The sequence below is a fragment of the Leptodesmis sp. genome (genome assembly GCF_052746595.1).
On record NZ_JBRAGO010000026.1, the window covers coordinates 1 to 46,068 of the forward strand.

The 46,068-nt window shown below is 49.7% G+C and carries 45 protein-coding genes; 21 read left to right on the plus strand and 24 right to left on the minus strand.

Annotated elements, in window-relative coordinates:
* Window positions 1-47: 47 nt before the first annotated feature.
* The 7 genes from ACUVQO_RS07845 to ACUVQO_RS07875 form a co-directional block, all read right to left on the minus strand.
* Window positions 48-650, minus strand: coding sequence for a pathogenesis-related family 1 protein (locus ACUVQO_RS07845; protein WP_445925331.1), 603 nt, complete (start codon window positions 648-650; stop codon window positions 48-50).
* 74 nt (window positions 651-724) lie between these two features.
* A complete protein-coding gene (locus ACUVQO_RS07850; RefSeq protein WP_445925332.1) occupies window positions 725-1,987 on the minus strand; it encodes a SufS family cysteine desulfurase in 1,263 nt (420 codons plus the stop codon).
* A 136-nt stretch (window positions 1,988-2,123) separates the two neighbouring features.
* Complete coding sequence (sufD, locus tag ACUVQO_RS07855; protein ID WP_445925333.1) at window positions 2,124-3,491, minus strand: Fe-S cluster assembly protein SufD; 1,368 nt, start codon at window positions 3,489-3,491, stop codon at window positions 2,124-2,126.
* On the minus strand, window positions 3,488-4,273 hold the full coding sequence (gene sufC / locus ACUVQO_RS07860) for a Fe-S cluster assembly ATPase SufC (protein WP_445925334.1): 786 nt from the start codon (window positions 4,271-4,273) through the stop codon (window positions 3,488-3,490). Before sufC ends, sufD begins: the two co-directional genes overlap by 4 nt.
* Before the next feature lie 33 nt (window positions 4,274-4,306).
* Entirely contained in the window at window positions 4,307-4,741 is a 435-nt protein-coding gene (locus ACUVQO_RS07865; RefSeq protein WP_445925335.1) for a hypothetical protein, read from the minus strand.
* Complete coding sequence (gene sufB / locus ACUVQO_RS07870) at window positions 4,742-6,178, minus strand: Fe-S cluster assembly protein SufB (protein ID WP_445925336.1); 1,437 nt, start codon at window positions 6,176-6,178, stop codon at window positions 4,742-4,744.
* A gap of 271 nt (window positions 6,179-6,449) precedes the next feature.
* Window positions 6,450-6,761, minus strand: coding sequence for a ferredoxin-thioredoxin reductase catalytic domain-containing protein (locus ACUVQO_RS07875; RefSeq protein WP_445925337.1), 312 nt, complete (start codon window positions 6,759-6,761; stop codon window positions 6,450-6,452).
* Window positions 6,762-6,955: 194 nt separating this feature from the next.
* Between ACUVQO_RS07875 and sufR the strand changes: the two genes are divergently transcribed.
* Complete coding sequence (sufR, locus tag ACUVQO_RS07880) at window positions 6,956-7,606, plus strand: iron-sulfur cluster biosynthesis transcriptional regulator SufR (RefSeq protein ID WP_445925338.1); 651 nt, start codon at window positions 6,956-6,958, stop codon at window positions 7,604-7,606.
* 35 nt (window positions 7,607-7,641) lie between these two features.
* Window positions 7,642-8,022: a hypothetical protein gene (locus ACUVQO_RS07885; RefSeq protein ID WP_445925339.1), complete on the plus strand. Its 381-nt coding sequence runs from the start codon at window positions 7,642-7,644 to the stop codon at window positions 8,020-8,022.
* A gap of 327 nt (window positions 8,023-8,349) precedes the next feature.
* On the opposite strand, the gene ACUVQO_RS07890 is transcribed toward ACUVQO_RS07885, so the two are convergent.
* From ACUVQO_RS07890 to ACUVQO_RS07920, 7 genes are all read right to left on the minus strand, one after another.
* A complete protein-coding gene (locus ACUVQO_RS07890) occupies window positions 8,350-9,120 on the minus strand; it encodes an MBL fold metallo-hydrolase (protein ID WP_445925340.1) in 771 nt (256 codons plus the stop codon).
* 67 nt (window positions 9,121-9,187) lie between these two features.
* Complete coding sequence (locus tag ACUVQO_RS07895) at window positions 9,188-9,793, minus strand: anthranilate synthase component II (protein WP_445925341.1); 606 nt, start codon at window positions 9,791-9,793, stop codon at window positions 9,188-9,190.
* A 312-nt stretch (window positions 9,794-10,105) separates the two neighbouring features.
* Window positions 10,106-10,585: a diacylglycerol kinase family protein gene (locus ACUVQO_RS07900; RefSeq protein WP_445925342.1), complete on the minus strand. Its 480-nt coding sequence runs from the start codon at window positions 10,583-10,585 to the stop codon at window positions 10,106-10,108.
* 117 nt (window positions 10,586-10,702) lie between these two features.
* Complete coding sequence (gene ybeY, locus ACUVQO_RS07905) at window positions 10,703-11,188, minus strand: rRNA maturation RNase YbeY (protein ID WP_445925343.1); 486 nt, start codon at window positions 11,186-11,188, stop codon at window positions 10,703-10,705.
* A gap of 85 nt (window positions 11,189-11,273) precedes the next feature.
* Window positions 11,274-11,465 carry a DUF3285 domain-containing protein gene (locus tag ACUVQO_RS07910; protein WP_445925344.1) on the minus strand — a complete coding sequence of 64 codons (192 nt, stop codon included), beginning with the start codon at window positions 11,463-11,465 and terminating at the stop codon, window positions 11,274-11,276.
* 60 nt (window positions 11,466-11,525) lie between these two features.
* Window positions 11,526-12,639 (minus strand): peptide chain release factor 2 gene (prfB, locus tag ACUVQO_RS07915; RefSeq protein WP_445925345.1). Its coding sequence is split into 2 segments (ribosomal slippage): window positions 11,526-12,566 and window positions 12,568-12,639, totalling 1,113 coding nucleotides; the frame shifts between segments, so codons are not numbered across the junction.
* Window positions 12,640-12,803: 164 nt separating this feature from the next.
* Window positions 12,804-13,532, minus strand: coding sequence for a Bax inhibitor-1/YccA family protein (locus ACUVQO_RS07920; RefSeq protein ID WP_445925346.1), 729 nt, complete (start codon window positions 13,530-13,532; stop codon window positions 12,804-12,806).
* Between the two features lie 281 nt (window positions 13,533-13,813).
* Between ACUVQO_RS07920 and ACUVQO_RS07925 the strand changes: the two genes are divergently transcribed.
* Window positions 13,814-14,596, plus strand: a complete 783-nt coding sequence (locus ACUVQO_RS07925; RefSeq protein WP_445925374.1) for an RNA polymerase sigma factor SigF — start codon at window positions 13,814-13,816, stop codon at window positions 14,594-14,596.
* A gap of 195 nt (window positions 14,597-14,791) precedes the next feature.
* Here ACUVQO_RS07925 and ACUVQO_RS07930 read toward each other — a convergent pair whose 3' ends face one another.
* Together ACUVQO_RS07930 and ACUVQO_RS07935 are read right to left on the minus strand one after the other, a co-directional pair.
* Complete coding sequence (locus ACUVQO_RS07930) at window positions 14,792-15,691, minus strand: 4-hydroxybenzoate solanesyltransferase (RefSeq protein ID WP_445925347.1); 900 nt, start codon at window positions 15,689-15,691, stop codon at window positions 14,792-14,794.
* A gap of 73 nt (window positions 15,692-15,764) precedes the next feature.
* On the minus strand, window positions 15,765-16,850 hold the full coding sequence (locus ACUVQO_RS07935; RefSeq protein ID WP_445925348.1) for a hypothetical protein: 1,086 nt from the start codon (window positions 16,848-16,850) through the stop codon (window positions 15,765-15,767).
* Between the two features lie 178 nt (window positions 16,851-17,028).
* Between ACUVQO_RS07935 and purC the strand changes: the two genes are divergently transcribed.
* The 6 genes from purC (at window position 17,029) to lpxB (ending at window position 24,085) form a co-directional block, all read left to right on the plus strand.
* Window positions 17,029-17,763, plus strand: coding sequence for a phosphoribosylaminoimidazolesuccinocarboxamide synthase (gene purC, locus ACUVQO_RS07940; protein ID WP_445925349.1), 735 nt, complete (start codon window positions 17,029-17,031; stop codon window positions 17,761-17,763).
* Window positions 17,764-17,974: 211 nt separating this feature from the next.
* On the plus strand, window positions 17,975-20,407 hold the full coding sequence (locus ACUVQO_RS07945) for a BamA/TamA family outer membrane protein (RefSeq protein ID WP_445925350.1): 2,433 nt from the start codon (window positions 17,975-17,977) through the stop codon (window positions 20,405-20,407).
* Window positions 20,407-21,396, plus strand: a complete 990-nt coding sequence (gene lpxC, locus ACUVQO_RS07950; protein WP_445925351.1) for a UDP-3-O-acyl-N-acetylglucosamine deacetylase — start codon at window positions 20,407-20,409, stop codon at window positions 21,394-21,396. The genes ACUVQO_RS07945 and lpxC overlap by 1 nt, the downstream gene beginning before the upstream one ends.
* A 90-nt stretch (window positions 21,397-21,486) precedes the next feature.
* Window positions 21,487-22,026: a 3-hydroxyacyl-ACP dehydratase FabZ gene (gene fabZ / locus ACUVQO_RS07955; protein WP_445925352.1), complete on the plus strand. Its 540-nt coding sequence runs from the start codon at window positions 21,487-21,489 to the stop codon at window positions 22,024-22,026.
* Window positions 22,027-22,032: 6 nt separating this feature from the next.
* The gene (lpxA, locus tag ACUVQO_RS07960) at window positions 22,033-22,893 is read left to right on the plus strand and encodes an acyl-ACP--UDP-N-acetylglucosamine O-acyltransferase (RefSeq protein WP_445925353.1); all 861 of its coding nucleotides are present in this window, start codon (window positions 22,033-22,035) and stop codon (window positions 22,891-22,893) included.
* Window positions 22,886-24,085, plus strand: coding sequence for a lipid-A-disaccharide synthase (gene lpxB, locus ACUVQO_RS07965; protein ID WP_445925354.1), 1,200 nt, complete (start codon window positions 22,886-22,888; stop codon window positions 24,083-24,085). The genes lpxA and lpxB overlap by 8 nt, the downstream gene beginning before the upstream one ends.
* Before the next feature lie 176 nt (window positions 24,086-24,261).
* Here the strand turns inward: lpxB and ACUVQO_RS07970 are convergent, their stop codons facing one another.
* The 3 genes from ACUVQO_RS07970 to ACUVQO_RS07980 form a co-directional block, all read right to left on the minus strand.
* Window positions 24,262-25,299 carry a sigma-70 family RNA polymerase sigma factor gene (locus ACUVQO_RS07970; protein WP_445925355.1) on the minus strand — a complete coding sequence of 346 codons (1,038 nt, stop codon included), beginning with the start codon at window positions 25,297-25,299 and terminating at the stop codon, window positions 24,262-24,264.
* Window positions 25,300-25,758: 459 nt separating this feature from the next.
* Entirely contained in the window at window positions 25,759-27,891 is a 2,133-nt protein-coding gene (gene ppk1, locus ACUVQO_RS07975) for a polyphosphate kinase 1 (protein WP_445925356.1), read from the minus strand.
* Window positions 27,884-28,114: a hypothetical protein gene (locus ACUVQO_RS07980; protein ID WP_445925357.1), complete on the minus strand. Its 231-nt coding sequence runs from the start codon at window positions 28,112-28,114 to the stop codon at window positions 27,884-27,886. The genes ppk1 and ACUVQO_RS07980 overlap by 8 nt, the downstream gene beginning before the upstream one ends.
* Window positions 28,115-28,191: 77 nt before the next feature.
* On the opposite strand from ACUVQO_RS07980, the gene ACUVQO_RS07985 reads away from it, so the two are divergent.
* A complete protein-coding gene (locus ACUVQO_RS07985) occupies window positions 28,192-28,476 on the plus strand; it encodes a hypothetical protein (RefSeq protein WP_445925358.1) in 285 nt (94 codons plus the stop codon).
* 110 nt (window positions 28,477-28,586) lie between these two features.
* Window positions 28,587-29,063 (plus strand): hypothetical protein, encoded by a 477-nt coding sequence (locus ACUVQO_RS07990; protein WP_445925359.1) that lies wholly within the window; start codon window positions 28,587-28,589, stop codon window positions 29,061-29,063.
* Window positions 29,064-29,139: 76 nt separating this feature from the next.
* On the opposite strand, the gene gndA is transcribed toward ACUVQO_RS07990, so the two are convergent.
* Window positions 29,140-30,585: an NADP-dependent phosphogluconate dehydrogenase gene (gene gndA / locus ACUVQO_RS07995; protein WP_445925360.1), complete on the minus strand. Its 1,446-nt coding sequence runs from the start codon at window positions 30,583-30,585 to the stop codon at window positions 29,140-29,142.
* Between the two features lie 323 nt (window positions 30,586-30,908).
* On the opposite strand from gndA, the gene ACUVQO_RS08000 reads away from it, so the two are divergent.
* A complete protein-coding gene (locus tag ACUVQO_RS08000) occupies window positions 30,909-32,084 on the plus strand; it encodes a Ycf66 family protein (RefSeq protein ID WP_445925361.1) in 1,176 nt (391 codons plus the stop codon).
* A 35-nt stretch (window positions 32,085-32,119) separates the two neighbouring features.
* On the opposite strand, the gene ACUVQO_RS08005 is transcribed toward ACUVQO_RS08000, so the two are convergent.
* Complete coding sequence (locus ACUVQO_RS08005; RefSeq protein WP_445925362.1) at window positions 32,120-33,592, minus strand: TldD/PmbA family protein; 1,473 nt, start codon at window positions 33,590-33,592, stop codon at window positions 32,120-32,122.
* Between the two features lie 358 nt (window positions 33,593-33,950).
* On the opposite strand from ACUVQO_RS08005, the gene ACUVQO_RS08010 reads away from it, so the two are divergent.
* From ACUVQO_RS08010 to ACUVQO_RS08025, 4 genes are all read left to right on the plus strand, one after another.
* Window positions 33,951-35,219, plus strand: a complete 1,269-nt coding sequence (locus ACUVQO_RS08010) for an AmpG family muropeptide MFS transporter (RefSeq protein WP_445925363.1) — start codon at window positions 33,951-33,953, stop codon at window positions 35,217-35,219.
* A 175-nt stretch (window positions 35,220-35,394) separates the two neighbouring features.
* On the plus strand, window positions 35,395-35,625 hold the full coding sequence (locus ACUVQO_RS08015; RefSeq protein ID WP_233748172.1) for a hypothetical protein: 231 nt from the start codon (window positions 35,395-35,397) through the stop codon (window positions 35,623-35,625).
* 22 nt (window positions 35,626-35,647) lie between these two features.
* On the plus strand, window positions 35,648-36,163 hold the full coding sequence (locus ACUVQO_RS08020; protein ID WP_445925364.1) for a GNAT family N-acetyltransferase: 516 nt from the start codon (window positions 35,648-35,650) through the stop codon (window positions 36,161-36,163).
* A 137-nt stretch (window positions 36,164-36,300) separates the two neighbouring features.
* A complete protein-coding gene (locus tag ACUVQO_RS08025) occupies window positions 36,301-36,501 on the plus strand; it encodes a hypothetical protein (RefSeq protein WP_445925365.1) in 201 nt (66 codons plus the stop codon).
* 206 nt (window positions 36,502-36,707) lie between these two features.
* On the opposite strand, the gene ACUVQO_RS08030 is transcribed toward ACUVQO_RS08025, so the two are convergent.
* Both ACUVQO_RS08030 and ACUVQO_RS08035 read right to left on the minus strand, forming a co-directional pair.
* Complete coding sequence (locus ACUVQO_RS08030) at window positions 36,708-38,711, minus strand: amylo-alpha-1,6-glucosidase (protein ID WP_445925366.1); 2,004 nt, start codon at window positions 38,709-38,711, stop codon at window positions 36,708-36,710.
* Between the two features lie 78 nt (window positions 38,712-38,789).
* Window positions 38,790-39,089: a (2Fe-2S) ferredoxin domain-containing protein gene (locus tag ACUVQO_RS08035; RefSeq protein ID WP_445925367.1), complete on the minus strand. Its 300-nt coding sequence runs from the start codon at window positions 39,087-39,089 to the stop codon at window positions 38,790-38,792.
* A gap of 173 nt (window positions 39,090-39,262) precedes the next feature.
* On the opposite strand from ACUVQO_RS08035, the gene ACUVQO_RS08040 reads away from it, so the two are divergent.
* Window positions 39,263-39,724, plus strand: a complete 462-nt coding sequence (locus tag ACUVQO_RS08040; protein ID WP_445925368.1) for an NUDIX domain-containing protein — start codon at window positions 39,263-39,265, stop codon at window positions 39,722-39,724.
* 34 nt (window positions 39,725-39,758) lie between these two features.
* On the opposite strand, the gene ACUVQO_RS08045 is transcribed toward ACUVQO_RS08040, so the two are convergent.
* Complete coding sequence (locus ACUVQO_RS08045; RefSeq protein ID WP_445925369.1) at window positions 39,759-40,601, minus strand: HEAT repeat domain-containing protein; 843 nt, start codon at window positions 40,599-40,601, stop codon at window positions 39,759-39,761.
* 313 nt (window positions 40,602-40,914) lie between these two features.
* Between ACUVQO_RS08045 and ACUVQO_RS08050 the strand changes: the two genes are divergently transcribed.
* From ACUVQO_RS08050 to ACUVQO_RS08065, 4 genes are all read left to right on the plus strand, one after another.
* Window positions 40,915-42,306: a serine/threonine protein kinase gene (locus ACUVQO_RS08050; RefSeq protein ID WP_445925370.1), complete on the plus strand. Its 1,392-nt coding sequence runs from the start codon at window positions 40,915-40,917 to the stop codon at window positions 42,304-42,306.
* 108 nt (window positions 42,307-42,414) lie between these two features.
* Window positions 42,415-42,984 (plus strand): phosphate-starvation-inducible PsiE family protein, encoded by a 570-nt coding sequence (locus ACUVQO_RS08055; RefSeq protein WP_445925371.1) that lies wholly within the window; start codon window positions 42,415-42,417, stop codon window positions 42,982-42,984.
* A gap of 41 nt (window positions 42,985-43,025) precedes the next feature.
* Entirely contained in the window at window positions 43,026-44,789 is a 1,764-nt protein-coding gene (locus ACUVQO_RS08060; protein WP_445925372.1) for a diflavin flavoprotein, read from the plus strand.
* A gap of 250 nt (window positions 44,790-45,039) precedes the next feature.
* Window positions 45,040-45,957 carry an RNA-guided endonuclease InsQ/TnpB family protein gene (locus ACUVQO_RS08065; RefSeq protein ID WP_445925373.1) on the plus strand — a complete coding sequence of 306 codons (918 nt, stop codon included), beginning with the start codon at window positions 45,040-45,042 and terminating at the stop codon, window positions 45,955-45,957.
* Window positions 45,958-46,068: the final 111 nt, after the last annotated feature.

Below are 46,068 nucleotides of genomic sequence, written 5' to 3' on the forward strand. Positions count from 1 at the left end.
TAATTTTCAGCCTGTCTGCTCCGCTGTTTTCTTATCCCGACATCCCGTTAATAGGGTTTCTGGCCGATATAGTTTCCGGGTGGATTGTAGTTACACACCCAGATTTCTTTGCTGTTATTGCGAGCCATGCCACAACCAGCCTGTTTAGTGTTCCGCCAGACGATTTGTGTGTAGTGGCCACACACCTTTCCTGGTTTGCAACTGTTGGTGGCATAGGTGTAGTCTTTCACTTCATTGCCCCACATATTCACAACCTGTTGTGGGCTAAGGAGTTGACCGCTGGCCCAAGCTAGGTTTTCGCCATAGCGGGAGTTTTGCCGATGCTCAAATTTGTCTTCTCTGAGCAGTCTATTGGCCCACTCCTGAGCATAGGAAGCCAGTTGCGGCGACCAGGTAAGGGCGGGCACGTTATATCGCTTGCGCCATTGGTTATGGGCATCCAGCATTTGTTGTATGCCGACTTGAGTGGATAGTCCAGAGGCCGATTTGGCTGTTCCTTGTTGTTGGGCTGTTTGCCAGGAGGTGGGATGAACAGATGAGGGTGAGATAGCAGAAGAATAGGAGGTTGGGAGGGGCAGAAGGATGGCGACGATCGCGGTGGCTAAAGAAAAGAAGTTTTGCTGTGCAATCATACGGTTGATCAAGGACAAACATACCTATCCTGAGTGTTCCCCTACCAAAAAGTTCCCTGAAAGGCCACTCAGTTAGGTCTGGTAGGTCTGTTTCATCCAAAAATGCTGCCAAAGAAGTCAACCGCTTCCTTTAAGGCTGCGATGAAGACATCGATTTCTTCATAGGTGTTGTAGAAGTAGAGGCTGGCCCGCGCCGTAGATTGGGCACCTAGAACACGGTGTAAGGGTTGGGTGCAGTGATGGCCTGCGCGAATGGCAACCCCAGCTTGATCCAAAATGGTGGATAAATCGTGGGGATGTACGTCTCCTGCTGTAAAGGAGGCAAGAGCGGCTCGACCACTGCCATCCTGCTTCGGTTTGGGGCCATAGATGCGAATGGTAGGTACTTGCTCTAATTCATGGAACAGGTAAGCGGTGAGTTCTTCTTCATAAGCGTGGATTTTGTCCATGCCAATCTCAGTTAAATAATCAACAGCCGCACCCAGGGCGATCGCTTCCGCAATGGCAGGAGTTCCGGCCTCAAACTTGTGGGGTAAATCGGCGTAGGTGGCGTGATCTAGAAAGACATCGGCAATCATTTCTCCCCCACCCAAGAAGGGAGGCATGGAACGGAGTAGATCTAATTTGCCGTAGAGAAAGCCAATTCCAGTCGGGCCACACATTTTATGCCCAGAGGCGACCAACCAATCGCAATCGATCCCTTGGACATCCAACGGCATGTGAGGAGCGCTCTGACAGGCATCAATTAACACTCTGGCTCCATACCGATGAGCTTCTGCGCAGATTTCTTTGACAGGATTGATGCAGCCCAGGGTATTGGACACATGCACCACGGAAACCAGCTTTGTCTTATCGGATAGCAGGGACTTGAACTGCTCGAAGTTGAATTCTTCGGTTTCCGTTAGTTCGACAAACTTTAATACCGCTCCAGTCCGTTGAGCCACAAACTGCCAGGGAATCAGATTACTGTGGTGCTCAAACACCGTCAGGATAATCTCATCCCCCGGTTGCAGGGTAGACATGGCCCAGCTATAGGCCACCAGATTAATTGCTTCCGTGGCATTGCGAGTAAATACAATTTCCTGACGGTACTCGGCATTGACAAAACTGGCTACCTTATCTCGTGCTCCCTCGTAAGCATCCGTTGCCCGGGAGCTGAGGGTATGCACTCCCCGATGGACATTTGAGTTATCCTGCCGATAGTAATCCTGAATCGCATCCAGAACAGCAGTGGGTTTTTGGGACGTGGCAGCGTTATCCAGATACACCAGGGGTTTACCATGAATCTCCTGATGCAGGATCGGGAAATCGGCGCGAACCTTGATAGCGAGTGGCTTTTCAGTAGCGATGGTCATGGTCGGTAGGAGGGGTAGGAAGGATTAGCAGAGGGGGGAACTAAAAGTTAAGAACTAAAAATTAAGCATTAGGAATTAAGTAGGAATTAAGAATGAAGGCCAGAAGTTTCAATTCTTAATTCTTAATTTCTAATTCCTAATTGTCCTGTCGAGCTTTTTGGGTACGAACGATCGCAGTCAGTTGATTTTGTAAGGAGGGGATAGGGATTTGGCTGATCACCTCATAGGCGAAAGCATACACAAGTAACTTACGAGCACTGTATTCATCGATGCCACGACTTTGTAAATAGAAAACTTCGTCCGTATCCAACTGGCTAACAGTAGCGCCGTGAGTACATTTCACATTGTCGGCAGTAATTTCCAATTGAGGCTTGGTATCGACCCGCGCTTTGGCAGACAACAACAGGTTTTTGCTGAGTTGGCGGGCATCCGTGAGTTGGGCTGATTTTGGTACGAATACCTTACCGTTAAAGATGGCATGGGCACGGTGATCTACGATGCATTTGTGAATCTGTTGGCTGGTGCCATGCGGTTTGGTATAGGCGATCGCGCTGTGGGTGTCGGCGACCTGCTCTCCTGCAATCATCGTCAGTCCGCTCAGGGTCGTTTCGGTTTGCTCACCCATCTGGTAAATCTCCAGGTTATGCCGGGAGAGGACTGCCCCTAGACTAATGGCAGTACAGGTGTAACGAGAATCTCGAGTTTGAGACACTGCCGTTTTACCGATGTGAAAAGCGGCTGTGTGATCTCGCTGAATTCTAGTGTGATTGATCTGAGCATTACCTTCCAGCCAGATTTCCGTCACCGGATTGGTGAAATACACCCCTTGACCCAGAGAAACATAGTCCTCAATGAAAGTCAGGGTGCTATTCGATTCCGCGATCACCAAACAGCGGGGTTGGGAAAGTTGAGCCGCATCTTCAGCGGTAGAAACAAACAGCAGATGTAAGGGAGTTGCAATCGCCTGATTTCTGGGTACCAGAATCACTGCCGCATCTGTAAAGCTGGCTGTGTTGAGGGCGGTAAAGACTTCTTCAAACCCAGGTTGGGTCGCTAAATAGTTCGTCAGCCGATCGCGCAAAGCAGAATCTTGACTGACCGTTTCCAGATTCGTAACGACTAGATCGCTAGGGAGATGGGCGATCGCCGACAATTCAGGTGCATAGTTCCCATTCACAAATACCAATCGGCTATTGGCCGCTTCTGGCAGAAGGAATGGTTGAATATCGGCAAGACGGACGGCAGGTGAACGATTAGCGATTGCAAAATTCACCTGCAAGAGAGCAGACAAATCTGTAAATCGCCACTCTTCCTCACGGGTTGAGGGGATGGCCAGTTCCTGGACTCTGGAAGTGGCCTGATCGCGAATTAGCTGTAGCCACGCCAGATTCTCCGTCAGGGCTGGACGCAGGTTCAGCAAAGCGGTGAGATAGGCGGCGCGATCGATCGTTCCTTGCACACCTGAATTACCGACTTCGGGAACAGTAGAAACTTGAATGGTCATCGTGCTACCACCTCAACTTCTTCCCGCACCCAGTCATACCCGCGGGCTTCCAGTTCCAAGGCCAGTTCCTTGCCCCCTGTGGTCAGAATTCGACCATCCTGCATTACATGCACGTAATCCGGCACGATGTAGTCCAACAACCGTTGATAGTGAGTAATCAACACCACGGCATTATCCGGAGTAGCCAGTTGGTTGACCCCATTAGCGACAATCTTGAGGGCATCAATATCAAGACCGGAATCTGTTTCATCCAGAATGGCTAGTTTGGGTTCCAGGAGCGCCATTTGCAGAATCTCATTGCGCTTCTTCTCCCCACCGGAGAAGCCTTCATTAACGCTGCGGCTGAGGAAAGCTGGATCCATCTTGACGACATCCAGTTTACTTTTTACCAGTTCGTCAAAGTCAAAGGCATCCAGTTCTTCCAGTGCTTCATGCTTGCGCTTGGAATTGTAAGCCACTCGCAGAAAATCTAGATTGCTGACACCGGGAATTTCGATCGGATATTGGAACGCCAAAAAGATACCCGACTTCGCCCGTTCTTCCGCCTCCAGTTCCAGTAAATTTTGACCCTGGAAAATCACTTCTCCACCAGTCACGGTGTAATCTGGATGGCCCGCCAAAATCTTGGAAAATGTACTTTTCCCAGAGCCATTCCGCCCCATAATGGCGTGAATTTCACCTGCTTTCACTTCCAGGTTCAAACCCTTCAAAATCTGGGTACCATCCACGTCAGCAGTTAAGTTTCGTACTGATAGAATCACTTCACTGTTCTTGTTAATCATTCTGTCTCGATACTCCTAATTGCACTCTCTGACTTACACCAGCAACACTTTCGTGACTTCTGGACTCTCCTGATTCACAATCAGTCGTCCCCGCTTGGGATCGACCGGAACATCCATCCCCTCCATCAGAATCGCTCCCAACAAAAGCTGGGTACTATCAGGAACCACCAGGGCTTCTACTAAAGTTCGACGGTTTTCAAATCGAACTTCTACAGAGCCAACGACTTCCAGTTGCCTGCTGGAGCCGTCGGCCAGTTCTGTTTCAGTTTCATTCACCTGCCGCAGGTCAAGCTGAGTTTTCACAAACTCTGGAATCTCCAGCATGGTGGCACTGCTATCGATCAGCGATCGGGTGTACGACCGTTTGATCTGTTTTTTTGGGAGGTATCCTCGCCGAGACAAGACCAGGTCATCACCCGACACTAACTCGATATCTGCGTAAACCAATCCCATGCTTGTGGTGTCCATTTAGCCCACGCTGCCCTCCAGTTTCAAACTCAACAAGCGATCGGCCTCCACCGCAAATTCCATTGGCAGTTGGTTAAATACATCCCGGCAGAAACCACTGATCATCATCGAAACAGCATCTTCAGCGGAAATCCCCCGTTGCTGGAAGTAAAACAACTGATCCTCACCAATCTTGGAAGTGGAGGCTTCGTGCTCTACCTTGCCGCTGTTGTTCTGCACTTGAATATAGGGGAAGGTGTTGGCTTGGGCATTGTCGCCAATCAGCATCGAGTCGCACTGGGAATAATTCCGGGCACCCGTGGCTTTAGGGCCAATCTTGACTAATCCCCGGTAGCTGTTCTTCGATCGTCCGGCGGAAATCCCCTTAGAGACGATCGTGCTGCGGGTGTTCTTACCGATATGCACCATCTTGGTGCCCGTATCGGCCTGCTGGTAATGGTTGGTCAGAGCCACAGAGTAAAACTCCCCAACCGAGTTATCACCTACCAGCACACAACTGGGATACTTCCAGGTAATCGCAGAACCCGTTTCCACCTGAGTCCAGGAGATTTTGGAATTCACACCCTGGCACAAACCGCGCTTAGTGACGAAGTTGTAAATGCCGCCCTTGCCATTGGCATCTCCGGCGTACCAGTTCTGAACGGTGGAGTACTTGATTTCTGCATGATCCAGGGCCACTAGTTCGACGACAGCCGCATGCAGTTGGTTGGTGTCATACATAGGAGCGGTACAGCCTTCCAGATAGCTGACATAGCTACTTTCGTCGGCAATGATCAACGTCCGCTCGAACTGGCCAGAGTTGCCATTATTGATCCGGAAGTAGGTGGATAACTCCATTGGACAGCGAACGCCTTTGGGAATATAGACGAAGGAGCCATCGCTGAATACAGCCGAGTTAAGGGCTGCAAAGTAGTTATCAGCTACGGGGACGACGCTACCCAGGTACTTCTTTACCAATTCCGGGTACTCCTGCACGGCTTCTGAAATGGAGCAGAAGATGACACCTTTCTCAGCCAGCTTTTCTTTAAATGTGGTGGCAACCGAAACACTGTCAAAGATGGCATCGACCGCAACGTTAGTGAGGCGTTTCTGTTCAGATAGAGGGATGCCCAGCTTTTCAAAGGTTTCCAGGAGTTCGGGATCGACTTCTTCCAGGCTCTGTTTCTTCTCTTTCACTTTGGGAGCAGAATAGTAGATGATGTCCTGATAGTCGATCGCCGGATAAGTCACATGGGGCCAGGTTGGTTCCGTCATTTTGAGCCATTGACGATAAGCTTTCAGCCGAAACTCCAGCATAAACTCTGGCTCATTCTTCTTCGCGGAGATCAGCCGGATAATGTCTTCATTCAGCCCACGGGGAATGGTGTCAGATTCAATATTGGTAACAAAACCGTACTTGTAGGGCTGGTTAACCAGGTTCTGAACGGTAGCGCTCATGGATGTGTTCTCTCTGAGGAAGTAATAATGGTTATCGCTGGATTTATCAACGGATATATGAATGTCGGGAGAGGTTTTGCGGCGTTTTAAGGGAGTTGTGAGTAAACCGCGATCGCAAAGTCAAGATGCTAAACGTTTAAGACCAGTGTTTTGAGTGCTTCACGCAGAGGGGACTTAGCACTCAAAACTCAGACCCCTAATTTAAACCTTGTCCAGTCGCAGAACTGCAGTCTCTCTTAGGAAAACCTCCAGTTTTCTAGCTAGACCTGGTTTAGTACTGATTTGTTACCGAACGAATTTGATCCAGGCTAATGGTTTGCTGGTCGCCTGCAAAATCATTATCAGGGGTCAGAAAGAGCATACAGTGGCACTCTTTGCGTTCCCGCATCGGTACACAGGGACAGTTCCAGTAGGCTGCCGCGGCTTCTGCTTCCTTATGTTCATAGTGACGGCAGGGACAAAGCGGCGCACCCAGTTCATCCTTATGTTTAGCAAGCCCTTCGATCACCACGGCAGTTACACCAAGGTCAGCGCAAAAGTAAGTGCCTGTGCGCTTGGCGTAGGTTTCTGAAAAGTTCTTCATAGCCTCGAGGCTTTTCTCACTAGCTTGCATGGGTTTTGTCTGTGTGTTCATGAGGCAGGCGACAATGCAACGAATGGACTCTATAATTAAAACAACAATTGTGTTGTTTAATTCAATTGTAAAGTACTTTAGCAACAAAAGTGTTGTCAAAGTATGAAAGTAAATTTCTTGTCAGCCCTAGCTCTGTAAAGAGAATGACAACTACTCAGCAGCCTTCGACAAAACAGGATATCCTGCAATGCCTTCTCAAGCAGGGGCAAGCCTCGGCGCAAGAGCTTGCTGAGAATCTACAAATCAGCCCCCAGGCAGTTCGCCGCCACCTTAAAGATTTGGAAGCAGAAGGATTGATTGTCCATCAGGCGGTACAAGCGGGTATGGGTCGTCCCAATTACCTGTACGCTCTTAGCGCCGCCGGACGCGATCGCTTTCCCGTTCGTTATGATGAATTTGCTGTTTCCCTGCTCGACACGTTAGCCGAAACCGTGGGTAAGGAACAGATGAAATCGATTCTGCGCAAGCAATGGGAGCGAAAAGCGGCAGAATACCGCGATCGCTTAGGGACTGGCCCTTTGAAGGAGCGGGTGGACAAACTGGTGGAATTACGTCGGGCTGAAGGCTATATGGCGGAGTGCCACCTTGTCAACTCGACTCACTCCCCTCTGGAAGAGCGTTACATTCTCACGGAATATAATTGTGCAATCTCCCATATTGCAGAATCTTACCCCAGTGTTTGTGGTCATGAATTGGAAATGTTTGCTGTCGCCTTACCCGACTGTAAGGTGGAACGTACCCACTGGATCGTGAACGGTGAGCATCGCTGTGGTTATATGATCCAGCCCAAGTGAGATCCTGCCTCTATTTCCATAACCTTTTATTCCCTATGCAGTCTGGTACTGAATTTCTCACCTCTGAAGAATGTGCAGAAGTCGATAAGGCCCTGCTCACCTCTCATGACAAGTTCACAGCGCGGGTCGCTATTTACGCTCTGCGATCGCTCAAAAGCATCGCCCAGAATCATCACATTTCCATTAGTGCCCTCCAACCTGAACAGATCGAAGACTGGATTTATCAGGATGACAGGCTGCAGCAGGGAATTGACCAGGAATTTCGCCAATTTTTCTCCCAACTGGTCATTTCTTCGCTCAAACCCCTGAAACAGATAGCACTGCAACTGGGTACGAATATTGAAGATCTGGAAATACCGCAAGTAATTGCCTGGTATGAAGCAGAGGCTAAAACTAGACTTGAACCAAACAGTTGATTTCTGAATTTTGATCGCTTAAAAAACCCCCAGCCACGATCGCGGCCGGGGGTTCTAGGTGTTTGCCTTAGTTACAGCTCAGTTACAACAATTAGAGTGCTCTTGCGAACTAACGTAACCAGAAGCGTTGGTGGGGTCGCCACAGTAGGTAAGTTACGAACCCTGTTAACCCGGATAACACTAATACAGCAATCATAAACACCCTGAACTCTATACCAGTCAGCATTCCCCCACCATATACTCTGACAATCAGCTAAATGTGCCACTTTTATAAGTGAAAGTGTAAGTGAAAGGACTGAAATCCAGTAATTACTCTTTCATTGCCATCTACGTATAATTCATGACCTGAATTACAGAGCCAGTTTTAGGGAGCGAAGCCCGTCTGAGGGTAATGGAACTGCCAGCCCGTCGTATAGGTGTTCCTTTCATTAAGGTCAGGAAGTTATCCACAGGGACTAAGTCACAAGCCTCCTTGGCTGCCGCCTTGGTCAGGTAATGAGTTGGAATAATGAGCTTAGGCTGCAGAACATCAATTGCCTGTTTAGCTTCCTCTGGGCCATAAGCTTTTGGCCCGTTTCCAACCGGGATTAATAGTAAATCTGGGCGACCCATTAAAATTTGCTGCTCTGTGGTAATCGGAGCCGCTGCTCCTCCCAGATGCAGGATATCCAGGCCGCCTTGCTTCCACCGCCATGCGACATTCACGCCGAAACGTCTGCCTCCCAGGCGATCGTGATCCATCCGAATCCCCTGAATTTGCCGCCCACTCACCTGATAGGAGCCAGGTTCATAGAGTAAGCGCGGATTGCCAGGAAGAATTTCTACCGCTCCTTCATCTAATAACTGACTACTAATCATAACCAGATCTGAAGCGACCTTGGGAGGCTTATACCCCGCTGTACACCCTAGCGATCGAAAGGGATTGACCAGAATCCGTATTCCGCCACCGGTGAATAAAAAGCAGGTATGGCCAAAATACTGAACTGTCACAGACTGACCTGCCTGAGCCAAGGAACTTTCAAAACTAGAGCCGAACCCTGCACCGACTACCGCTAATAACCCAACCCTGGCATAGCGCATGATCTGTCGCCGTTTCATACTCTCCTCACTTAGTAGTTAAGAGTTGAGAGTTAAGAGTTAAAAGTTAACCCTTAACTCTCAACTCTTAACTCTTAACTTCATTACTGATTGACCGGAGAAAGTTCCGTAAAAGTTCCTTGCCTGATTCAGTAAGAACGCTTTCCGGGTGGAATTGCACGCCCTGGATGTGAGGATACTGCCGATGCCTTACGCCCATAATGGTACCATCATCCACCCAGGCGGTAATTTCTAGAACTTCGGGAAACTCCTGCCGCTCAATCACCAGACTATGATACCGGGTCGCGGTCAATGGATTTTCAAGTCCTTGAAAAACTCCGACTCCGGTGTGGTAAACCTGAGAGGTTTTACCATGCATCAGCACAGGGGCAGACACGATTTTTCCACCAAATACCTGACCAATGCTTTGATGGCCCAGACAAACCCCTAGTAGGGGAACTTTTGGCCCCAGTTCTTGAATTAATTGCAGCGAAATTCCAGCTTCATCTGGATCGCCAGGGCCAGGAGAAATTACGATCGCATCGGGTTTGAGTTGACGGATCTGCTCAATCGAAATCTGATCATTCCGGTAGACCTGGATTTCTTTGGCTACAGGAAACTCAGCACCCAGTTCCCCCAGATACTGAACCAGGTTATAGGTGAAGCTATCGTAGTTATCAATAACGAGGATCAAGGGAACTGGCTCCAGAGGTTGAGAATGAGTTGATCAAGGCAGAAGATAAGTTTTGAGTTTTAGTATCTTTGTTACCCTGGCGACTGAGGTCGCGGCTATACCGAGAAAACCTGCCAACGTAAGTTACTGAAAATCTTGATTGTATTGAGTCTGCATCGGCAGACTTGGTGAGTGTAGTCGCATTTTTAACCGCCAGATACTTTTCAAACGTCCTCTTAGGTTCTAAGTTCTAAGTGTTAAGTTCTAAGTGTTAAGTGTATTGACACCCAAGGTTGTACTCCGATTTATTGGCTCCTGTCTTCATTGCAAAGCTCATAGTAAGATAGCGTGCAAAAGTAATTCTAGTTTCAAATACAGTTTTGGCAGGATCAATGTGCCTGCCACTCCAACAGCCGCCAATGATGAGATGAGTACTGCTGCTGCGGCACAGTCTTTGGCAATTTTGGCCAGTTCATGATAGTTCTGCTTGACCGTTAAATCCACAACTGATTCGATCGCCGTATTTAACAACTCCATTGCCAGTACCGCCCCGATCGTCAGGCCAATCACTGCCATTTCCACGGCCTGGAGTTGTAAAAAAACGCCCAGGCCGATTGCCAGAGCGCCAACTACAACATGAATTCGGAAGTTTCTTTGTGTTTGGAAAGCGTAACTGACTCCGGCCCAGGCATATCTAAAGCTTGTAAGGAGACTGGGCGCAACTCGCCAGGCCAGATCCCGGTTGAGCTTCATAATCTGGATGACCTTTCTATCAGGGCACTCAGAATCGGGAGTTTGAAGGTTAGAAGGCATAAGCTACCAAACAATACTTAATCACTTAAACCCAGCGACTGGGCAGGTTTCCAGGAAGCCAGAACCAGGTTTTACACCAGTTTCATTCTTAGCTTGCCCACAAGACTAGGAAGAATTCTAGCGGTCTAGGGTCGAAAGACCAACCGTATGCAGGAGGAGTTGCTGTTTGTCCAACATTTGCATCAAGCTGTCATCATCGGGATGATCCCAGCCCAGGAGGTGGAGGAGTCCGTGGCTGGCTAACCAGACCAATTCCGTTTGCAGAGAATGGCCCTGCGTCTGAGCTTGTTTCTGAGCCGTGTCCAGTGAAATCACGATGTCTCCCAGATATAGGGGAAGGGAGGATGGCAATTCGTCTGCTTGAGGATGGGTATTTTCCAGGGCGGCAAAGGCCAGTACATCCGTGGGTTTGTCCTGGTGACGGTACCGGGCATTGAGGGCCTGGATTTCGCGATCGTCTGTCAACCGCAAACTTAGCTCGTAGGAGTGAATCGGCGACAGATCAGGATTCAGCACCTCCAACCAGCGCTGAAACCACTCCTGCCATTGAGTCCCCTCTGGTAATTGAGCAATTTCGGGCTGAGAGGCTGGAGAATAACTCAATTCAGAGTTTACTGATGTTTCAGTTTCTAAAAAGCCATTTTGGAGACATACTTCAACCTGGATAGGACGTTCCAATGCCAGTTCCTCAACGGGTCAAGTAAGACAGGCCAATCAGCATGGCCAACAAGCCAAACGTGGTGAGTGCAAAGTGCTGGAGGGATTTTCCCCGCTGGCGAACCATGTTCCGCATCGCCAGTTTAACGTAACTGGGCTTGGATGTTTCTTCCGTCGGTTGAAGGGTAGCACCCCCCTCTGGAGCTAGATCAGGACTTTCCATGGCTACCGCGATCGCGTTTCGATAAAGATCCTTCCTAATGTAACAAGTTAGTTAGCATTTCTACACTTCCATTAAGGCCGTTTCCTGACGCAGGTAAGCCTGGATAAAAGGATCCAGGTCACCATTCATGACATCCGTAATGGCTGTCGTTTCGGCTCCAGTCCGCAGGTCTTTGACCATCTGGTAGGGGTGAAATACATAGTTACGGATTTGATTTCCCCAGGAGGCTTCCACCATATCGCCCCGAATGTCCGCAATTTCCTTGGCTTTTTGCTCTTGGGCGATAATCAGCAGTTTCGCTTTCAGGATGGCCAGCGCCTTTTCTTTGTTTTGCAACTGCGATCGCTCCTCCGTACATCTGACGGCAATCCCGGTTGGAATATGCAGAATCCGGACGGCAGTTTCCACCTTGTTGACATTCTGGCCACCTTTGCCGCCTGCTCTTGATGTGGTGATTTCCAGATCCTTATCAGGAATCTCCAACTGAACGGTGTTATCAATCATGGGCATCACTTCCACCCCAGCAAAACTGGTCTGCCGTTTGCCATTGGCGTTAAAGGGGGAAATTCGTACCAGCCGATGAGTCCCTTTCTCGGACTTTAAGTAGCCATAGGCATAGCGCCCCTCAATTTCCAGGGTGGCTGATTTAATCCCAGCTTCGTCGCCTTCCGATATTTCTGCCAGATGCACCTTGTAACGATGATCTTCGGCCCAACGGGTATACATTCTCAGCAGCATCTCGGCCCAATCCTGAGCATCCGTGCCACCTGCCCCAGCATTAATTGTCAGAACGGCTCCCTTGGTGTCGTAAGGGCCGGATAACAATTGCTGCAATTCCCACTGATCCAAATCTCGGCCCAGTTGGGTCACGTTCGATTCTGCTTCCTGCAGCAGGGACTGATCCGCTTCCAACTCCAGCAGTTCTACGATCGCTCTGGCATCCTCCAAACTGGATTTCCACTGATCTAACTGCTGGACGTGGGACTTCAGATCATTCAATTCTTGCAACGTCTGCTGAGCAGCGGTCTGGTCTTCCCAGAAGTCGGGTTGTGCTGCTAATTGCTCCAGATCGTGAATTTTGGCATTCAGAGCAGGTAAGTCAAAGATAGTCCTGAGCTTTGCCCAGGCGATCGCTTAACACTTCAACTTCGCGTTTAATCTCCAGTACATCCATCGTGTTCTAACTCTTGCGTAGCCATACAAATTAGGAATCCTCTCAATTTTAGCGAGAGGTGCCCTGCATCGGTGCTCAAAAAACAGCAAAGGCGCGGATTTCGCGCCTTAGTCAAAGGTTATTGCTGTTTTCAGAGTTTATCAGGCAGAAAAGGAATTCCCTGCTCAATCTCGACTATTGAGAGCAATTAGCAGCCGCAAGATGAAGATAAACAGGTTGATGTAAGTCAGATACATTGACAATGCGGCGGAGAGATATTGCCCATCCCGATAAGTGCGAGGCAGAACAAAGAAATCAACCACTGCCGCACCGACAAACAGTAAGACCCCAACACCTGAAATTGCCACCTCTAAAAAGCTGGGGGTATGCACACCAAACAGGGTAAACCCAAGCTGAATCAGTAACACCACGAAGAGGGCAATAATCCCCAACTGAATGGTGCGACTGAGGGCCATCCCATCTTTTTCAGACAGGTTGGAGCCGATCTGTCGGGCGACAATAAAGGTGACACCGCATCCCAGAGCCGCAATGCCAATTCCCCAAACGCCAACATTGGGAGTTTGGAGAGCCACATAGACCAGCCCAGTCAGGACGTAGCCTTCGAGTAAGCTAAAGGTTGCCAGCAGGGGCAAAGCCACACTGTTATTGGCCTTTGCCGCAACACTGCTAGAGATAAAAAACAGCACTAAGGAAGCAATCAGGGCCACCCAGAAGGTTGGCATAAACAGGCCAGGATTGGTTTCCAGGACATGTAATCCGCCGTAGGTGCCGATCGCGGTGAGAACAAGTCCTGCTCCCACATAAGGCAGTGCTTTAGAGATCACATTAGGCCCAACTAGAGCCTCACCTCTAGCTTCGCGAATTGCTTGCCGGAAGTTACTGGTACTACTCACGGGATATTCCTCCCAAATGTATTCAAATCATCTTCTGAAGACATTGTGACCCAGATTTCCCAAAATTGGCCAGAGGATGAGAGTGAGGGATGGGGGGATGGGTGGAGCCTCCAATGACTGCAAATCAAGGTATTGTGACTGAAATATACGCAAGCCATTTACGTATTTTTGCTGACTCTTGGAGAGGGGGCTTCTGTAAGTACCGTAGATCGACGATGGTTGATAACCCCTTTCACTCAAGAGAATAGGCTCAACTTCAATGTGAAAGGTAACTACAGATGATGGCGACTCAATCAAGCGCTCGTTTCCGTGGGATGGAACTTCTCATTGCATACCACCAGAATCCTTCTGTTAGACTTCGCAATCAGCTTGTTCAACTTAATGCTGGTCTTGTTAGAAAGATCGCCCATCGAGTTAGCCATCAATGTGCTGAGCCGTATGAAGACTTAGAACAAATTGGTTACCTGGGGCTGATTCGAGCGATCGAACGGTTCAATCCTGGTCAAGGATGTGCGTTTAGCTCCTTTGCAGTTCCTTATATCCGGGGCGAAATGCTGCATTTTCTCCGCGATCGCAGCAGTACTGTTAAGATTCCCCGCCGCTGGCAACAACTCAACAAAGCAGGGCAAAAAGCGCGGGAAGAGCTGGCAGAAGCCTTTGGTCGCCAACCGACAGATGAAGAAATTGCTGCCAAGCTGGGCGTTTCGTTGAATGAATGGCGGGAAAGCAAAATGGCGACCAAAAACCGTTTGCCTCTCAGCCTGGATGCCACGATTAGCCAACAAATCGACTCTCCGATGACCCTGGGCGATACTTTGCCCGATACCCGTTACCAGGCTCTACAAAGTCTGGAAGAAGATCGTCAACAACTGCAAAAAGCATTGAATCAACTAGAAGAAAAAACCCGTCAGGCGATCGAATTTGTTTTTATCAAAGACTTATCCCGTAAAGAAGTAGCAGAACAGATTGGTGTTAGCCCAATGACCGTCACCCGTCGTCTGCATAGAGGCATTGAGCAAATGGTAGCCTGCCTCAAGCCCCAAATGTTGCAAACCGATCCCTAGTTGGAACAGTTCCTACTCAATTACTGCAGTAATGTAGGTACTTTCTCTTTTCCTTGTGGGCCTTTCACTTTCATAATCAGAGTTTGTGGCTGGATTAGTTTTGCTGATCCAGCTTTCTTTATGTCATTGTCATTCGTCCTTCAGGCCGATCAACTAGCAAGGAAGCAATGACAGAGGGCAAATGCCCCTTGAAACTCAACATCCCAAAATCATGCCTGCCAGCAAGATAAAACCAATCCCAACATTTTGCCGGAACATCTGACCATAGGCTGCATGGGGAATAGTCTTCTGGCAGAGGCGATAGTACTGCCAGAGCCAGAGCATGGCCGCGATCGCTAAAGCAATCCAGAAGGCCCAGGTTAGCTGCATCACCCAACCAACTCCACCCAGCAGCAAAACCGTGCCTGCAAAAAATAGCCCGATCGCATGAGGCGCAAATTTCCCGAAGAATAAAGCACTGGAGTTAACTCCAATGCGGCGATCGTCCTCGCGATCGGATAGGGCATAAATCGTGTCAAAGCCTAATGTCCAGAGAACTGTGGCTCCCCACAGTAACCAGGTCGCTATTCCTAAACAGGGAGTTGGGGCAGGGGTAGGGCCGCAACTGATGGCACTCCAGCTAATGAGAACGGCAAATCCCCAGGCGATCGCTAAGACCAACTGAGGTACTGGAAACACCCGCTTGGCTGAGGGATACAAAATAATGATCGGTACAGCAGCCACACACAGCCAAAAAGTTAGCGGGTTGAGATAGGAAGCCAGTACCCAGGCACATATAAAGGCGATCAGAGCCACTAGCACTCCTACCTGAACCGATAACGTACGGGAAGCCAGAGGGCGATTGCGGGTTCTTTGTACCCTGGGATCGATATTGCGATCCCAGAGATCGTTCACCACACAGCCCGCACCACTCGTAGCCAGAGTTCCTAAGATGATCACTCCCACCAAGGGCCAAGGAGGGGCACCTCCGGCAGCTAAAAATACAGCCCAAAGAGCGGGAATCAGGAGAATTAGCCGTCCGGCAGGCTTGTCCCAGCGCAACAGTCGCAGAATAGTTACCCAGGTAGGTTCGGGATGCTCAGATGGGGTCAGCATGGCAATGGATGGGGAACGTTCAGAATTAATTGTATCTGTTTGTAACGTTTCCCCAACCCCTAATCCCCGATTCCTAATTCAAGCTGGCCACCTTTTGCTGAATCCGATAAACTCGTTGTCTGGCCTGTTCCCAAATCTCCCAGAGAGTGAATTTGAGAGAAACTTTTGCTTCCCCAGCGCGTTGGCTAATTTTGACGTTATACCGCTGCAATAGGTTGTTGCTATCAATCTCTGATAGGGGAACCAGTTGATTATAGAAATCTGAGTTGAACAACCACCAGGCGTTGGCCTGCTTCAGATTCAGGTAGGACTCCCAAATATGGAGAGCGAATTCGTAATCTGCGATCGTCATTGCCAGATCCACATAAGCAGGATGTTTCCTGCCTCCTGGCTGCTGTTCTAACTGATTCAGGGCAGTACGCAGGGAGCGCACCAGATTGCGGTAATTTTCATAGGGAATGCCCAATGGCTCAGAGCTTTGCTCTTTAACCACACTAATTTGGAGATCATGCAGGCGAGTTGCGGCTTCTGAGAATTCTTGTAGGGCTGACTTAGCTACCTCCTCGGTGGTGATTCGCTGGTTGATGGCAGCTTGGTTGCTGCGGTAAAGCGTCAGCTGCTCTTTGGCCTTGGCTGTCAGCGAAGTGTGAGGAGGAACGGCTTGCAGCAATGAAATAGCTTCTCCCCATTTCTGGCTGGCCCGTTGCCAAGCTTTGAGGGGATGAGGCGGCTTTTGCACGGTAACAGCGGCTTGCCATGCTAGCGTTTGGGCTTGTGTAAAGTTGTCTACGGCAGTCTGCTCATCCCTGAGACGTTGATTAATCTCCCGGTAGTTCGTTTTGTAGACAGCTAACCGTCGTTTGGCCTGGGTAGAAATTGGGGCATCCTTGGGAATTTCTTTGATTAAGCGGATAGCTTGCCGCCACTTCACACGGGCCTCCTGCCAAGTATCTATGCTATGGGGTGGATGCTGTACGAGGAGAGCCGCTTCCCAGGCTTTTTGACGAGCTGTTAGAAATAACTGGGAAGGCGACAAACTCTGAGCCGCTGCTGGTTGCTCTGGGGCCGAACGAAAACCTGAAATGGACTGATGCAGCCCATATCCTGTCAGCCAACAACTACCAATAGATAGCGCGATCGCCAGATAGGAACGTTTCATTCTAGGATCAGGAAGCTAAAGCTAAGGTACTGGAAATCTGTAATTACCGGGGTAAAGATGTTGTGAAGTGAGCACACTTACCAAAACCTTTTACAACTAGAATTTGCAGATCTCAGGAACTTAGTTAAAACCACGCACATCACTATCATTATTTTCATCCTCACCAGAAGGTTGCTTCATGACTGCACAGCAAAAGCTCTATGAGGGCAAAGCCAAGATTCTCTATACAACTGACGACCCTGATATTCTACTGACGTATTTCAAGGATGATGCGACGGCATTTAATGCCCAGAAGCGGGGTAGCATTCAGGGCAAGGGAGCGGTCAATTGTGCCATCTCCAGTCACCTGTTCAGACAGCTAGAGGCGAAAGGGATCTCCACGCATTTTATCGATCAAGCCAGTGCTAACGAGATGCGGGTACGGATGGTGAAAATCTTGCCTCTGGAAGTAGTGGTCAGAAATATTGCGGCTGGTAGTCTTTGTAAACAGACTGGACTGGCTTTAGGTACCCCCATTTCACCTCCACTGGTAGAGTTTTACTACAAGAACGATGACCTAGGAGATCCACTCCTAACCCGCGATCGCCTCCTGCTAATGGGGCTGGCCACGGCTGAACAGGTTGAGCAGTTACAATCTATGGCACTCCGAATTAACGAGATCCTGATTGACTTCTTTCAGCACTGCGGCATTACGCTGGTAGATTTCAAACTCGAATTTGGACTGGATGCTGAGCAAAAAATTCTTCTGGCTGACGAAATCAGTCCAGATACTTGCAGACTATGGGATCAGGGTGAAGCAGATGTGGCCCGTCGAGTGATGGATAAAGATCGCTTCCGGCAGGATTTAGGAGAAGTAGAATCTGCCTATCAAAGAGTCATGCAAAGGGTTTTAGCTAACCCGGTATCCCTTTGAGCCATTAAATGTTAAGTAATTATGAAAGCAAGCTTTTAGAGGAATGGTGTTTTGAATCACTATCGAGAAACCATAAGGTAAGTATTGGTACTCATCAATGCGGTAGAATTTGACGGTTTACCTTGAGATTGCATTGTCGTCTTAACTTTGTCCCATTTGACCTGCTTCGAGCAGGATGTGGTGTGTGGTCGTGCTAAACAGCTTCAACAAGATGCAGTTTTCTCCGTTAGCAGTGGCACTGCTGGCGACTTCTGCTGCCTTTGGCTTATCCAATGCTGCTAACGGACAAACGGTTGATGCGCCCTCTGCTGATGCTGACTCTGCTTCTATTTCGATTCCGATCGCTCCTGCTGATTTGGCCTCAGGGGAAGAAGCTAGTAAGAGGAGGAGTAGTCCCCCATCGCAGACTTTCAAGTCCATTCAACCCAGTCTGCAAAAACCAGTCATCCCCGCCAAAAACATCACTCCTCTGCAGACCCAGAAGCCTGGGCAGAAATCAACCCAGAAGTTGGCTGATAAACCAGTCGAGAAGACTCCTCGAGCCACGATCGCGTTGCCCGTTCGGATCTCTTCCGATCTTTCCTCAGCCGATGTGCTGTTTCTGCCTTTAGTGATTGCCCAGGCTGGTGCGGGACAGGAATCACCTGATCGCTTGCAGATCAATCCTTTTTCCCCAGGGCAATCGCAACCTAGTGCCCCTCAAATTCCTGCCCCAACTGCGCCCACGGAAACGGCTCCAACGACTCCTTCTACTCCGGCTCCCGAAACTCCCACCACTCCAGTTCCTGAAACCGCTCCTCCTAGCACCCCTCCACAAACCTCAGAGCCAGAACCGAGAGTTCTGGTATCGGAAGTGGTGGTGAGCGGAGCAGAAGGTGACCTGGTCAATGAAGTATATGGTGCCATTCGGACACAACCGGGCCGCACCACCACCCGTTCTCAACTCCAGGAAGATATTAATGCCATCTTTGCCACAGGGTACTTTTCCAATGTGAGGGCCGTTCCAGAAGATACGCCGCTGGGGGTACGGGTGACGTTTGAGGTCACGCCCAACCCAATTTTGCGATCGGTACAACTGGAGGGTAATACCGTCTTGCCCCCCTCAGAGATTGAAAAAGCTTTCGGGGATCAATACAGCAAGATCCTCAACCTCAACGCCTTAAAGGACGGGATCAAAATCCTCAACCAGTGGTATCAGGACAATGGCTATGTTCTAGCTCAGGTCCTCGATTCCCCTGCTGTCTCACCCGATGGAGTGGTTACCCTGCAGGTGGCTGAGGGCCAGGTAGAAGCCGTCAAAGTCCGTTTCATCAATAAAGAAGGGGAAGATGTTGATTCCAAAACGGGGAAACCGATTCGAGGTCGTACCCGTGATTTTATCGTTACCCGCGAGTTTCAAACGAAGCCCGGAGATATCTTCAATCGTCGGATTATTGAGCAGGATCTGCAGCGTGCTTTTGGACTGGGTATTTTTGATGACATCCGCCTCTCCTTGCAGCCGAGCGAAACCGATCCTCGCAAAGTGATCGTGATTGCCAACGTGGTCGAGAAGAACGCAGGCTCTATTTTTGCCAGTGCGGGGATTAGCTCAGCCAGCGGTCTGTTTGGGTCGGTCGGGTATCAGCAGAATAACCTGGGTGGGAATAACCAGAAGTTGGGAGCCGAGGTGCAGGTAGGCCAACGGGAATTGCTGTTCGACTTGAACTTTACTGACCCCTGGATTGGCGGCGACCCCTTCCGCACTTCCTACACCATTAACCTGTTCCGGCGACGGACGATTTCGCTGATCTTTGATGGTGGCGAACGCGAAGTGAATCTTCCCAATGGAGATACTCCTAGGATTCTCAGAACAGGTGGGATTCTCAGCTTTACTCGTCCACTGAGTCGAGATGTCTTTAGGCGAGCCGAGTGGATAGCTTCTTTGGGCTTGCAGTATCAGCGGGTTTCAATTCGGGATAGCGATGGTCGGTTAAGCCCAGTGGATGAGTTAGGGAACAGTCTTAGCTTTAGCGGTACGGGTCGAGATGATCTGCTATCGCTGCAATTTGGCATTGTGCAAGATCGTCGTAACGATGTATTACGGCCAACCTCAGGCTCTTTACTGCGATTGGGAACTGAGCAATTTCTCCCGATTGGGGAAGGAAATATTCTGGGAAACCGCTTGCGGGGAAGTTACAGTTACTACATCCCCACTCAACTGGCGAAATTTACGGCAGGTTGTCGCAAAGTCAATCCGACCCCAGCTGATTGCCCTCAAACCCTAGCTTTTAATATTCAGGGTGGTGCATTCCTGGGCGATTTACCGCCTTACGAAGCCTTTGCGTTGGGCGGTAGTAATTCAGTACGAGGTTATGGTGAGGGTGAACTGGCGGCTGCCCGGGATTTTATTCAAGGAACGATCGAATACCGCTTTCCTGTGTTCAATATTATTTCCGGTGCCCTGTTTGTTGATGGAGCCTACGGGTTTGGCTCTCAGGGATTGGTACCAGGGAATCCAGGTGGGAATCGAGGAAAGCCAGGGAAGGGTTATGGCTACGGGCTTGGGGTGCGGGTACAATCTCCACTCGGCCCAATCCGGGTTGACTTTGGGATTAATGACCAGGGGGATACCCAATTTAGTTTTGGCATTGGGGAGCGGTTCTAATGGAAGTAGAAGTCAGTCGTCCCGCTTTCCCCCATCCATCCAAGGCTACCGAAATACTGGGGGATGGAACTGTTAGTCTGTCGTCTCAAGCTTCTGAGCCGTCCCTTTCCCTGGCTCGATCGGCTGTTCAACACACGCTTAACGCCCCTTTTACATGCTCTGGAGTTGGGTTACATACTGGTGTGACTGTTACTATTCAGGTGATGCCTGCCTCAGCCAATCAGGGACGATATTTTGTCCGCACCGATTTACCCGATCAACCAAACATTCCGGCTCACATTACTGCCGTTAGCCAGACGATGCTTTCTACGGAACTGGCTGCAGGAGAGGCTCAGGTGCGAACTGTAGAGCATTTGCTGGCGGCTTTAGTAGCCATGGGTGTGGACAATGCCCGGATTGAAATTAATGGGCCGGAAGCGCCCCTACTGGATGGGTCGGCGCAGGAATGGGCAGCGGCGATCGCCCAGGTGGGAGTGGTTGCCCAATCTGAAGGTGCTCCTGAGTGGAGCGTGCAAACCCCTGTGTGGATTCAGGATGGGGATGCCTTTGTAGCTGCTCTGCCCGCCCCGGAACTGCACTTTACCTACGGGATTGATTTTGACTTGCCTGCGATCGGGAATCAATGGCATAGCTGGTCACCGGTTAAAGAACAGAGTTTTGCGGGAAGTAGTTCAACCTTTCTGCAGGAAATTGCTCCCGCCCGTACTTTTGGTTTGGCTCACCAGATTGAATATCTGCGATCGCAAGGGTTAATCAAAGGTGGCAGCTTGGATAATGCCCTGGTTTGTGGAGCAGAGGGGTGGGTTAATCCTCCTTTGCGATTTGCAAATGAGCCAGCCCGTCATAAACTTTTAGATTTAGTGGGGGATTTAAGTTTGTTGGGAAAAATTCCAACTGCTCATTTTTTGGCTTACAAGGCCAGCCATCAGTTGCATACGCGACTGGCGCGATCGTTGTATGAAACCTACCTGGCTGAAGTGGAAGATTAGCAATTGCCTGTCTAACCTGCTCAGTGCCCCACTCACTCGATTTCTGCTCAAAGTTTTCGATTCCCTGCACGTTTATCAAAGACCCTACCGATGTCAACTCTCACTGATTTCAATGCTGCTGATTCCTCCCTCAGTCATGGGCAACCTTCAGAAAAGCAAGCTATGGACAAGTCAACGGCACCTCATTCTGAAGTAAAAAGCACCTTGTCGATTGAAGAAATTCATCAGCTCCTGCCTCACCGCTATCCGTTTTCTCTGGTCGATCGCATTATTGACTATGTTCCCGGCAAGCTAGCCGTTGGCGTAAAAAACGTCACGTTTAACGAACCCCATTTCCAGGGTCATTTCCCCGGTCGTCCGATTATGCCCGGTGTGCTGATTGTAGAAGCGATGGCCCAGGTGGGTGGTATTGTGCTGACCCAAATGGCTGACCTGCAAGGTGGGCTGTTTATGTTTGCGGGGATTGATGGCGTGCGGTTTCGTCGCCCTGTGGTTCCGGGCGATCAGTTGATTATGACGGTGGAACTCTTGAGCGTGAAGCGCCGTCGGTTCGGCAAAATGCAGGGACGGGCCGAAGTGGATGGACAACTAGCGGCAGAAGGCGAATTTATATTCTCGTTAGTAGACTGAGGAGGCTTGAGTTATAACTCTCAATTCATTATTGCTATGGCAACCCTGATTCATCCCACTGCTGTTATTCATCCTGGTGCTGAACTCGATTCCACAGTGAAGGTCGGCCCCTATGCTGTGATTGGCGAGAAAGTGAAGGTCGGCCCTGAGACGTGGATTGGAGCGCATGTCGTTCTGGATGGGTGGACTGAAATTGGGGCACGCAATCAGATCTTCCCAGGAGCGGCGATCGGACTGGCTTCCCAGGACAAGAAATATGATGGGTCGGATAGTCTGGTGAAGATCGGTGACGATAACCGGATTCGTGAGTTTGTCACGATTAACTGTGCCACCTATGCCGATGAGGTGACGTTGATTGGCGATCGCAACCTGATTATGGCTTATACCCATGTCGCCCATAATTGTGTAATTGAGAATCAGGTGGTGATCACGAATGCTGTGTCTTTGGGAGGCCATGTTTATGTTGAGTCTCAGGCCAGAGTCGGGGGCATGACCGGAATTCACCAGGGGGTGCGGATTGGCCGATTGTCTATGGTTGGAGGGATGAGCCGAATTACCAGAGATGTCCCCCCTTATTTTCTGGTAGAAGGGAATCCAGCACGGGTACGGTCGCTCAATCTGGTTGGCTTACAACGGGCTGGGGTGGCCGATCTGGAAAATGGGGAAGTCTTCCGCTCCTTGAAGCATGCCTTTCGGATTCTGTATCGATCGGGTCTGCCCCTGAACGAAGCATTGGAGAAGCTAGAAACGCAACTGAGTAATGAGTATCTGCAACATTTGCATCAGTTTCTCCAACTGTCTCAACAGGTCGGTCGGCGTGGGCTAACTCCAGGAGCCAAAGTAGGTGAAGACTCAGAGGGTGACTAGGCTATTTATCAGTACTGGGGAAGTCTCAGGCGACTTGCAAGGGGCACTGCTCATCGAAGCGTTGCACCGTCAGGCCGCTTTGATGGGCTTGGAACTAGAGATTGTAGCTCTGGGGGGCGATCGCATGGCCAGGGCAGGGGCAACGTTGTTAGGGAACACCAGCGAAATTGGCTCAATTGGCCTGTTTGAATCCTTGCGGTTTGTTCTACCCACGCTCCAGGTGCAACGACAGGCCAAGCATTATCTCAAGCGGCACCCGCCCGATATGGTTATTTTGATCGATTACATGAGTCCCAATATTGCCTGGTGCGGCTACTTCTCTCAATTTTTTCCTGAAATCCCTGTGGTCTACTACATCGCACCGCAAGAGTGGGTGTGGTCACTCAACTCTTACAATACCGATCGCGTAGTGAAAACTACGAAAGTGTTGGCCATTTTTCCCGAAGAGGCCCGCTATTTTCAGCAAAAGGGGGGCCGGGTGAGTTGGGTAGGCCATCCACTGGTGGATCGAATGCAAACGGCATTAAAGCGAGATAGTGCCCGCGCTGCACTGGGGATTGCCCCCGATCAACGTCTGATTACCTTGCTGCCTGCCTCTCGACAACAGGAAATCAACTACCTGCTCCCCGTGATCTGTCAAGCAGCCCAGCAGATTCAGGCGAAGCTTCCTGAGGTGCATTTCTTGATTCCCCTGGCTTTGGAAAAATATCGACAGCCGATCGAGCAGGCTATTCAGCACTATGGATTACAGGCTACTGTGATTTCCGATCGCATCGGCACTCAGACCGATGCTCCAGAAACCTCCATTACCCTGCAGGCAATCGCAGCGGCAGATCTGGCAATCACCAAATCGGGCACTGTGAATCTAGAAATTGCGCTGCTGGATGTGCCCCAAGTCGTACTTTACAAGGTCAACTCGATTACGGCCTGGGTACTCAAACATGTACTAAAGTTTTCTATTCCATTTATGTCTCCTCCTAACCTGGTGATGATGCGGGCGATTGTGCCAGAGTTCATGCAGGATGAGGCCACTCCAGATAATCTGGCTCAGGAATCTCTGGAAATTCTCCTCAATCCCGAACGCCGTCGAACCATGATGATCGATTACCAGAACCTGCGGCAGGTATTAGGAGAACCGGGAGTCTGCGATCGAGCAGCGAAGGATATCCTGCAACTTCTCCTGACGAAATAGTGGGTAGGAGATGGGGTGTTTTGGGCAGCGGACGACTTACAATCGCTTTCCTTAATACTTACAATCGCTTTCCTTAACATTTATCATGCCCCATACGCTATCCCCCATCCCAGTAAATAGCGCTATGCTGGATGCACTTTGAGAAGCGCAAACACTTGTCGTCCACTGCTAACGGGTTAACGCATCCAATCCTTTAAGAGGGCCTGACGGCGAGGATGGCGAAGTTTTCGCATGGCTTTGGCTTGAATCTGTCGCACCCGTTCTCTGGAAAGATGATACAGTTCACCAATTTCTGACAGAGTGTAATGCTGCCCATCGGTGAGTCCAAACCGCAGTTTGATGATATCTCGTTCCCGATCGCTCAAATGCTCCAAAACAGAGTTCAGGCGATCGCACAATAATTTGTGATCCAGGCAATCATTGGGAGCAACATTATCGGAATCTTCAATCAGTTGCATGAGTTCCGTATCTTCTTCCCGACCTACCCAGGCGTGCAAAGACAGTGTCCCCTGGCTGACATCTAAAACATGGTCTAATTTGTCCTCATCAATCTCTAGCTCCATCGCAATTTCTTGTTTCGTGGGTTTACGGCCCAATTTCTGTGAGAGCGTTTGACGCGCTTTGCGAACCTGATTCAGTTTTTCCACCATGTGAACGGGTAGGCGCACCGTTCGAGATTGGGACGCGATCGCGCGGGTAATTCCCTGACGAATCCACCAGTAAGCATAGGTCGAGAATTTATATCCCCGCTCATAATCAAACTTTTCTGCGGCTCGCATCAACCCCATCGCTCCTTCCTGAATCAGATCCAGAAAGGGAACGCCCCGATTGAGATATTTCTTAGCAATTGAAACCACCAGACGTAGGTTCGATCGCACTAATTTACGTTTGGCAATTTCGCCTTGTGGCCCTCCTTTAACAATTTCACGAGCTAACTCAATTTCTTGGGCTTGAGTTAGGAGAGGGTAGCGTGCCATTTCGCGTAGAAATAAGCCCACAGAATCATCTGTCAGACCCAGACGTTCTGCTTTTGTAAACTTGACGGGAGGCTTCCTGGGGGCAAAGTTAGATGCATCTAAATGCTGTTCTAAATCTTCCAGTTCATCCTTATCAATATCAATCTCGATATCCAGATCGATATCGAATTCTTGCTCGATAGAACTGGTTTCAATAGCATCAGTTTTTCCAGGATTGGAAGGCGATTCGGCACTCATACACACTCACATAAACCATTTGCTGAGAAGTTGCGTAAAATTGCCTCCAACTTTAGCAAAAAACTTAGAAAATGCATCTGTTTCTTGTAAAGAAAATCTGAATTTTTGTTTCAGACTCAAGACGTTTTACAACATTTTGAAATTGCCAGTTTTTTTGCTGATAAAAAGGCACAAGAAAATTGGCAATGCGTCAAGACAAACCATGACACACCACCTGTTGTACACCTCAGGTCATAATAACCGAGAAGACAATGCTCGACTTTTTAAGCGTATGAAATTCCCATCCATTATCTGCCCTCTGTCATTCGTAATCAGATGCTAGACCAATCACAAATGACGGATGACGAATGACGAATGACCAATGACTCCCTACGAAAAAGCAGAAATCCCGTCTGGTTGGTTCATTTGACCTCTCTGTACAAACTAGGGATTAATCCTACCCTAAGTTTTCAAAAATGGTTAAACAATTTCCATCAAAATTTTTTGTGAACTTTGTTCGGGACTATCTGCCGCTGGACGACGCTGCACGTATCGGCCATCGGATTGCAGATCCCAGGCTTGACGATTGTCGGCCAGCATAATGCCCAGCACCTCTTCTAGGTCTTTGGCGATCGCGGGATCCTCCACGGGCATCACTGCCTCTACCCGGCGATCGAGATTGCGGGGCATCCAGTCGGCACTACCGATAAAAATTTCTTCCTGGCCTCGATTGTGAAAGTAAAAGATACGCGAGTGTTCCAAAAAGCGGCCCACAATACTCATAACGCGAATATTGTCACTGACTCCTAGTACTCCCGGACGCAGGCAGCACATGCCGCGCACAATCAAATCAATCTGCACCCCGGCTTGAGAGGCTTCATATAAGGTAGCGATCAGGGGCTGGTCAATCAGGCTGTTCATTTTGGCAACAATCCGCCCATGAAATCCCTTACGGGCGTGTTCTGCTTCCCGGCGAATTAAAGCGGTCATGCGATCGCGCAGACTGACAGGAGCCACTAATAATTTCCGGTAGGTCTGTTGCCGGGAATAGCCCGTCAGGAAGTTAAATAAATCCGTTAAATCTGCACCCAAGTCTGGCCGACTGCTGAGGAGTCCTACATCGGTATAAAACCGGGCCGTTCTGTGGTTATAGTTGCCAGTCCCGATATGAACATAGCGATGCATCCGTCCGTCTTCTCGACGCACTACTAGCACCACTTTGGTATGGGTTTTGAGGCCGACCAATCCATAGACGACGTGAACTCCGGCACTTTCTAACTTGCGTGCCCAGTTGATATTGTTTTCTTCATCAAAACGGGCTTTCAGTTCCACCAGCACGGAGACTTGCTTGCCATTCTCGGCAGCAGCAATCAGGGCATTGACGATCGGTGAATCCCCAGAGGTGCGGTAAAGCGTCATCTTGATGGCCAGCACTTGGGGATCGTAAGCCGCTTCGGTAATGAACCGCTGCACCGTTCTGGAGAAGGAATGATAAGGATGATGTACCATCACATCTTGCCGGCGCAAAATCGTAAACACGTTATTTTGAGGGTCAACTTCATCCTCAGATAACTCCGGCAAGGACTGGAAGGCTGCAGGAATAGAGGAGGGCCAGCGGGGATCTTTCAATTCCGGTAAGGGCAGATCCATCAAGGAGATTAAGTCCCGCAGGCATAACAACCCATTGGCTTCATACACATCCTGTTCGGTCAAATCCATCTCATCCAGCAACATCGTTCGCAGGGTGTCCGGCATGGAAGCGTGGATTTCTAACCGCACCACCGAACCACCGACGCGACGTTTGCGCAACTCCTGCTCGATCGCCAGCAGCAAATCCTCGGCTTCATCTTCAGAGAGATCCAAATCGCCGTCCCGTGTCACCCGGAAGGGATGGTATTCCTGAATGTTCATGCCCGGAAACAGGTGGGCCAGGTTATGGGCAATTACTTGTTCTAAAGGCACACCGGTCCAGATCGCAGGTTTCCCTTTTTCCTGCGTCCGGAGGGCTTGCGGCAGCGGCAGAAAGCGGGGTAAGCTACTGGGCACTTTCACACAAGCATACAATTCTTTCCCGGTTTCGGTGTCTTGAATAACAACGGCCAGGTTCAGGCTGAGATTGGAAATGTAGGGAAACGGATGGCTGGGGTCGATCGCCAGCGGCGTAAGTACGGGAAAAATTTGGGCTTCAAAATAGTTATGCAGATAATTCCGCTGTTCCTGGTTGAGGTCTACGTAATCCAGCAGGTAAATGCCCTGAGCAGCCAACTGAGGCCGGAGGGCTTGCTCAAAGTGCTGATGTTGTTGCGTCACCATCGGACGCAGACGCTGGCTGATCAGGTCAAGCTGTTCCTGAGCGGTGCGGCCATCGGCAGAGAGACGAGTCACCTGAGCTTCCACCTGTTGTTTCAGGGCGGCCACCCGTACCATAAAGTACTCATCCAGGTTAGAGCTAAAGATGGAGAGAAACTTTAAGCGCTCCAGCAGGGGAGTACGGGGGTCAAAGGCTTCGTGTAACACCCGATTGTTGAATTCAATCCAGCTTAATTCTCTATTAAAATAATATTGAGGGTCGCTCAGGTTAATTTTTACCGGAGGCGCTTTGCGTTTACGCATGATCGCCAAATACCTCGTCTTCAATGCCTACCCAGAATTCTCCCAAATTCACCAGATCCTGGTGTAGATCCGTGATCGCAGCTTCGTACTCTTCTGGGGACAGATACTCCCGCTTTTCTTGTATTTTTTTTAATCGTAGCTGTAGCAATAGCCAGGGTTTGGTGATACCGTTAGTGGCCTCAATATAGTGGGCAAGATTCTGACTGTTTAGCTTTTGGTTCATGGGACTGTTCACTTCTAGATAAACTCCTATAATTTCCCTGTAACGTTCTACTCCACAAGTTTACCGTGGCTATCTCCATGCCTTCCCCCAATACGTTGGATCTGGCAAAACAAGGTGATCCTGAGGCGATTGCTACGATTCTGACGTACCATCTCACGCAACGGTACAACATGACGGCCAGTGTTATTCGTCTGGGTAACTATTTATCGGTGCTGGTGGAGGCTGCGTTTCCCCCAGATCAGGACACCATGGTTGGGTTAGTTCAAGAATTGTGCAAAGTTTGGCCATTGCAGCGATTGCGATCGTTGAAATCAGTGCGCGACAAATCGGCGATCATGAGGTGCTCTGGAGTCAGACAATAGAGTTACTCTCCGATTACCAGCCAACGGCCATGAATGATAAAATCTCAACGCCCAATTCTGTTACTAGATCGGATCTCTCGCCACTAGAAACTGTTGCAACAGAAGCTAAGATGACGGAAAACTTGGTTTCTGACTTTAGCCCGTCCGATATTGGCTCTTCCCCGATTGCTCCTGAATCAACCGCTTCCCCACCTGCCGCAATTCCACAACCCACTAAGACTGAAAGCCCACTTCTATCGGAGCCGCAAACGCCTTCTGTGGCTACGGCCTCAACTTCCTCAGAAACCGGGCAGGATGAATGGCAGGAGATTCTGGATAAATTGATGGAACGGCCTGAAATGCTGGCGATCGTTGCGTTTGCGTTGGTTGTGGCTTGCTGGGATGCTTATATTGACTGGATGATGGAGGCTGATCCTGCTCAACCGTTATCCGGTCGCAAGTTGGCCCATCGTTTGGGAGTGACGTATAAGACGCTCGATCGCTACAAGTCCCGCCCCAATTTCAGTAGCTGGAGCCAGGAATTAGACCCGGATGGAATTGCCTGGAGTTATGAAAACAGCAGGTTTATTCCCAAAGCGTCCCTCTAATAGCGATCGCACATTAAATCATTGCTTTTGTAAGATTCTTTGTAGGGCAAACAGCCGTTTGCCCCTACAAAGAATTTCACTTCGCCATTGTCGGTTCAGGAACTTCATCTGCAACGTGAATCCAATCCGTATGGAAGACGCCGGGTTTGTCAATCCGTTCGTAGGTATGAGCACCGAAGTAATCGCGCTGGGCCTGGGTGAGGTTTTGTGGCAGGCGATCGCGACGGTAGCTGTCGAAGTAATCCAGTGAGGCACTGAAGGCAGGAACGGCAATGCCCACCTTGGCAGCGGTGGCAACCACGTCTCTCCAGGCGGACTGGCGATCGAGGATACTTTGCTTAAACTCTGGAGCCAGCAGCAGGTTTGGTAGAGATGGATTTTCATCAAAAGCGTGCTTGATCTTATTTAAGAAGCCTGCCCGAATGATGCAGCCACCCTTCCAGATACGAGCACACTCACCCAGATTTAAGTTAAAGCCGTAAACTTGAGAGGCTTTACTGAGCAGTGCCATGCCTTGAGCATAGGAGCACATTTTAGAGCAGTAGAGTGCATCCCGCACTTTAGCAATAAAGGTTTTTACGTCTCCATCAAAGGTCGTGGATGGGCCAACCAGTTCTTTCGCTGCAGCCACCCGCTCTTGCTTGTAGGAGGACATGATCCGGGCCGTGACTGCCGCAATGATCGTGGGAATTGGTACCCCAATTTCTAGCGCATTATCGACTGTCCAACGTCCCGTTCCCTTTTGTCCTGCTGCATCCAGAATTTCATCCACCAGGGGAATGCCTGTGTCTGGATCCATCACCTTAAATACATTGGCTGTAATCTCAATCAGGTAGGAGTTGAGTTCATCGGTGGTGTTCCACTCGGCAAAGACTTCATGCAATTGAGTGGCATTCAGTCCCAGCACATTTTTCATCAGGTCATAGGCTTCTGCAATCAATTGCATATCGCCATACTCAATGCCGTTGTGTACCATCTTCACGTAGTGGCCTGCCCCTCCTGGCCCAATGTAGGTGACGCAGGGGCCATCATCCACCTGAGCCGCAATCTTGGTAAGAATCGGCTCCAGATAGTCGTAAGCCTGCTTCGTACCACCGGGCATCAGGCTGGGGCCAAGCAGTGCGCCTTCTTCCCCACCACTGACCCCCATCCCAATGAAGGTGAATTTTTCCGATTCCAAAGCCGCTGCCCGTCGTTGAGTATCTGTGAACAAGGAGTTGCCGCCATCAATCAGAATATCCCCCTCATCTAACAGGGGTTTCAATTGATCAATTACGGCATCAACAGGAGCGCCTGCCTTTACCATGATCAGAATCTTGCGGGGGCGTTCCAGGGAAGCGACAAAATCTTCCAGGGTATAGGCCGCCACAAAATTCTTTCCCTGGGCTCGCGTTGCCATGAATTCATCTGTTTTTTCACGGCTGCGGTTGTAGACAGCCACAGGAAATCCGTTGCGTTCAACGTTTAATGCCAAATTTTCGCCCATAACGGCGAGACCGATTACACCAAATTGTTGTGTCATAAGAACTCGCTGGTAACTCTGCAACTTGCCGGAGCTGTCCATTTCTCTCAGGGTAGCTCGATCGCCATAGATTAGCCTGGAAGAAGAGATTAAGACTCTAGATTAGGGTGAAATTCTGAAGCTTTCTTGAGTAGTTTCTGAAATAGGCTAAAGGGCTTGCAAAAAAGAACTTTTAAGCCTGAGTCATGTGACGTTACATCCCGACAATTTGAAACCTTTGCTACCATTTGTTCTGCGTAAAATGACAGAGGACGTTGATAATAAAGTTTCAAGACAATTTGAGACGGTGTTTAAATAGTCTTAAGTGACTGTAGAGAGGCAGTATGCTGGCATACATTCTGGCAATTGGGGTTGGATTGGGCAGCTTTGCGATGTACATGGCCGCCTTCTTCTTTCCGGAGGTGCATCGCAGAAACGACTTCATCTGGAGTGGGATTGGGTTGTTTTATGCGCTAGTGCTCTGGATTTATGCTCCCCGCATTACTGGAGGACTGTTACTGGGGCAGATGGCAGGGGTGGCTCTGTTGAGCTGGTTGGGCTGGCAAACATTCTGGCTGCGTCGTCAGGCGGCTCCCCTGGATCAACAAACACCTATCCCAGCGGCATCGGATTTGTGGGCTGGGTTCAGATCCGTTGCCAGTTCTAGTGGTCGATCGCCATGGGTGGGACAGATTTCTCGGCTGTTTGAGCAGGTCAAAGAAGGTGTACAGGCGATGGTGGCGACTACAACTCAAGCCAAAAGCCCTCCTCCTCCAGCCCCAACCGATACTTACACGCCTCCCAGTCTGGAAGAATTTGGCACAGCAGGGCAAGAAGCGGCCAAACGATTTGCCAGAGTTAAACTGCCTGACTCAGAAGCAACCCTCAGTAATTCTTCTAAGACGGATTCCCGTGCGATCGAATCGGCACGAGCTACCCGTGAAAGTGCTGCTGCCCGTAGTTCCTCGACTGTGGCAGGGATCAAAGAGAAAGGACGGGGCCGGATGGCAGCCGCTGCTCGTAAACAGGCGATCTCCCCCCAATCTGACCCCGATAGATCACCCACAGACTCACCGTCACGGCCCGTTCCTGCAAAATCAGCCAACCGTCCGGTTGGAGAACTCAGTAGCCGGACTCAATCTCTGTTTAAGGGTTTTTCTAAACAGAAGGAAAGCAAGCCTGTATATGTCCGGAAACAATACCGGGAGGCCATGGTTGAAGTTCCAGAAACCCAGAAGGCAGAAATTATTACTCCGGCTCCAACTGGGACAGGAGATTCTGTGAATTCCCATGCTGCAACTCTAGCCGATGTGCAAGTTGAGGTCGTGGCAGAAGTAGTCAGTGAAGAACTGGTTCCCGATCTTCTGGGTAATCCGCCGTACGAAGTGACAGCAGCGGAGATTGTTGAGGAACTGTTGGAGGATATTTCGGCTCAGGAAGCAAGGGCTACTCCCTCTAACTTGATGGATTCCAGAGTGGAGTATGAAACGGTTGAGCTTCCAGTTTCCCCAGAGCCATAATAAGCGTTCCAGCCCTGGCTTTGCTGATCGCAGGCTTAACGCCCGCCAACAGTAATGGAGTCTACTTTCAGGTGAGGTTGACCTACGGTGGTGTAGATGCTGCCACTGACTGAGCCACAGAAACCAGGAGCTAGGGACAGATCTTGAGAGCACATGGAAATCTTGTTCATGATCTCTTTCGCTTCGCCAATCAAGGTAGCGCCCTTTAAGGGTTTCGTGATGTTGCCGTTTTCAATTAAATAAGCTTCATCCACTCCAAAGTTGAATTGGCCTGTAGCTCCTACGCTGCCGCCGCCCATCTTCTTGCAGTAGATACCTTTATCGATCGAGGCAAACAGATCAGCGATCGCATATTCACCGGGAGCAATGTAGGTGTTCCGCATCCGGGAAGCGGCAGCATACGTGTAGTCCTGACGGCGACCACTGCCTGTTCGGGGATGTCCAGTTCGAATTGAACCAGCGCGATCGGCTAGGAAGTTCTTCAATACACCTTTTTCGATCAGTAGGGTACGCTGGGCGGGCATCCCTTCATCATCCATGTCGATCGTTCCAAACGCATTGGGGGATAGTCCTTCATCCCAGGCTGTAAGACTTTCGTGGGCAATCTTCTCACCTTTCTGATCCAAAAAGGGAGTGGTACGCTTTTCAACTTGGGTTGTCTCCAGCAAGTGACCGCAGGCTTCATGGAAGATCACGCCACCAAATTCGTTGGCCATGACGATCGGATAGGTGCCAGACTCCACGTAATCGGCGTACAGCATTTGTCCGGCAGACTCGGCAATATCATCCATCACCGCACCATAATTCCAGTTCCGCAAGAAGTTGGGGTTGCTGGTGTCCCCTAGGCGGCGAGCTATAGAAGTGCGGTGAGCGCCATCGGCACACAGGAGCATGGAGGCTACCGTTTGCGCCAACCGAATATCTCTGGCAAAGGTGCCATCACTGGAAGCCACTAACACTTCCTGCCAATCCCGGAAATAGCTGGCACGACGAGATTGAATGTGCTTGGCCTTTTGCTTCAGTTGAGCATTGGCATCCAGCAGTACTTCGCCCATTTCACGCATGGAACTGCACTGGGACAACCAGTTTTCTTTCCCTCGTAGCGATCCATAATCGCGTAAAGGTTCCAGGTTGATTTCGGGAATCAAGGCTCCTGGGCCAGGAAGTTGCAAGCCTAAGATGCTGAGTCCTTTTTCCAAAGCAGCCTTTAACCCTGAGAAGGACAGATCGTTGGTGCTGACGTAGCAATCTGCATGGCCGCGAAAAACCCGAACTCCGGCTCCGGTGGTCAGGCGAGGAGAAATGCTGGTGATTGCATCCTCTTCTGCAAGACAACTGATGTAATTGACGCGCTCTAGAAAGAATTCAATGAAATCGGCTCCGGCAGCTCGTCCTAATCCCAATAGGATAGACAGGGGCGACTCCCAGGTTTCATCGAAGCGGTCTGGGGTGGAGGTGTATTGAAGGGTAGGCAGTTCCTTAGAACGAAGTAAGGGGGTTGCAAGCATTATGTTCCTCATCTGCTTCGCGTTACTAGGCGGATTGGTAGCTATTAGTCCACTATAGAAGGCATTTAGCCCAACGGCACGGAGACAGTTAATCCGAGTTGATTCAGGTGATATCTCCTACCCGTTAAGTCTCTATTTTAAGGAGGAGTCAACATTTCGTCGGAAGGGTAGTATTCGTAGAGACGTTTCGCCGGAAGGTCTCTACAAACAAAAACTACCCGAAAGGGGTAAAGATTTGCAATTCTACAGGAGTCTAAGAGGATGCTTGACAGGCTCTAATGCTTGTTGGAAAACCTTCAGATCCCGTTAAACTCCCTCTTATGAGAGGGGGACCTTGTCTTGACCCTAACTTCGGCCCATGAAAGTAACCCAGCCCTTGTTGAAGATTCTGCATAGCCGCAAGATGGCATCCCTGCTGCTGCTAGGGTTTGCATCTGGTTTGCCACTGTTTCTTACGAGTCGCACGTTGCAAGCCTGGATGAAGGATGCTCAGGTGGATCTGGGGGTGATTGGCTGGTTTAGTTTGATTGGGTTGCCTTACACGCTGAAGTTTCTATGGTCGCCACTGCTCGATCGCTTTGTTCCCCCGATTCTGGGACGGCGACGGGGCTGGTTATTGTTAACGCAGGTGGGCCTGCTGGTGGCGATCGCGGCCATGTCTCTGCAGCACCCCCAACAGGCTTTGCAATTGGTGGCGATGAATGCCATGCTCATTGCCCTTTTAAGTGCTACCCAGGATATTGCCGGAGATGCGTATCGCACGGATGTACTGGAACAGCAGGAGTTGGGAATTGGAGCTTCGACCTGGGTTTTGGGTTATCGAGTTGCAATTTTAGTATCGGGTTCTCTGGCGTTGATCCTGGCTGATTATCTGCCCTGGCCAACGGTTTACCTGTTAATGGCGGCGCTGATGGCGGTGGGGGTGGTCACAACCCTCTGGGCACCGGAACCGATCGTCCAGGGACATCCACCAAAGTCTTTGATGGATGCGGTCTATCTACCTTTTAAGGAATTTTTTCAACGGTTGGGAATCCGTGCTGCGATTCTGGTGCTGCTGTTCATCCTGCTGTTTAAGTTGGGGGACGCGCTGGTGGGAAATATGGCCACCCCGTTTTTATTAGATGTGGGATATGGCAAAACTGAAATTGGCGCAATTCAGGGGACATTTGGGTTTTTGGCGACGGCGGTGGGGGTAGTTGGCGGGGGAGTCGTACTGACGAAGATTGGGATCGCCCGATCGCTATGGGTGTTTGGTATTTTGCAAGCGCTTAGCAATCTGGGTTACTTTTCCCTGACACTGCTGCCAAAGAATAGCCTGTGGTTACTCCTGGCGATTAATTTGGAAAACCTCTGCGCCGGACTGGTGACAGCTGGATTTGTCGCTTATTTGATGAGTCAGTGTAACCATGATTTCACGGCTACCCAGTATGCCCTGCTATCCAGCTTGATGGCAGCGGGAGGAATTATTCTGGCGGCTCCGGCAGGTGATCTGGCAAAGACAACAGGCTGGTCGGTGTTCTTCTTATTAACGCTGGTGGCCGCCCTGCCAGGGTTGCTTTTGCTACCTGTAGTGGCTCCCTGGAATAGCCGTTTGGAACCTGCTACAGAATCTCAAAATAATAGATGAGGATTCCTCGTATTCGCGGTAGTATGAAATGAGAGAGCTTCATAAAACTTGAATGAAGTCTCAAGAAAATCACAATAATCCAGGTTCAGTTAGAAAACTGAAGTTTCTCCTTAAGGAAAACTGCAGCTTTAGCCCTGGAAAATGTTTAATTTTATAAATTCCTAACGCTGCTATCATGGCTATCTTTAGGCAGTACATTGCACCCTTATTAATTGTTGTTGTGTTTCTCGTAGCGTTGTTGGCTGTTAGTTCCCGCATTTTCCTGGCGGATGATATGGCGGCTCCAGCACCTGTGGATGAGGTCAGTTTGCAACAACTCCGGTTACCTATTTCCCAAAAGGTTTCGTCTTTACCTCCCTCTCTCTCAGCTTTGGTAACTGGCATTACTGAAGATTCTGCACTTTAAGGGTAAGGACTGGCTGAGGTCAATGAGTGTATCCCTGCCTGCAGGTTATACCATTCGTCAGGGGTCTACGCTGCAGCGAGCACTATTGCTTAAATTTCTGCAAGTGACCTATGCTGAAATTGCTCCTGGTGGGGATCAGGCTCATCTTGCTGAGACGGTAGACCAATACTTCTCAAACGAAACTCCCCTCTGGTGGATGCATCAGGTTGTATCAGAGGAATTAACTGGGCTAACATCCTGCCCGGCCAGTCAATCTAAAACTGCAGTGATCGGATGCTTGTGGCTGGGAACGGCGATCGCGCAATCCACTGGAGATCGGCATACTCATGTTTTTCTGCTTTATATTGCTCCTGCCCATCGTCGTCGAGGACTCGGCTCTGCCCTGATGCAGCAAGCTGAAGTATGGGCCAGGCAGCGGGGCGATCGTCAGATCAGTTTGCAGGTTTTTACAGCCAATCAGCCTGCTCTGAATTTGTATCGATCACTGGGATATGAAACAGAGTCGCTGTGGATGGTGAAGGAGTTGAGAAAGAATTAGGAAGTAGGGTGAAGAAGGAGATAGGAGGATGGGGAGTGAGTGAAGGGGTAATGGGATGATGGGAAAAGAAGTTCAATTCATCATTCAAAATTGAAAACTGAGAATTTTTAACTCTCAACTTTTAACTCTTAACTCGAATGCAAGATTCCTCTTCTCACTTTACGCCCCAAGAACTTCAGGATTGGCAAGCTGCACTACAGGAGGCCAACCGGAATAATATCTGGTGTCATTGTCGGCGGTGCGATCGCGAATGGGTAGCTTCGGCGGAAGAGAGTTGTCTCTATTGCGGTAGCGATCGGGTGGAACACATCCCATGCTGGCAGTTTCCTGACGATTAAACTTTCTGACGACTAGATCTAAACCTTGTCTAGGTCCAGAACCGTAGTTTCTTTTATGGGAAAATGACCGTTCTCTAGCTGGACTTGGTTTAGAAATTTTGACTCAAAAATTTTCGACTGAGGGGCACAAACCGGAACTGGCTAACGTCACCTGCAAAAGATTGACTGAACCTCGGAGGGCGGTGGAAAACGCTGCCCTTTTTTACTCACTCTTCACTCTTCACCCCTTCTGTCGCTAACCAGGCTCGCAGGACTTCTGCAACCGTCCATGCCTGGGCGAAGCAGCCTCTGGGAGTCATGGGGGCATCACCATCAAAAATTTCGCTGCAACTGCCAACTCCATGGGCATACAGGTGATTGATCATAGGTTCCAGAAATTCTCGTGCTCTGGCTGGATTGTTGTACACCCGCAGATGTGCTGAAACGAATGGCCCTAATAACCAACCCCAAACGGTTCCCTGATGATAAGCTCCGTCGCGCTGACGAGGTGTACCGATGTAACGGCCCTGATATTGTGGATCATCGGGGGCAAGGGAGCGTAAGCCGTAGGAAGTTAATAGAGCCTGAGCACAGATATCGACGACGCTGCGTTGTTGAGCAGGGGACAAAGGGCTTTCGGTCAAGGAAACAGCAAAGATCTGGTTGGGGCGCAGGGAGGCATCGTTTCCATGGGGACCGTCCAGTACGTCGTAACAGTAGCCTAACCCTGGATTCCAAAAGCGACTGAAACGAGCCTGGGCACGATCAGCGATCGCTTCGTATTCCTGGTGGGGTTTGCCAATGCGTCGAGCCAGTTTAGCCATTGTTCGCAGGGCATTGTACCAAAGAGCATTCACTTCAACAGGTTTGCCAATCCGGGGGGTAACGACCCAATCATCAACTTTGGCATCCATCCAGGTCAGTTGCACACCCGGTTCTCCGGCATACAGTAACCCATCGGCAGAGTCGAGGTGGATATTAAATCGGGTGCCGCGACAGTGCCAGTCTACAATTTCAGCGAGTATGGGATACAGTTCGCGAATCAGATCATCGTCTTCCGTAGCGGCATAGTAGGCCCGTAAGGCTTCAAAGTACCAGAGGGTAGCATCAACGGTGTTGTATTCGGGGACTTCGCCTGCGTCGGGAAATCGATTGGGAATCATCCCCTGGTCAGTGTAATAGGCAAAAACACGGAGAATAGAGCGAGCGATTTCAGGCCGACCTGTGGCGAGGGTGAGTCCGGGCAGGCTGATCATGGTATCGCGGCCCCAATCGCTAAACCAGGGGTATCCGGCGATGATAGTTTTGCCGTTTGGCTCTTGAGGTGAGGTGCGATTGACGATGAATTGGTCGGTAGCCAGCACTAATTGACTGACAAATTCTGGCGCTTCTTTCAGACCGATCGGGTGACTGGATCGCCATAATCCCAATAATTTTTGCTCATAGATACGACGGTTTTTCAGCATTGCTTCCCCATTCAGGTCAGGGTTAGGTTCTGTGCTGGCAACGATGGTGAGAGATTCTCCGATTTCCAAGAGAGTTTGAAAGGTGGCGGCATGGAGGTGATCATCCCGATCACTCAGTCCCCGCTCTCGTTCGACAGCCAGATTAAAGCCGTAGTACCAATCGTGTCCGGGGGTAAAGTCGGCACGATCGCTGAGCAGTGTCAGGGGTACCGCCTCCGGAAAAGCAGAGACACAAATCCCTCGTTCCAGCGGCACGATCGTCATCTGCCAGCCCTGCCCCTGGGTGCGATTGTGATGATCCCGGTAATTCACGAGCGCTTTCAAGGTCAGGTGTAGGGGTTTTGTGGCTCGCAGGAGTTGATAGTGAATATAGGTCGTGTTGACTCCGGGTTGCATCCAGATGCGTTTTTCTAACAGCGCATCAGCACAGGCATAACGCCAGACGGGAATGGAATTCTGCAAGGCAAAGCGTTCGATGTGACGATAACCGTGGGGGCCAACGGAACCATCGAGCCAGCGATTGGTATGCAGGGGATAGTAGCGATCGCCATACAATACAGTGTCGTCCAGTTTAGCCAGCATCAGGGTACGGCCCAGAGGCGGCTTTAAGGCAGCGACTAATAAGCCGTGATAACAGCGGGTCAGCATTCCAGCTACTGTGCCTGCTGCATAACCGCCGATGCCATTTGTTACCAACCACTCGCGGGATTCAGCGACCTCCAGTTGTCCACACACTTCCCGTCCAAAATTAATTCCCATTGCCATATTATTCTCGTTTCTGCTTGCCTCAGCCCTCAACCGCCCATCCTAAACTATGCACCTCTTTTGGTGTACAGCGATCTTTTAATGAATTGGATACAGTATAGCTTTCACAGGTTCTCCACCCTGAAGATGGCACCTGACGATTGCGGGTACTTCTTCTGGACACACCCGCCAATACCATACATTTTCTGGCACTACTCGTACCATTGGTCCGTTACCGCACTGCCCCATGCAGGGACTAGCCATTACGACTACCCCAGGAACCGGATTGGCTTGAAAGGCTTGCAGGACTTTGGCGGCACCCTGACGAGAACATGCGCGACTTTGACAAATCCATACGTAGTGTGGGCTGGTTTCTGCAGAGGGAGAGAGGTGAACCACGATTCTGGGAAGTAGGGGATCAGGATTGGGGATTGGGGGTAGGAATGGAAAGGGAAATGGCAGTAATTTTATTTAGGTGGGGTGGCTGACGATCGCAGTTCGATCTGGGTTACGGAAATCGCTGGATTACCCTTGAAGATAGACTACTGTTGCTTGCATGGAAGGCCCACTCTATGAATTATCGGGTATCTGAACGAGTTGGAGCATTTCTCATTCGTAAGAATGACAGCAGCAGTCTTTACGAATTATTACTATTTAAACATGTGGATTATGCACAGGTACCGCTTCAGATTCCTGGTGGTGGGGTGGATCCAGGAGAAAGCCTGGAAGCCGCATTGAATCGGGAAATTTATGAGGAAAGTGGTCTGCTTAATTTGCCCATTATCCGTAAGCTGGGTGCTTTAGACCGCTGCTGGCTGGATACCAAGAATACGGCTCGTCGGCATTATTTTTTGCTAGAAGCACCATCTGACACCCGCGATCACTGGGAACATATTGTGCATGGCACGGGTGCAGATTCAGGGTTACGGTTTGCTTACTTCTGGCATCGCCCAACCCGGGAGTTCACGTTAACAGGGGGTTGTGCTTCGTTTCTCAATCCGTTTCATCTACCGGAGTTGTATGAAGCTCCTTAAAAGGACTTTGGATCGTAGAACGTTGCATATTCGATCATTTCTTTTTCTTTTTTTTCTGGCTGGCTTTCTTCTGGCTGGCTTTCTTCTGGCTAATTTTGGCTGCAGGCACTCCTTTACCAAAACCTTGAAGTTGCTGCATCTGGGCTTCGTATAGATCCAACATTTTCTTAACATCTGTCAGGGATGCAGGCACTTTGGGCTTCAATTCATCTGGTGAAAAGTCGGTTTCTTGCTTTAAGCCCAGATCGATTTGAACCGAGGGCCAACTGCCAACCATAAATTCGTCTACTCGTTCTGCGGCAAAGGCTTTTTCGATCGCTGCGGCAGCTTCTGTGGCTTTTAAGTCCATCAGGTTGGCAATCAGGCTTGTGTTTAATGTGATATCATTCTCCTCAAAGGCTTCTAATTGCTGCATCAGGGGGGCAACGCAGGCATTCCGACTCTCAGGATGGGTGATGGCGATTTCCTTGAGACAATCTACGGCTGTATTGCGAGCGGAATCGTCCTGGGATGGATCGCGGATCAGATCTGCTAAAACAGGAATAGCAGCCGGACCAATCATACTGTAAACGCGGGGGAGTTCTTCCCAAACCCAATCGAGGTCTTTATTGAGAATTGTCGTTAGAGGGACGATCGCGGCTTCCGCTTTTAGTTGCCCCAGTGCTCGCCATGCGTGGATGGGTGCCCATACTTCGAGGCGATCGCTATCCATTTCATCAAAGGTGCGATCGATGGCCATGCGAATCAGTTCTGGAATATCTTCTGGCTGCAATCCTACTTCGGTTGGATAGTCTGGCCAGTTCTCCCAATCCATTTGGTGGCAGTCGCCAAACGTCAGTAGCTTGGCAACATTTCCGGTGTAACTTGCAGTACTCATAGAACCCCGTAAAAGTTGAATACTACTATTCTATGGCAGCATTATCTGTATTAGTGGCTGATGCAGTGATGTTATTGGTTAATCTGGTTGTTGATAATCACTTTTTCGATGCAGAGACTGTTGAAAAATCGATCCTGTTTTAGTGTTTCTTCTAGTTTTATTACTGTTCTATGTCCTAATCCCTGAGTAGTTTACTCCACTGCTTGATCGCTGAATTGAAGCTTTGAACTAGCGCCAAAGGTTACTATGAACAAAAGTATATTTCTTAGTAACACTTGATTGAATTAAACTGCTTACCCGATCGCCCTCACTCATGTTGCAACCCGAACAAATTCTTGATCAGCGCTACAAACTGAAACAGAAGCTGAGTCAGGCTCCTGGACGACAAACCTGGCTTGCCGAAGATATCTCCCTGCAACCCCCAGAACTTGTGGTGGTCAAGTTGCTGGCTTTTGGGGCCGGAACAACCCAATGGGAAGATTTGAAATTGTTTGAGCGAGAAGCTCAGGTACTGCGGCAACTGGATCACCCCCAGATTCCAAAATATCGGGAGTCTTTCTCAATCTCAGAACCGCAGCAGTGGTTTGGGCTGGTGCAGGATTATATTCCTGGTCAGTCTCTGAAGCAGTTGTTAGAGCAGGGAAAACATTTTAGGGAACGGCAGGTTTTGCAAATTGCCGTGAATTTGCTGCATTTGCTGATTTACTTACATGAGTTGAGTCCTCCTGTATTACATCGGGATATTAAGCCTAGTAATCTGATTTGGGGAAAAGATAATTTCATTTATCTGGTGGATTTTGGTGCTGTCCAGAATCGGGCAGCCAGAGAAGGAACTACGTTTACGGTAGTCGGTACTTATGGATATGCGCCCCTGGAACAGTTTGGGGGACGGGCGGTTCCTGCTTCTGATCTATATGGTTTGGGGGCAACACTGATTCATTTGCTTACAGGTGTATGTCCTGCAGAATTGCCACAAAAAGATTTGAGGATTCAGTTTGCCGATCGCGTTAGCCTCAATCCGTCCTTTGTCCGCTGGATTGAAAAGCTGGTGGAACCGGATGTTAGCAAACGGTTTCAAACAGCTCGACAGGCTCTGGAGGCTCTACGATCGCCCACTGCAGAACTACTGGATCCCAATCAAAAGGCACTGACTGCAGGAGAGGCGCAATCGCTTAAAAGAGCACTGGCTGAAAACGAGATGCGATCGCTCCAACCTCCTCTGGATACGCGACTGGAAGTGTATCAAACGCCAGACGAACTGATTATCAAAATACCAGGCAGTAGCTCCTGGGAATTGTTGTTACTGTTGCCGCCACTGGGGATTGTACTGGTTGCCCTGGGACAGGTTCTTCTTCCATCCACCCTCACGGTTGATCTGGGAATGCTTGTGCTGTTTCTGGGGATTGTTGGATCGGTCGTTAGTTTCACCTATTGGAACTTTTTGCCAACTATTGTTCGCTTCGATCGGCAGCAATTTTCCATCTCTAAACAGCTATTTGGTCGGAAAGTTTCTCTGGTGAGTGGCTCGACAACTACGGTACAGGAGATCACTGCCACCCAAAAAAACTTTCACAGTGGTAGTAATGCTCAAGCTGAATGGGTCGTGATGTTATCTGCTCCCTCTGGAGCAGAATTTTTTGGCAGGGGATTAAGTCAGGCAGAGTGTGGCTGGTTAGTAGATGTCATTCAGCAATGGTTGGATTAGTTGACCTTCTCAATTGTACTCATAAACTATCTCAATAGGTTGACTATCTACCTATAAGCTAATCTGAAGGTAAGCTAGACAGTACCCATTTATCTGAAGCAAAAATTTATGAGAGTACCCAGAGAGACTGTGCCTGCAGAACGTATGGGAGCCTGGTTAGAACGGGTTGTGTACGCGCTGGAAATTGTGCAAGACCTGATTGTGATTTCCCTCTGCATTGGTCTGTTTAGCTTCATGGTATTGCAGTTACGCGAGATGTTTGTCTCCCTGCTGCCCCCTCTGGATTTTCAGGTGGTCACTGCCGATATTCTGTTCTTGCTGATTCTTGTGGAATTATTCCGCCTGCTGATTATTTATTTGCAGGAGCAACGGGTATCGATCGGCGTAGCGGTAGAAGTTTCCATTGTTTCTGTCTTGCGAGAGATTATTGTGCGGGGAGTGCTGGAAGCTCCCTCCACCCAGATTCTATCGGCCTGTGCGCTGTTAATTGTGTTGGGTGTCCTGTTGGTGGTGCGCGTCTGGTTGCCTCCCACCTTTGAAGGGATTGATCCAGAAAAACGGCTGTCAATGCGGCGTAAACTGGAACGAGAACTCCGTAATCATGAAACCTCTGAGATACCACCGCGAGTGATCGAAACGGTCCATTCCTCGAATTCTTCCTCCTGGCATGAGTCCTGACGGGATCCCTTCTCCTGTTTTTCTTTCCTAACCCTGAATGTATGGCTGACATGAAACCCCGTGACGTACAAGTTGTCGAAATTGGTGCTGGAACGATCGCCCTGCGCTCGCGCACCTGGGATCGCCTCAAGTTTGAAGTAGAATACGGACGGCAAAAAGGTACCACTGCTAATTCCTACCTGATCCAGGCTCAGGACACGGCTTTAATTGATCCACCTGGGGAGTCTTTCACCAACCTGTTTCTGGACGAGTTGGAGCATCATCTGTACTTTCAACGCCTGAATTACATCATTCTCAGTCACGTTAATCCCAACCGATTGGCGACTCTAAAACGGTTATTAGAACTGGCTCCTTACGCGACGGTGATTTGTTCTAAACCAGGAGCAAATACGCTGCGATCGGTATTTGCCAATCAGCCCTTGAATCTGCCATCTCCCAGGGAAGACGAGGCTCAAGATCTGGGGATTGACTATGGTTCCGATCGCACGCTGAAGGTACACATTATTCGGGATGATGAGTCTCTGGATCTGGGAAATGGTCACGAGTTACAGTTTCGCTTCGTGCCCACCCCCCGCCACCCGGATGCGATCGCCACTTACGATCCGGCCACTCGCATTCTCTATACCGATAAGTTGTTTGGCACCCATGTCTGTGATGATGCCGCCTTTGATGAACACCGAAAGGTGCTGGAGGAAGACCGTCGTTATTACTTTGACTGTCTGCACGCAGCCCAGGCTCCTCAGGTAGAAGCCGCCCTAGACAAATTAGAAGTCTTTCCCGCTAAAATTTATGCACCCGGTCATGGTCCGATCGTGCGCCATAGTTTGAGCCTGTTGACCCTGAATTACCGTCGCTGGTGTCAGCAGCAGCAAAGTCAAGATTTTAGTGTGGCGATGCTGTACACCTCGGCTTATGGGAATACGGCAACCTTAGCGAAGGCGATCGCGAAAGGCATTACTCAAGCTGGGGTGGCGGTGCGATTGATTAATTGCGAATTCGCGGAACCAGACGAAATTACGGAAGCGGTGCAGGTGTGCGATGGCTTTATCATTGGCTCTCCCACCCTGGCTGGTCATCCTCCGACCCAGATTCAAACCGCCCTGGGAATTGTCTTATCAACGGCTGCAAAGACGAAGGTCGCTGGGGTATTTGGCTCTTACGGTTGGAGTGGGGAAGCCATTGACTTGATTGAAAGTAAGTTACAGGATGCTGGCTATCCGTTAGGGTTCTCCACCATTCGGACGAAATTCAAACCGACAGCAGAAGTTTTGCAGCAGTGTGAAGCGGCTGGAGCGGAATTTGCCCGGGCGCTGAGTAAATCCCGGAAAGTGCGGGTTCCCCGACAGGCGGCAGATGCTCAGACCGATCGCACGGGACAAGCCGTGGGACGGGTAACCGGTTCCCTCTGTGTAGTGACCGCAAAGCATGGTGGCAAAGACCTGGGATTTCTTACCTCCTGGGTGTCTCAGGCTGCTTTTAACCCTCCGGCGATCACCCTGGCAATTTCCAAGGAGCAGGTTGGTGGTTATCTTGCTTATCCTGGAGGATCCTTTGTTCTAAACATCTTAAAAGAGGGCCGCAACCTGCGCCGTTACTTCCAGAGAACTCCTGTTCCCGGAGAGGATCCCTTTGTGAATGTGGCTACTCAACCTGCTACTAATGGCTGTCTGGTACTGCTAGATGCTCTGGCTTACCTGGAATGTACGGTACAAGATCGGATGGACTGCGGTGACCATTACCTGCTGTATGGATTAGTCGAAAACGGCAAAGTGTTGGAAGCCACTGGAGTTACTGCTGTCAGATAGTGGCTCTCCCAGAAACCTGGTTTCTAGTGCTTGAGTCACGATGGGTTTCTAGAACAATAGGGCTATTGTAAGGAGAGTTAGGAAATTTGAGCGATCAGATTTTATTGTCTGTTGGGCAACCACTACCTGTATCTACACAAAAGAACACGGGAGCATGGTAGCCCTGTGATTTTAATCTAGGGCGGAAAGGCGACACGGCTACTTTAGTAGCCTTCATCAAGGATGATGCGGATCTTCGATGTATGCCTGAATGGTTGCCGCGCTAACGTTACCTGCTGTATGGAAACGCGGTGAACTGGCAGAAAAGCCCAAGTTACCCAAATATCGTAAAAGAGGATTGTTTACAGTTTCCTACCCTAAGCGATGGCTAAAGTTGACTGATCAAGGCATTAGAATTCCGCTAGGTAATCAGGTGAAAGCCTGGTTTGGGATTGATGCAATCTTCCTGCCAATGCCGTCTAATCTTGACTGGCAGCAAATCAAAGAGGTTCGTATTTTGCCTAGAAACGGTTGCTTCTACGCAGAATTTGTTTACCCGTTAGAGTCTCAAGTGGCAGAAGTTGATCCAGCTAAAGTGATGGGTATCGACCACGGGATTGATAACTGGTTAACCTGCGTGAACAATATAGGAACCAGCTTCATTGTTGATGGTCGGCATCTGAAGTCCATGAACCAGTGGTACAACAAGCAGGTTGCAACCATCAAAGAGGATAAGCCTCAAGGGTTTTGGTCTATACGATTAGCGGCTATTACGGAAAAGCGGAATCGTCAGATGCGCGATGCTGTCAACAAAGCCGCAAGATTAGTAATCAACCACTGCCTTGAACAGGGCATTGGTCGGATTGTCTTTGGCTGGAATTTAGGTCAAAGGTTTAAGGCCAATATGGGATGCAAAACCAATCAGAAGTTTGTGCAGATCCCAACGGCAAAGCTCAAGGAACGTATTGCTCAACTGTGCAAACAGCACGGCATTGAGTTCCTTGAGCATGAAGAGGCAAATACCTCAAAGACAAGTTTTCTAGATGGCGACTCTCTACCCCTTACGGTGAAAAACCCGAACGATGGAAAGCGTCAGGAAAGCGAGTTAAGCGGGGTCTATACCGAACTGGGCAGAACTAGTATATCAACGCAGACTGTAACGCTGCTGCGAATAGTATCCGCAAAGTAGCGATGATGCTTAGGCTAGACCTGAGCGGAGTCAGTAGGGGCTGTTTGACTCAGCCTTTGAGGGTTCGGCTATGGACTCGCCAAAAATCCCCGTCTCTTTAGAGCGGGGAGT

Bases quoted from the DNA above. Each gene is read 5' to 3' on its own strand.
- ACUVQO_RS07850 (WP_445925332.1), bottom strand. From the start codon at position 1,987: ATGACCATCGCTACTGAAAAGCCACTCGCTATCAAGGTTCGCGCCGAT.
- sufD (WP_445925333.1), bottom strand. From the start codon at position 3,491: ATGACCATTCAAGTTTCTACTGTTCCCGAAGTCGGTAATTCAGGTGTG.
- sufC (WP_445925334.1), bottom strand. From the start codon at position 4,273: ATGATTAACAAGAACAGTGAAGTGATTCTATCAGTACGAAACTTAACT.
- ACUVQO_RS07865 (WP_445925335.1), bottom strand. From the start codon at position 4,741: ATGGACACCACAAGCATGGGATTGGTTTACGCAGATATCGAGTTAGTG.
- sufB (WP_445925336.1), bottom strand. From the start codon at position 6,178: ATGAGCGCTACCGTTCAGAACCTGGTTAACCAGCCCTACAAGTACGGT.
- ACUVQO_RS07875 (WP_445925337.1), bottom strand. From the start codon at position 6,761: ATGAAGAACTTTTCAGAAACCTACGCCAAGCGCACAGGCACTTACTTT.
- sufR (WP_445925338.1), top strand. From the start codon at position 6,956: ATGACAACTACTCAGCAGCCTTCGACAAAACAGGATATCCTGCAATGC.
- ACUVQO_RS07885 (WP_445925339.1), top strand. From the start codon at position 7,642: ATGCAGTCTGGTACTGAATTTCTCACCTCTGAAGAATGTGCAGAAGTC.
- ACUVQO_RS07890 (WP_445925340.1), bottom strand. From the start codon at position 9,120: ATGAAACGGCGACAGATCATGCGCTATGCCAGGGTTGGGTTATTAGCG.
- ACUVQO_RS07900 (WP_445925342.1), bottom strand. From the start codon at position 10,585: ATGCCTTCTAACCTTCAAACTCCCGATTCTGAGTGCCCTGATAGAAAG.
- ACUVQO_RS07910 (WP_445925344.1), bottom strand. From the start codon at position 11,465: ATGGAAAGTCCTGATCTAGCTCCAGAGGGGGGTGCTACCCTTCAACCG.
- ACUVQO_RS07925 (WP_445925374.1), top strand. From the start codon at position 13,814: ATGGCGACTCAATCAAGCGCTCGTTTCCGTGGGATGGAACTTCTCATT.
- ACUVQO_RS07930 (WP_445925347.1), bottom strand. From the start codon at position 15,691: ATGCTGACCCCATCTGAGCATCCCGAACCTACCTGGGTAACTATTCTG.
- ACUVQO_RS07935 (WP_445925348.1), bottom strand. From the start codon at position 16,850: ATGAAACGTTCCTATCTGGCGATCGCGCTATCTATTGGTAGTTGTTGG.
- purC (WP_445925349.1), top strand. From the start codon at position 17,029: ATGACTGCACAGCAAAAGCTCTATGAGGGCAAAGCCAAGATTCTCTAT.
- ACUVQO_RS07945 (WP_445925350.1), top strand. From the start codon at position 17,975: ATGCAGTTTTCTCCGTTAGCAGTGGCACTGCTGGCGACTTCTGCTGCC.
- lpxC (WP_445925351.1), top strand. From the start codon at position 20,407: ATGGAAGTAGAAGTCAGTCGTCCCGCTTTCCCCCATCCATCCAAGGCT.
- fabZ (WP_445925352.1), top strand. From the start codon at position 21,487: ATGTCAACTCTCACTGATTTCAATGCTGCTGATTCCTCCCTCAGTCAT.
- ACUVQO_RS07970 (WP_445925355.1), bottom strand. From the start codon at position 25,299: ATGAGTGCCGAATCGCCTTCCAATCCTGGAAAAACTGATGCTATTGAA.
- ppk1 (WP_445925356.1), bottom strand. From the start codon at position 27,891: ATGCGTAAACGCAAAGCGCCTCCGGTAAAAATTAACCTGAGCGACCCT.
- ACUVQO_RS07980 (WP_445925357.1), bottom strand. From the start codon at position 28,114: ATGAACCAAAAGCTAAACAGTCAGAATCTTGCCCACTATATTGAGGCC.
- ACUVQO_RS07985 (WP_445925358.1), top strand. From the start codon at position 28,192: ATGCCTTCCCCCAATACGTTGGATCTGGCAAAACAAGGTGATCCTGAG.
- ACUVQO_RS07990 (WP_445925359.1), top strand. From the start codon at position 28,587: ATGACGGAAAACTTGGTTTCTGACTTTAGCCCGTCCGATATTGGCTCT.
- gndA (WP_445925360.1), bottom strand. From the start codon at position 30,585: ATGACACAACAATTTGGTGTAATCGGTCTCGCCGTTATGGGCGAAAAT.
- ACUVQO_RS08000 (WP_445925361.1), top strand. From the start codon at position 30,909: ATGCTGGCATACATTCTGGCAATTGGGGTTGGATTGGGCAGCTTTGCG.
- ACUVQO_RS08005 (WP_445925362.1), bottom strand. From the start codon at position 33,592: ATGCTTGCAACCCCCTTACTTCGTTCTAAGGAACTGCCTACCCTTCAA.
- ACUVQO_RS08010 (WP_445925363.1), top strand. From the start codon at position 33,951: ATGAAAGTAACCCAGCCCTTGTTGAAGATTCTGCATAGCCGCAAGATG.
- ACUVQO_RS08015 (WP_233748172.1), top strand. From the start codon at position 35,395: ATGGCTATCTTTAGGCAGTACATTGCACCCTTATTAATTGTTGTTGTG.
- ACUVQO_RS08020 (WP_445925364.1), top strand. From the start codon at position 35,648: ATGAGTGTATCCCTGCCTGCAGGTTATACCATTCGTCAGGGGTCTACG.
- ACUVQO_RS08025 (WP_445925365.1), top strand. From the start codon at position 36,301: ATGCAAGATTCCTCTTCTCACTTTACGCCCCAAGAACTTCAGGATTGG.
- ACUVQO_RS08030 (WP_445925366.1), bottom strand. From the start codon at position 38,711: ATGGCAATGGGAATTAATTTTGGACGGGAAGTGTGTGGACAACTGGAG.
- ACUVQO_RS08040 (WP_445925368.1), top strand. From the start codon at position 39,263: ATGAATTATCGGGTATCTGAACGAGTTGGAGCATTTCTCATTCGTAAG.
- ACUVQO_RS08045 (WP_445925369.1), bottom strand. From the start codon at position 40,601: ATGAGTACTGCAAGTTACACCGGAAATGTTGCCAAGCTACTGACGTTT.
- ACUVQO_RS08050 (WP_445925370.1), top strand. From the start codon at position 40,915: ATGTTGCAACCCGAACAAATTCTTGATCAGCGCTACAAACTGAAACAG.
- ACUVQO_RS08055 (WP_445925371.1), top strand. From the start codon at position 42,415: ATGAGAGTACCCAGAGAGACTGTGCCTGCAGAACGTATGGGAGCCTGG.
- ACUVQO_RS08060 (WP_445925372.1), top strand. From the start codon at position 43,026: ATGGCTGACATGAAACCCCGTGACGTACAAGTTGTCGAAATTGGTGCT.
- ACUVQO_RS08065 (WP_445925373.1), top strand. From the start codon at position 45,040: ATGGTTGCCGCGCTAACGTTACCTGCTGTATGGAAACGCGGTGAACTG.